Source organism: Acetobacter nitrogenifigens DSM 23921 = NBRC 105050 (assembly GCF_000429165.1).
Lineage (GTDB): Bacteria > Pseudomonadota > Alphaproteobacteria > Acetobacterales > Acetobacteraceae > Acetobacter > Acetobacter nitrogenifigens.
Map to the genome: position 1 here is coordinate 1 of NZ_AUBI01000011.1, position 57,671 is coordinate 57,671.

Annotated in this window: 39 protein-coding genes, 1 tRNA gene and 1 rRNA gene (1 of these 41 running past the window's edge); 30 read left to right on the top strand and 11 right to left on the bottom strand. The window is 58.7% G+C overall.

Annotated features, from left to right (window positions below; all coding sequences use genetic code 11):
* Positions 1 to 42 precede the first annotated feature (42 nt).
* A 5S ribosomal RNA gene (rrf, locus tag G442_RS0112630) occupies positions 43 to 158 on the top strand.
* A 35-nt stretch (positions 159 to 193) separates the two neighbouring features.
* Positions 194 to 270: transfer RNA gene (locus G442_RS0112635), tRNA-Met, on the top strand.
* A gap of 421 nt (positions 271 to 691) precedes the next feature.
* On the opposite strand, the gene G442_RS0112640 is transcribed toward G442_RS0112635, so the two are convergent.
* From G442_RS0112640 to leuC, 3 genes are read right to left on the bottom strand one after another with little or no spacing between them, the layout of a single operon-like run.
* Complete coding sequence (locus G442_RS0112640; protein WP_026398288.1) at positions 692 to 1,585, bottom strand: alpha/beta fold hydrolase; 894 nt, start codon at positions 1,583 to 1,585, stop codon at positions 692 to 694.
* The gene (gene leuD, locus G442_RS0112645) at positions 1,582 to 2,199 is read right to left on the bottom strand and encodes a 3-isopropylmalate dehydratase small subunit (RefSeq protein ID WP_026398289.1); all 618 of its coding nucleotides are present in this window, start codon (positions 2,197 to 2,199) and stop codon (positions 1,582 to 1,584) included. Before leuD ends, G442_RS0112640 begins: the two co-directional genes overlap by 4 nt.
* A 1-nt stretch (position 2,200) precedes the next feature.
* On the bottom strand, positions 2,201 to 3,631 hold the full coding sequence (leuC, locus tag G442_RS0112650) for a 3-isopropylmalate dehydratase large subunit (protein ID WP_026398290.1): 1,431 nt from the start codon (positions 3,629 to 3,631) through the stop codon (positions 2,201 to 2,203).
* Between the two features lie 101 nt (positions 3,632 to 3,732).
* Between leuC and G442_RS0112655 the strand changes: the two genes are divergently transcribed.
* Positions 3,733 to 4,641, top strand: a complete 909-nt coding sequence (locus tag G442_RS0112655) for a LysR family transcriptional regulator (RefSeq protein WP_026398291.1) — start codon at positions 3,733 to 3,735, stop codon at positions 4,639 to 4,641.
* Positions 4,642 to 5,168: 527 nt separating this feature from the next.
* Positions 5,169 to 6,506, top strand: coding sequence for a C4-dicarboxylate transporter DctA (gene dctA / locus G442_RS0112660; protein WP_026398292.1), 1,338 nt, complete (start codon positions 5,169 to 5,171; stop codon positions 6,504 to 6,506).
* 393 nt (positions 6,507 to 6,899) lie between these two features.
* On the opposite strand, the gene G442_RS0112670 is transcribed toward dctA, so the two are convergent.
* Positions 6,900 to 7,127: a hypothetical protein gene (locus tag G442_RS0112670; RefSeq protein WP_026398293.1), complete on the bottom strand. Its 228-nt coding sequence runs from the start codon at positions 7,125 to 7,127 to the stop codon at positions 6,900 to 6,902.
* Positions 7,128 to 7,134: 7 nt separating this feature from the next.
* Positions 7,135 to 9,261 carry a protein-disulfide reductase DsbD family protein gene (locus G442_RS0112675; protein WP_246789440.1) on the bottom strand — a complete coding sequence of 709 codons (2,127 nt, stop codon included), beginning with the start codon at positions 9,259 to 9,261 and terminating at the stop codon, positions 7,135 to 7,137.
* 128 nt (positions 9,262 to 9,389) lie between these two features.
* On the opposite strand from G442_RS0112675, the gene hrpB reads away from it, so the two are divergent.
* From hrpB to G442_RS0112735, 10 genes are all read left to right on the top strand, one after another.
* Complete coding sequence (gene hrpB, locus G442_RS0112680; protein WP_026398295.1) at positions 9,390 to 11,990, top strand: ATP-dependent helicase HrpB; 2,601 nt, start codon at positions 9,390 to 9,392, stop codon at positions 11,988 to 11,990.
* 430 nt (positions 11,991 to 12,420) lie between these two features.
* Positions 12,421 to 13,500: a S1C family serine protease gene (locus G442_RS22195; RefSeq protein WP_084440589.1), complete on the top strand. Its 1,080-nt coding sequence runs from the start codon at positions 12,421 to 12,423 to the stop codon at positions 13,498 to 13,500.
* Positions 13,501 to 13,817: 317 nt separating this feature from the next.
* On the top strand, positions 13,818 to 14,354 hold the full coding sequence (gene infC / locus G442_RS0112695) for a translation initiation factor IF-3 (RefSeq protein WP_035376619.1): 537 nt from the start codon (positions 13,818 to 13,820) through the stop codon (positions 14,352 to 14,354).
* A gap of 1,161 nt (positions 14,355 to 15,515) precedes the next feature.
* Complete coding sequence (locus G442_RS0112700; protein ID WP_026398298.1) at positions 15,516 to 15,698, top strand: hypothetical protein; 183 nt, start codon at positions 15,516 to 15,518, stop codon at positions 15,696 to 15,698.
* A gap of 877 nt (positions 15,699 to 16,575) precedes the next feature.
* Positions 16,576 to 18,807 (top strand): Hint domain-containing protein, encoded by a 2,232-nt coding sequence (locus tag G442_RS22200; RefSeq protein ID WP_084440578.1) that lies wholly within the window; start codon positions 16,576 to 16,578, stop codon positions 18,805 to 18,807.
* 95 nt (positions 18,808 to 18,902) lie between these two features.
* Positions 18,903 to 20,360, top strand: coding sequence for an AMP-binding protein (locus G442_RS22205; RefSeq protein ID WP_161628365.1), 1,458 nt, complete (start codon positions 18,903 to 18,905; stop codon positions 20,358 to 20,360).
* 47 nt (positions 20,361 to 20,407) lie between these two features.
* Complete coding sequence (locus G442_RS0112720) at positions 20,408 to 26,746, top strand: type I polyketide synthase (protein WP_026398299.1); 6,339 nt, start codon at positions 20,408 to 20,410, stop codon at positions 26,744 to 26,746.
* Positions 26,743 to 28,548, top strand: a complete 1,806-nt coding sequence (locus G442_RS0112725; RefSeq protein WP_026398300.1) for a fatty acyl-AMP ligase — start codon at positions 26,743 to 26,745, stop codon at positions 28,546 to 28,548. The genes G442_RS0112720 and G442_RS0112725 overlap by 4 nt, the downstream gene beginning before the upstream one ends.
* Positions 28,549 to 28,550: 2 nt before the next feature.
* Positions 28,551 to 29,753 (top strand): autotransporter strand-loop-strand O-heptosyltransferase, encoded by a 1,203-nt coding sequence (locus tag G442_RS0112730; RefSeq protein WP_084440579.1) that lies wholly within the window; start codon positions 28,551 to 28,553, stop codon positions 29,751 to 29,753.
* Positions 29,750 to 31,069 (top strand): autotransporter strand-loop-strand O-heptosyltransferase, encoded by a 1,320-nt coding sequence (locus G442_RS0112735; protein ID WP_035376611.1) that lies wholly within the window; start codon positions 29,750 to 29,752, stop codon positions 31,067 to 31,069. Before G442_RS0112730 ends, G442_RS0112735 begins: the two co-directional genes overlap by 4 nt.
* A 410-nt stretch (positions 31,070 to 31,479) precedes the next feature.
* Here G442_RS0112735 and G442_RS0112740 read toward each other — a convergent pair whose 3' ends face one another.
* Positions 31,480 to 33,879 carry a TonB-dependent receptor domain-containing protein gene (locus G442_RS0112740; RefSeq protein ID WP_026398303.1) on the bottom strand — a complete coding sequence of 800 codons (2,400 nt, stop codon included), beginning with the start codon at positions 33,877 to 33,879 and terminating at the stop codon, positions 31,480 to 31,482.
* Here G442_RS0112740 and G442_RS26175 point away from each other — a divergent pair.
* The 3 genes from G442_RS26175 (at position 33,818) to G442_RS22210 (ending at position 36,379) form a co-directional block, all read left to right on the top strand.
* Positions 33,818 to 34,117, top strand: coding sequence for a hypothetical protein (locus G442_RS26175; protein WP_246789442.1), 300 nt, complete (start codon positions 33,818 to 33,820; stop codon positions 34,115 to 34,117). The two genes, G442_RS0112740 and G442_RS26175, sit on opposite strands and share 62 nt — an antisense overlap.
* 511 nt (positions 34,118 to 34,628) lie before the next feature.
* On the top strand, positions 34,629 to 35,906 hold the full coding sequence (locus G442_RS0112745; RefSeq protein WP_026398304.1) for an FAD-dependent oxidoreductase: 1,278 nt from the start codon (positions 34,629 to 34,631) through the stop codon (positions 35,904 to 35,906).
* A complete protein-coding gene (locus tag G442_RS22210) occupies positions 35,906 to 36,379 on the top strand; it encodes a c-type cytochrome (protein WP_051292300.1) in 474 nt (157 codons plus the stop codon). The genes G442_RS0112745 and G442_RS22210 overlap by 1 nt, the downstream gene beginning before the upstream one ends.
* 54 nt (positions 36,380 to 36,433) lie before the next feature.
* Here the strand turns inward: G442_RS22210 and G442_RS22215 are convergent, their stop codons facing one another.
* On the bottom strand, positions 36,434 to 37,624 hold the full coding sequence (locus G442_RS22215; RefSeq protein WP_246789443.1) for an outer membrane beta-barrel protein: 1,191 nt from the start codon (positions 37,622 to 37,624) through the stop codon (positions 36,434 to 36,436).
* 382 nt (positions 37,625 to 38,006) lie between these two features.
* Here G442_RS22215 and G442_RS22220 point away from each other — a divergent pair, with 382 nt between their 5' ends.
* The 6 genes from G442_RS22220 to G442_RS0112795 all read left to right on the top strand — a co-directional run bounded on the left by G442_RS22220 (position 38,007) and on the right by G442_RS0112795 (position 45,938).
* A complete protein-coding gene (locus tag G442_RS22220) occupies positions 38,007 to 38,096 on the top strand; it encodes a potassium-transporting ATPase subunit F (protein WP_035376612.1) in 90 nt (29 codons plus the stop codon).
* A gap of 2 nt (positions 38,097 to 38,098) precedes the next feature.
* Entirely contained in the window at positions 38,099 to 39,805 is a 1,707-nt protein-coding gene (kdpA, locus tag G442_RS0112775) for a potassium-transporting ATPase subunit KdpA (RefSeq protein WP_026398305.1), read from the top strand.
* An 84-nt stretch (positions 39,806 to 39,889) separates the two neighbouring features.
* Positions 39,890 to 41,926, top strand: coding sequence for a potassium-transporting ATPase subunit KdpB (gene kdpB, locus G442_RS0112780; RefSeq protein ID WP_026398306.1), 2,037 nt, complete (start codon positions 39,890 to 39,892; stop codon positions 41,924 to 41,926).
* A gap of 10 nt (positions 41,927 to 41,936) precedes the next feature.
* Positions 41,937 to 42,560 (top strand): potassium-transporting ATPase subunit KdpC, encoded by a 624-nt coding sequence (kdpC, locus tag G442_RS0112785; RefSeq protein WP_281285508.1) that lies wholly within the window; start codon positions 41,937 to 41,939, stop codon positions 42,558 to 42,560.
* Between the two features lie 10 nt (positions 42,561 to 42,570).
* Positions 42,571 to 45,258: a sensor histidine kinase gene (locus tag G442_RS0112790; RefSeq protein ID WP_026398308.1), complete on the top strand. Its 2,688-nt coding sequence runs from the start codon at positions 42,571 to 42,573 to the stop codon at positions 45,256 to 45,258.
* Positions 45,255 to 45,938, top strand: coding sequence for a response regulator (locus G442_RS0112795; protein WP_026398309.1), 684 nt, complete (start codon positions 45,255 to 45,257; stop codon positions 45,936 to 45,938). The genes G442_RS0112790 and G442_RS0112795 overlap by 4 nt, the downstream gene beginning before the upstream one ends.
* Positions 45,939 to 46,272: 334 nt before the next feature.
* Here the strand turns inward: G442_RS0112795 and sigJ are convergent, their stop codons facing one another.
* The gene (gene sigJ, locus G442_RS0112800) at positions 46,273 to 47,154 is read right to left on the bottom strand and encodes an RNA polymerase sigma factor SigJ (protein WP_026398310.1); all 882 of its coding nucleotides are present in this window, start codon (positions 47,152 to 47,154) and stop codon (positions 46,273 to 46,275) included.
* Position 47,155: 1 nt separating this feature from the next.
* Entirely contained in the window at positions 47,156 to 47,599 is a 444-nt protein-coding gene (locus G442_RS0112805; RefSeq protein ID WP_026398311.1) for a carboxymuconolactone decarboxylase family protein, read from the bottom strand.
* 428 nt (positions 47,600 to 48,027) lie between these two features.
* On the opposite strand from G442_RS0112805, the gene ahcY reads away from it, so the two are divergent.
* The 7 genes from ahcY to G442_RS0112845 all read left to right on the top strand — a co-directional run bounded on the left by ahcY (position 48,028) and on the right by G442_RS0112845 (position 54,556).
* Entirely contained in the window at positions 48,028 to 49,326 is a 1,299-nt protein-coding gene (gene ahcY / locus G442_RS0112810) for an adenosylhomocysteinase (RefSeq protein WP_026398312.1), read from the top strand.
* Positions 49,327 to 49,448: 122 nt separating this feature from the next.
* Positions 49,449 to 49,835 (top strand): DUF3597 domain-containing protein, encoded by a 387-nt coding sequence (locus G442_RS0112815; protein WP_026398313.1) that lies wholly within the window; start codon positions 49,449 to 49,451, stop codon positions 49,833 to 49,835.
* 91 nt (positions 49,836 to 49,926) lie between these two features.
* Complete coding sequence (locus G442_RS0112820; protein ID WP_026398314.1) at positions 49,927 to 50,277, top strand: ArsC family reductase; 351 nt, start codon at positions 49,927 to 49,929, stop codon at positions 50,275 to 50,277.
* A gap of 233 nt (positions 50,278 to 50,510) precedes the next feature.
* A complete protein-coding gene (locus tag G442_RS0112830; protein ID WP_026398315.1) occupies positions 50,511 to 51,878 on the top strand; it encodes an L-serine ammonia-lyase in 1,368 nt (455 codons plus the stop codon).
* Between the two features lie 119 nt (positions 51,879 to 51,997).
* The gene (wrbA, locus tag G442_RS0112835) at positions 51,998 to 52,597 is read left to right on the top strand and encodes an NAD(P)H:quinone oxidoreductase (RefSeq protein WP_026398316.1); all 600 of its coding nucleotides are present in this window, start codon (positions 51,998 to 52,000) and stop codon (positions 52,595 to 52,597) included.
* 308 nt (positions 52,598 to 52,905) lie between these two features.
* The gene (locus G442_RS0112840; protein ID WP_026398317.1) at positions 52,906 to 53,607 is read left to right on the top strand and encodes a pirin family protein; all 702 of its coding nucleotides are present in this window, start codon (positions 52,906 to 52,908) and stop codon (positions 53,605 to 53,607) included.
* A gap of 118 nt (positions 53,608 to 53,725) precedes the next feature.
* Positions 53,726 to 54,556: a creatininase family protein gene (locus G442_RS0112845; RefSeq protein ID WP_051292301.1), complete on the top strand. Its 831-nt coding sequence runs from the start codon at positions 53,726 to 53,728 to the stop codon at positions 54,554 to 54,556.
* Positions 54,557 to 54,726: 170 nt separating this feature from the next.
* On the opposite strand, the gene G442_RS0112850 is transcribed toward G442_RS0112845, so the two are convergent.
* Together G442_RS0112850 and G442_RS0112855 are read right to left on the bottom strand one after the other, a co-directional pair.
* Positions 54,727 to 56,046, bottom strand: coding sequence for an MFS transporter (locus G442_RS0112850; RefSeq protein ID WP_026398319.1), 1,320 nt, complete (start codon positions 56,044 to 56,046; stop codon positions 54,727 to 54,729).
* A gap of 32 nt (positions 56,047 to 56,078) precedes the next feature.
* A protein-coding gene (locus G442_RS0112855; protein WP_026398320.1) for a GMC oxidoreductase crosses the window boundary here: on the bottom strand, positions 56,079 to 57,671 show its 3' portion. Its footprint extends 75 nt past the window's final position; only the last 1,593 of its 1,668 coding nucleotides appear in the window; its start codon lies off the right edge, out of view; its stop codon occupies positions 56,079 to 56,081.

A 57,671-nucleotide genomic window follows, 5' to 3' on the forward strand; every position in this document is an offset into this window, starting at 1 on the left:
CACCAACCATCCACACCCACAAAACAAAAGTGGGTTGGACGACCTGGTGGCTATGGCGGGGAGAGATCCACCCGATCCCATCCCGAACTCGGACGTGAAAAACCCCAGCGCCTATGATACTGCGGCTTAAGTCGCGGGAAAGTCGGTCGCCGCCAGGTCTTCCAACCCACTCTACACACACATAATCACCCAACGCGGGGTGGAGCAGCCCGGTAGCTCGTCAGGCTCATAACCTGAAGGTCACAGGTTCAAATCCTGTCCCCGCAACCAACGATACTTGCGATACGAACGCATCACGAACGCCACTGTCCGGATGGACCGTGGCGTTTTTCTTTTACGCCGCCCGATAAAATCTGTGAAACGAGTAAGCGTTCGGTCAATCACTTGAGCCCGGTATATGGTTCAAACGCCAGCATGCTCGAAGCATTCCGCCGCGATCCAGTCGCCTGTGCAAAAACTCTCAAGAAGCGTAGGTCGAAAATTCAAAAATGAGTCGTGTGATGCAATGCCGAAAACGTTTTTGGTTGCACAATTTTATTATGAAATCTTATTCTTAATAAGCTAGGCATCGAATGATGCGACTTACTCCGTTTTTGTCAAAAGCTTTACGTTTTCAATATTTATTAAAAAATGAAAAGTATAATAATCCTGTGTGATTTTAAATCTAAATTCCTTGAATTCAGAATTACGGTTACAGAAATGCCAGAAGAGCATCCAGGAGGGCTGCCGGATCCTCCTCCTGTGGGCTGTGACCGCAGTCTATTGGATGTCCGCTGACATTTGTCGCCTTTTCACGCCATGTTCCCAGAACGTCGTACAGCGCCCCAACGGTGCCGCGTTTGCCCCATAGAGCCATAAGAGGAGCTTGTATCCTGCGGTCGAAATCGTCTCGATCGTGAACGAGGTCAATACTGGCCGCCGCGCGATAGTCTTCGCATATGGCATGCCGTGTCGCAGGGTTGCTGTAACAACGGCGATATTCTTGCATGACGCGCGAATCTACGGAGTTTGGGATCTTGATCTGTCCCGCGATGTGTTTTTCCAGGAAAAAATTCGGATCAGCTTCGATCAACCTTTCCGGTAGCGGATATGCCTGTATCAGGAAAAACCACCAGAAATAACGTCGCGCAAACTCCATGTCCGTACGTTCGTACATCGTGAGTGTTGGCGCTATATCGATAAGTACGAGCTTTTCGATCGCATCCTCATGATCAAGCGCCATGCGATGCGCGACCCTCGCGCCACGATCATGCGCGATTGCGCTGAAGCGTTCGTGACCCAGTTGACGCATGACGCCTATCTGGTCCTTGGCCATCGCTCGCTTCGAGTAATTGACATGTCCGACGCCGCCATCTGGCTTGTCGCTATCTCCATAACCACGAAGATCTGTCGCGACCACTGTGAAGCGTTCCGCGAGGGCGGGAGCGATTTTGTGCCACGTCAGATGAGTCTGGGGATGGCCATGTAACAGCAGCAGCGCCGGCCCGCGACCACCCACTGCGGTTCTAATCCGAATTCCCTCGACGTCGATGGTGGTCCATTCGAAACCGGGGATAATATCGGCGTGCGACTGCGGCATGTTCATGCGACCTCTCCTGCGGTCAGCCAGGGATTGGACTGCAGGCGTTCCGCTTCCCACGTGCGGATGGCGTTCGCGTGCGACAAAGTTTCTCCGATACGATCAAGGCCCAGCACAAGAGCGCGCCGACGCGCCGCGTCAATTTCGAATGCGGTTTTCAGGCCATTTCCGCGGATTTGCCGCTGTTCGAGATCGACCGTCAGTTCCGCAGGCTCGTTGCCGACATATTCCATGAGCATCAAGAGCTCTTCTGACGGAAGCGTCACAAGCAAGAGACCGTTGTTCGCGGCGTTATCGGCAAAGATACCAGCAAAACTCGTGCCGATCACGGCTCTGACGCCGTATTGCAGCATGCCCCACACGGCGTGTTCTCGCGACGAACCGCACCCGAAGTTGGGCCCGACGACCAGGAAGCGAACGCCCTGCGCGTCGGGGCGGTTGAGAACAAACTCTGTGCGAAACTCACCCTGTTCATCAAAACGGAGATCGTGAAACAGGCCACGCGCCAATCCGGACCGGTCTATGCCCTTCAGAAATGCTTTTGGCATGATGACGTCGGTATCGATATTAGCCCCCGGGAGCGCGGCTCCAAGGCCGGCGACGCATGTGAAGCATTCCATGTCAGATCTCCAGCGCCGGAAGTTTGCGAACGTCCGTCAAGCGTCCCATGACTGCTGCGGCAGCCACCATAGCCGGACTCATAAGATGTGTCCGGCCGCCGCTCCCCTGGCGTCCTTCAAAATTACGGTTCGTGCTTGATGCGCAACGCTCTCCTGCGCTTAGAACGTCGTCGTTCATGGCAAGGCACATGGAGCAGCCTGACTGACGCCATTCGAAACCTGCATCTTTGAAAATCCGGTCGAGACCTTCGGCTTCAGCCTGGCGGCGTACGCTGGAACTGCCTGGAGACACTATGGCGCGAACGCCGTCCGCAATCTGCCGGCCTTTTAGTACGCGCGCTGCGTCACGAAGATCCGATATGCGTCCATTGGTGCATGAGCCGATAAAGGCGTGGTCGATTTTCACATCTGCCAGCGGCAAGCCGGATGCGAGGCCCATGTAGCTGAGCGCCCGTGTGGCGTCCGCCTGTTTGGCCTGCGGCATTTCGTGCGGATAGGGGGTGGCCTGATCGATCGATGCGGCCTGATCCGGGCTGGTGCCCCATGTCACAGTCGGAGCGATGTCTGCTGCGTCGATGACGACTTCACGATCGAAATGTGCGTCAGGATCGCTGTAGAGTTCCGCCCAGCTTGCTTTGGCCCTTTCGAGAAGCTCGGGCGAGGGCGAGCGCGGGCGGCCGCTCACATACACGTACACCTTCGCATCCGGGGCCATCAGAGCAACGCGGGCGCCGCATTCCACTGCCATATTGCAAATTGTCATGCGACCCTCGACATCCAGCGCCTGTATGGCGTCGCCATCCAGTTCGAGCGCATGCCCGGCCGCTCCATCCGCTCCGATCGTACGGATGAGGTGCATGATGATGTCCTTGGCCGTCACGCCTGCGGGAGTCTGGCCGCGCACGGAAGCGCGCATGTTCTTCAAAGGCCTGTATGGTAGGGTTTGCGTCGCAAGGAGATGCTCTATGTCCGAGGTTCCGATGCCAAAGCCAATGCTTCCGAACGCGCCATAGGTGGTTGTATGGCTGTCGCCTGCGGCAATCACCATCCCGGGTTGAACCAGCCCGAGTTCGGGCAGCACGACGTGTTCTATGCCCTGCCGGGCGTCGAGCACGTCGAACATCTCGATGTTGAAGTCCTTTCCGTTCGTCGCGAAATAGTCGATCTGCTTTTGCGCGTCAGCGTCATCGACATGATTGGTGCGAAGCGGGGCGGTGGAGTTCACATGATCGACAACCCCAAGCGCGGCCTGCGGGCGCCACGCCTTGCGCCCGTGTTCACGCAATCCGCTGAACGCCTGGGGGCTTGTGTATTCGTTCAGGACGGTTCGATCTATGTACAGCAAGATTGTGGCGTCTCGTCCTTCCCCGCTCAGCGTCAGCACGTTGTGGCTGTCTACGATTTTTTCATAGAGCGTGCGCGGGGCAGTCATGACCGATCGTCCTCTTGTGCTTGTTTTCCTACTATTGGCGCGCGTGTGGCCACGTTGGCCAATGTCAGTTTCGAATGAAATGATGTGGCGGAGAGAATGTGATGGATATCGTGTGGCTGGAGGATTTTCTGGCGCTTGCGATGGAGCGGAATTTTTCTCGTGCAGCTGAAAATCGAAACCTCAGTCAGCCAGCGTTCAGCCGTCGCATAAAGGGCCTCGAAGAATGGGTTGGGGCGAGACTTATCGACCGCGATACGCACCGTATTGCTTTGACCGAGGCAGGAGTCGCATTTCAGGGCGTGGCGGAAGACGTTCTGAGGCGATTGGCGCTGGGCAGGGACGAAGCGCGAGAAATTTCTGGCGAGCAGACTGAAATGATCCGTTTTGTAGCCACCCAATCGCTGGCGGTGACATTCTTTCCAGCCTGGTTGAAGGAACTCGGCGAAAAGGGAAGTCTGGGGCCCATCAGCCTGATCGCTGACGCTATGGTCGCATGTGAAAATCTTCTTCTGGACGGAGATGCCGATTTTCTTCTGTGCCATGCTCATCCGGCCGCTAAAAATCGTCTGGAAGAGACACATTTTCGTTGGGTCAGGCTCGGCGAAGACGAACTGATTCCAATTTCTGCGCCTGAGAACGGCGCGCCGAAGTTTGCCCTGTCACGCGATGCGACTGCGCGATTGCCATTTCTTGCGTTCGATGAACGGTCTGGGCTTGGGCACATTCTCAAGGCCAGTATTCTGTCAGAAAGCACATTGGCGGGATTTCGGACCGTCTTTCGTTCGCATCTTGCCAGTGCGCAGCTGAATATGGCGCGTAATGGCATGGGGGTTACATGGACGCCGCTCAGTTTGTGCCGCGACGATCTGGACGCGGGGAGGCTCGTCAGGGCCGGTGGCGATGAGTGGTCCGTGCCGCTCGAGATTCGCCTGTTTCGCCCACGTTCAAGGCGTAACGCCGCAGTCGAAGAGCTCTGGAGCTTCATCGCGCAGGGAGGATATGGGAAATAAGTCTGTTTTTCTCAAATTATTTTCTAATTTCAAAAAACTATGGTTTAGGGAGCCGTTCGTCTGATTAGTTCCTGGCGTCGGCGCAGATACTGCCGAATGGGCGCTCGGACGGAAAACCTGACGCCCTCGCCAAGTATCCACCATGGCCTAAGCGCAGGCAGATGAATTTTAGCTTCATCCGCTATCCTTAAGCCTCTGAAAGCTGTTTGCCGTCACTCACGGCGCGCGTCGAACGACAACAGAGTTTGAGGCATGGTGGACGCCACTGGGCGACGGAGGTAGCCGAGCGTCATAACTCCCCCCGGCTCCTGTGATTCGACGTTGAATCGCGAAGCCCTGTCCCGTCCAATACATTCGTAAGGTCTTGGAACGCATGGCGAGAGCGTGCGCCGATCACGTCTTGTCCACGTCATGCCCGTTATGGATCAAAAGATCAGTTTTCCGCATTGGTCCTGCCTGGATCTTGCCGCTAGCGTGGCGGCAAGAATGGAAGACAGGTATTCAGCCTGCCAAAAATGGAAGATACAATGCGGCTTCTCAGGCATCTGTACGTGCAGGTCATTCTGGCCGTAGTCGCGGGAGGGCTTCTCGGGTTCTTCGCCCCGTCCTTCGCCGTGTCGCTCAAACCACTGAGCGACGTTTTCATCAACATGATACGCATGGTCCTATTGCCGGTTATTTTTGGCACAGTTGTCCTGGGCATCGCCCGCATGGAAAATATGCGGGAGTTGGGGCGCGTCGGCATAAAATCCCTCGCCTATTTTGAGGTTTCTTCCACGCTTGCGCTTCTTGTCGGGATGACGGTTGTCAACATCGTGCGTCCGGGCGCCGGAATTCACGCCAACCCCCATAGCTTCAACGCCGATGCGGTTAAGCAATATACCGCGGCGGCGGAGAGTCACACGGGGATAGTTGATTTTCTCGTCGGCGTTGTGCCGTCAAACGTCGTTGAAAGCTTCGCAAGAGGGAACATCCTCCAGATATTGTTCTTCAGCCTGTTGCTTGGCGTGGCTCTCGCTCAGGTCGGAGACGCCAGCAAGCCGTTTATGAATACCCTTCACAGTTTTCTCGAGGCCGTATTTCGTATTGTGAACATGGTCATGCGTGTCGCTCCGTTGGGTGCGCTGGGGGCCGTGGCGTTCACCATCGGTCGATATGGCGTCGGAAGCCTGATGTCGATCGGACTGGTATTGGTTTGCGTTTATATTACATGCCTGCTTTTTGCTATTTTGTCGTTTGGTCTGATTGGACGTCTTGTCGGATTTTCATCGCTGCGTTTTCTAAACTTCATCAAGGACGAGATATTCACGGTCTTTGGAACCTGCTCGTCGGAATCCGTTCTGCCTCAGTTAATGAGGAAGTTGGAAATGGCTGGCGTGCCGAGTTCGGTTGTAGGCCTCGTTCTTCCGGGAGGATTGACATTCAATGCGTGCGGCAGCGCAATCTATTTCACCGTGGGCGCACTGTTCATTGCTCAGGCGACGGATGTTCCTCTGAGCTTCCTGGATCAATTGACGGTGCTCGGAGTGCTGCTTTTGACCAGTAAAGGGTCCGCTGGCGTAGCTGGCGCAGGATTCGTGACGCTGGCGGCGACGCTCGGGGCTCTCCATAAAATACCGGTTTCTGGATTGGTTCTTTTGCTTGGGGTGGATCGTTTTATGGCGGAAGCGAGATCCGTCACAAATACGATCAGCAACGCCTTTGGAGCCGTAGCCGTGGCTGCCTGGGAGGGAGTTCTTGATCGAAAGAAATTTCTCGAGGTTTTACAAGGCGGCGCGGAGGTTGATGGTGAATTTGCGGCGCAGCCTGTGCATGTGCCTGACGGTGTTCTCCAACGCGCGACCCCGGTCAGTGGGCGTCAGTAACCTTGAGAATATCGGGTCGTTCGCCTGTGGCGTGCTATGAGCAGCCGATATGCGACTTCTGCCGCGCCTGCATAAAAATGCGCGTGCAGGAGCGCTGTTCTCTTATATTGCTCGGAGTGATGCGAAAATTATATAACTCTTAGGCGCTAACGTGAGCCAGCCAAGCCGAAGGGTCGGGGAATGGCGTTGGAAAAATGGAGATGGCGCCAAGACTGTACGCTTGGCCAAATCTACATGTATTTCTTACTCGTCATATTTTTCAAACGACATTATGGATTTTTCGATTCAATCATCGCCTGACGTCAAAGCGTGCGTCGGGTCGCGTCAAAAAATTCTGCAGACATAGAGAGAATTTTTCACTGTCATCCATTTGCGTGGTAGCCGGCGCAGGCGTTACGCCAGTGCGTCCCGATTCAGTCTCCAGGCTTCCTCCACAGCGCTTGCGATATCCGCCGCGCCCGTTGCCCACTCTCCGGCGCCGTCGACCGGATGAGCGGAGGCTTTCCACAACCCTGCGTCGCCTTCCCGTTCGATCGCGACAACCCAATCCGCCGGCACGCGCGCCAGAACGCGCGCAAGTTTCTGCTCAGGGGTCAACGGCTTTGCGTAATTATGCCCCATACGGCCATCATCCTTTCATGGCGCCGATTACCAGATCCGGCGTCAGGATCTGCGGTAGCACACGCCCCTCCGCATGGGGCGGAAAATAGACGTAGAGCGGCACGCCGTCGCGGCCATGGGCGCGCAGAAAGGCGGTGATAGCCTCGTCCCGGTTGGTCCAGTCGCCTTTGATATAGGCGACGTTATTCTTCGCGAACGCGTCCTGCACCTTGGCACTGCTCAACGTCACGCGCTCGTTGACCAGACATGTGATGCACCAGGCCGCTGTCATGTCGATGAACACTGGCCGCCCTTGTGCTCGCAGCGCTGCGAGACGCGCCTCGCTGAACGCCGACTGCTCAGCGCTCACGCCAGCCGTCGGTGCGGACGCCGGTGCGGGCAGAGCGAGAAGGAGCGCCAAGGGCGCAACCGCTGCAATCACCGCCAACCCACGCACCCATCGCGCCCCGGAGGCGCCCCGCATGGTAAGCGCGCGCCCATTGATCACAAGCCAGCCGCTGAACCCCAGCAGCAACAGTCCGACGCCCAGCAGTAGCACCGCATCGCCGCCACCCTGTCGCGCCAGCACCCAGGCAAGCCATACGCAGGTCGCGAATATTGGAAACGCAAGCAGTTGTCGGAATATGTCCATCCACGCGCCGGGCTTGGGGATCAGCCTGCCGAAACCCGGCACGACCGCGAGCAGGAGATAGGGGCTGGCGAGCCCTAATCCCATGCACAGGAAAACGCCTATGGCTGCCAACGGAGGGGCGGCCAGAGCCCCGGCCACGGCGGCGCCCATGAACGGCGCCGTGCAGGGCGTCGCCACCAGGACGGCGAGAAGACCAGTCAAAAAGTCGGCGAGGCCGCCATGAGCGCGAGAAATAGCCCCTTGCCCCGCGCCGATGGCGGGCATTTCGAACACGCCGAGCATGCCCAGACCGACCCCGAACAGCAGCCAGCAGATGATGGCCACGAAAGCCGGGGACTGGAACTGAAACCCCCAACCGGCAGTGACGCCCGCGCCCCGAACGGCAAGCGTCGCGCCGCCAAGAAGGGCGAACGTGACCAAAACGCCCGCCGTATAGGCCAGCGCACTGCGTACCCGCGCGGCTTCTCCGCCCAGCCGCACGACTGCGAGCGCCTTCATGGCGAGCACGGGAAAGACGCAAGGCATCAGGTTAAGGATCGCGCCGCCGAGGAACGCGAGTACGGCCAGTTCGCCCCAGCTCGCCGCCGCCAACCGCCCTGCGGGCGCAGACGCTGATGCGACACTGCCTTTCGCTGGTTGCGCGGTCATATCGAGTGCGCTCTGTTGCCCCGCCTTGTCGCGCAGTAGCAGCACGCCTTCCAGTGGCGATCCCGTCTTGAACCCGTCGAGGGGTTTGAGAGAGAGCGATAGCCCCTCGTCATTGAAGGTCAGTTTCTGGTCTGCGACCTGATCGACGACGCCGGGCGCGCCCGGCACGAACCATGCTTCGCTGACAGCTTCACGCGACAACCCCTTGCCGGAAATCTGCAACAATCCGGTGGGTGTGATCGACGACGTGAAAGGCGACGGCAGCGGACGGGCGGCCGTCGCGCGTTCGAACAGCGGCGCCTGCGCCGATGGCGCTGCCGCGCCTGAGTGCAGCGTCATCTGGAAGTCGCCCTGCTCCGGCACGCAGACGGCTGCGCAGACAAGCCACTCCGCATGCGCCTTGACGGTGACGTCCTGCGCATCCGAAGTCCCGGCGACAGGCGTCACGGTCACTGGCAACAACACGTCGCCGGTATAGCCGTACGACATCAACGGTCCGTCCGGCAGGCGTTCCGGCGCGGGCCATGCAATGGCGTCGCCGTGACCGCTAGCCGCGCCCGAAAGCGTGACGGCAAGCGTCGGCGCTTCTCCAGCGTCGCCAGGATTGCGCCAGTAGGTATGCCAGGTCGGTTTCAGGGCGAGATGCAATCCCACGCGTATCGGCTGACCGGGTTGAACGGTGTCACTGTCGCTGACGAGCCACGCCTGATCGCGCTCCGTCGTCGCGACCGCGCTCTCCGCCGCATGTGACGACGCGCCGCCCGTCAAGCCAAGGGCCAGCGTGAGGAACGCCACGGCGAACGTCGGCGCCAGCTTACGGCGACCGGACGAAAAGGAACTGGCTGACAGGCGCAAGAGGGCGCTCTCCTGAAATAACGAAACCGGACAGACGGAAATATGGGAGGAGCTTTACCGCTCCGCCAGCGTCGGGAACAGGGCGGGCGACGATTGCCGCCTCGCGCCTGCCCCGTCATAACCGGCGCATGGACAACGTTCGCGCTTTTCCCGCCCCGACGCCAGTCGCCGACGACCTGCCGGTGCGTGCGATTTTGCCAGAACTGGCCGCCACGCTTGCAGAACGCCCGAACGTCGTGCTGGTGGCGCCGCCGGGGGCGGGCAAGACGACGCTCGCGCCGCTTGCGCTGCTTGAAGCGCCGTGGCGCGACCCGTCGGCGCGGATTATCGTGCTGGAGCCGCGGAGGCTCGCCGCCCGCGCCGCAGCCGAACGTATGGCGAGCCTGCTCGGACAGCGTGCGGGGCAGACTGTAGGTTTTCGCACGCGCCTGGAATCCACCGTTTCCGACGCGACGCGTATCGAGGTCGTGACGGAGGGGCTGTTCCTGCGCCGCCTGTTGTCGGACCCGACGCTGGCCGACACGGCTTGCGTCATTTTCGATGAAATTCACGAGCGTTCGCTGGACGCCGATCTGTCGCTGGCCTTCACGCTAGACCTGCAACAGACCTTGCGGCCCGACCTCCGGCTGGTGGCGATGTCGGCTACGGCTGACACGGCGACGCTTTGCCGACTGCTCGACGCTCCTGCGCTGGTCAGCGAGGGCCGCCAGCACCCCGTGACGATCCGCCACGCGAAGCGCGACCTGACGCATGTGCGCGATTTGCCGCTGGCGGCGGCGCAGGCTGTTCTGGACATTTTGCACGCGCCGTCCGGCCAGCCTGCCCCCCATCGCGACGCGTTGGCGGAGGAGGCCGGGGGCGACATTCTCGTCTTCCTGCCCGGCGTCGGCGAGATACGCCGCGCCGCCACAGCGCTGGAACGGGCTCCCGCCGCCGTCCTGCCATTACATGGCGAGCTTCCGCCCGCCGAGCAGGCCCGTGCGCTGGCCCCTGATCCGGCTGGGCGGCGGCGCGTGATCCTGTCGACCTCCATTGCCGAAACGTCCCTGACCGTTCCGGGCGTGCGTATTGTTATTGACGGCGGGTTTCGTCGCGCGCCGCGCTTCGATCCGGGGGCGGGGTTGTCCCGTCTTGAGACCATGCGGATTTCCAGAGCTGCCGCGACGCAACGATCGGGCCGCGCGGGGCGCGAGGCGCCGGGATATGCGCTGCGTCTGTGGACGGAAGCGACCGGGCGCGGCATGCCGCCGCACGACCGCCCGGAAATTCTCGACGCCGACCTCTCGGGTTTTGTGCTCGCGACCGCAGTGTGGACGGAAGAAATGGGTGGGGAGAATGGCGCGCTCCGCTTCCCTGACGCGCCGCCGAATGGCGGGGTCGCGACGGCGACCGAACTGCTCAAGGAACTCGGCGCGCTTGATGAACGGGGCAAACCGACATCGCTCGGCAAGCGGATGGCGACGATCGGCGCCCACCCGCGCCTTGCGGCCATCATGCTGGCGACGCGCACCGCCGGAGAATCGGCGCTGGCCGCCGACATTGCGGCATTGCTGGAGGAACGCGACCCGCTGCGCCCACGTCATACGCCCGGCGCCGGAGGGCCGCCGCCCGTGCCGCCATCCGATATAGCGCTCCGGCTGGATCTGATCGGCGGAGGAGATCATCCGGACGCCGATCGCGGCGCCCTGTCGCGCATCCGGCAGGCGGCGGCGCAGTATCGCCGCCGCCTGCGCGTCCCGGCAGGAACGCAGGCGGAAGGCGACGTTTCCGCGCTGCTGGCGGCTGGTTTCCCCGATCGTATCGCGCAAAGCCGGGGCGGCGCGGGTGACGGCGATTTCCGTCTGTCAGGCGGCGGGTCGGCGCGTATCGGACGCGCCGACCCGCTGGCGGACCGAAAGCTGCTGGCCGTCGCATCCCTGTTTCTGCGCAAGAGCGCGGAGATCCGGCTGGCGGCGCCGCTCGATCCGGACAATCTTCCTGATACGCTTCTGGCGCGCGCGACCGAACAGGTGGAGACGGCGCTCGACCCGGTCAGTGGAGCGATCATCGCCCGTCGCCGGGTGCGTCTTGGCGCGCTGGTTCTGCGCGATCGAACGGAGACGGTCCGGGGCGAAGACGCCGCCGGACTTCTTGCGCGGCAGGCGGCGGCCACGCTGGGAACTGCGTTCGATTGGACCGATGCGGCGCGCCAGTTTCAGGCTCGTGTCGCCGTGGCGCGAGCTGAACTGGGGCTGGAAGAAACTCTCCCTGATCTATCGGACGAGGCGTTGGCCGCCTCCATCGAGGAATGGCTGACGCCGTGGCTGGACGGCGTGACGAAGCTGTCGACGCTGCGGGATCTCGATCTGCTCGCCATCCTGCGGGCCAGACTGGACTACGCCGACCTGAGTGCGCTTGACCGCGAATTGCCGACGGAACTGTCGTTGAAAGGCGGGCGCATCAAGGTCGACTACACGCAGCCCGTTCCTGTCGCCTCCGCGCGGGCTCAGACATTCTACGGCACGTCGGAAACGCCCCGTCTTGCAGGCGGTCGCGTGAAACTGCGCCTCGCGCTGCTTTCTCCTGCAAGTCGCCCGCAGGCTTTGACCGCTGATCTGGCGAGCTTCTGGGCCAACGGCTGGGCCGACATGCGGCGCGACATGCGCGGGCGCTATCCACGCCACGACTGGCCGGAGAATCCGGCTCTGGCCGAGCCGCCGCAACCCGGCCCACGTCGGGAACGCCGTTGACGCAACGTCGGGTCCTGCGGCGGAGGGAGTTGGTGGGCGAGAGACGAGAAACTGGCCGCCTGCATGGCGCATCCCCGCGAGAGGACGGTGTCGAAGGAGACACAGGCGTGCGGGAAATGGCCGCCGAAACGTCCTCAGGGATTGCCCAGCTTCGCCGTCTGACCCAACACTAGGACTCGACGCAGCGTGAATCCTTGCGCAGGCGACCCAGTGTTCGGCCATTCACGAAAGCCTTCAGCCCCTGATGCCTCCTCGAACAGGTAGCCTGCCCCGGTCTTCCTCAAGCTCTCCGTGCGTCGCTCCGGGAGCGGAAGGGGTTCATTTTCCTTTGGACCGACCGCCGGGCGGACGAGGTTTAAGCAGGCGGGCGACCGCTTTCATCGTGCTCGCCTTGACGGGGCTGGGCGCAGCCGGGGCTGGCTCGGCGACCATGCTGGCGCGGGCCGAGACGGCGCGCGCCACCGAACTCCCTACGCCGACGCCGCTGGTGCAGGGCCTGCCGATGACCTTCGCCCCGCTGGTGAAGAAGGTCGTCCCTGCGGTTGTGAACATCGCGGTGACGCGTGAGGTCGATCCCTCTTCCGGCAAACGCATTCACGTTCTGCCAGACGTCAAGGGAACGCCGCTCGAACGGCGTTTTCGCGAGCGGTTGCGCAAGCACGGCGAGGATATGCTTGGCGCCGGCTCGGGGTTCATTATCGACCCCTCCGGCGTCATCGTCACGAACAACCATGTCGTGGGTGACGCCAACAACATTTCCGTCTCGCTCGCCAATGGCCGCGAGTTGCCGGCGCGCGTCCTGGGCAGCGACGACCTCACGGATATCGCGGTCATCAAGGTCGAAAGCCTGGTGCCGTTGCCTTACGTAAGCTGGGGCGACAGTCGCCAGGTGCAGGTCGGGGACTGGATCATGGCGGCGGGCAACCCATTCGGCCTTGGGTCGTCCGTGACAGCGGGAATCGTGTCGGCGCGCGGTCGGGACATTGGGGCAAGTCCGTTCGATGACTTCCTGCAGCTCGATGCGCCGATCAATCCGGGGAATTCCGGCGGCCCGACGTTCAACATGCAGGGCGAGGTGATCGCCATCAACACCGCTATCGTCTCCCCGACGGGCGGGTCGGTGGGTATAGGCTTCTCCATCCCTTCCGAGATCGTCATACCGGTGGTCGAACAGTTGCGGCGGACGGGCCACATTGATCGTGGCTGGCTCGGCGTCACGCTTGAGGATGACGCCGGCACGGACGGCGCCCGCGTCGTGGACATCGACAAGGGCGGTCCTGGGGCAAAAGCGACGTTGCGCCGCGGCGACGTCGTCATCGCGTTTGGAACGGATCATGTCGAGAACGCACGAGGCCTGATTCGTGCGGTGGCGGCCGCCAAGCCCGGCGCGACGACGACTCTCACCGTGCGTCGCAAGACGGCGAATGTGGTGTTGCAGGTGCAGATCGGCGCGCGGCCGGCTGATGATTCTCGCGATGGAGACGCCGATGGGGACAACGACGGCCCGTAACCGGCGCAGCGGAGGCGTTTGACGCATGCGTGACATGGCTTCGCGCGCATTTCGATACTGGGTGCGGCAGGTTGCGGCCTCGATGCCGACGGTGACGTATCAGATTGTTTTTGAAGATAATTTTATGAAAACCTCATTGAGGTCCCGGCCAAATCTGGTCAGGGCGGTCGCGCAGCGTAATTTTCGCATGCCGGAACATGGCTGTTAGATGCGCGCGCGGCTTGAATTTCCGCCGCCGATTGCGCACATAATGCGCCGCACTCAGCGGCGTGGCGTCCTTCGCGCGCCCACATCCGCAACGACGACAGGAGCTGACCATAGCCAGACCACCGCTTCCCGCGCCGCCCACTCGCGAGGGACCCCGCGTTAACGAAGAAATCCGCGTACCGTCGGTCCGCCTGATCGATCAGGATGGAGAGATGGTCGGCGTCCTCCCGATGCGCGACGCGCTTCTCCGCGCCTATGGCGTCGGTCTGGATCTTCTGGAGATCAGCCCGAACGCCGAGCCACCCGTTTGCAAGATTCTTGACTACGGCAAGTTCAAGTACGAGCAGCAGAAGAAGCGGAACGAAGCCCGCAAAAAGCAGAAGGTCATCGAGATCAAGGAAGTCAAGGTTCGTCCGAACATCGACGAAAACGACTACCAGGTTAAGATGCGCGCCATGAAGTCGTTCATTGGCGAAGGCGACAAGGTGAAGGTGACGCTGCGTTTCCGTGGCCGTGAAATGGCTCATCAGGATCTCGGCGTGAAGGTGCTTGAGCGCATTCGCACCGAAATGGACGAGCAGGCGAAGGTCGAGCAGATGCCCCGCCTTGAGAACCGCCAGATGGTGATGGTGCTCTCGCCGCGATAAAGACGCGGTCCGTTTTGGTAGTCGAGTTGCAAGCGAGAGACCGAGGCTTCTGGGGCCAGATTGCAACGAAGCGGGAGGGGGCGGTGTGCAACCGTCCCCTTTTCGTTTTTTGCAAGGAAGTCTGACTGGCGTTTGACCGGGAAATCGCCTCAGTCTGAGGTGGAGATGCGAAACGGGTTCGGTCAAACGAGCCGTCTCGCAGTTTGCGAACAATATTGGCGGGACTATCGCCCGCCCTGTAAATGCAGATCAGCGTTGGCGACATCGAGTAAGTCGCCAACGAACGTGATGATGAGTGTTATGAGGCACTATCGTCACCTCACGACCTGCCTTTGTGATTTTCGGCTACGGATGGGCGTGCCGTCCCTTTTGCGGCAGTTTTGCCAGCCTGTCTTTTCGTGCTTCCCTTCCGGGGTGATCCTCACCGTAATCAGTTCTGTCGATGGCGGTGTCGCGTCGCTTTGGAAAGGTTATCGGTGCGGCGCCAGTGATCGGGTCAAATATTGATAGGTACGCTGTATTGTGCGTGGTGAGCTTATAAAGCCCGGATAGGGAGTCGATTGCGCCAGCCCCGTCTGGAGCGTTTTGGCGTGTGGTGCGCGGTCAATCAGCGCCACTCGAGAACGCGCATGAAGGACAATCGCCCCACCCCCGATGCCCCGATGGGATGCTCCGTTTCTGCGCTGTCGAGACTGCTCATCGTCTGAGACATCAGATCAAGTGACGCCCGCCTGTGTTCTCGTTCGAATACGCTGGAGCGTTGCCCGGACTTTGTAGAAACGCTTTACAATTCACTACCCGGGAGAAGGTTGGGAACTGCTCGTCTCGCCTCCGGACACGAGGGAGGTGGCGCCTCAACGCCAAGGAAACGAGATTGTCGCAATGTTCGCCATGTTGGAGTCAAGCAGGGGGAAACGAGCCGCACGGCGGAGCTCAATTCGGGAGACTCTTTGATCTGCGTGCTGTCACAGCGGCTTGCTTTTCATGAAACGGGGATCGCCTCCGCTGAGAATTTCCATGGCAAGTTTTCCGCCATAAGTAACGCCAGCCAGACATCGTTTAGCCGTATCCAGTTTGCCGGGGGGTGTCAGCTTGCCTTAGACTTCCCAAGAATAAACGTCAGGCGTATAAATATATCGACGCTTATCATCGGTGGAAAAAATGAAAATCATTGGAACAGTTATCAGGAAACCTTCACGAGTCGAGTTCTTCTTTACCTTGACGGCCATAGGCTCGATTCTTGGAATCCTGTTCATCAATCGGAAGCCTGTCATCGACGACATCCGTAACACTCTGGATGCGGCGAATCCGCCTTCAGGGTTTCTTGATCCCAAGGCAACGTAATTCTATAAAAAGAGACAGTTTTGTATGCTTGCTTGATGGCCCGGCAAGAGTCGCGCTCGTTTATGCGCGAAGCAGTTTTCAGGCATCGCACCCTGCTGATGGTTCAATAGGGCCCACCTGAGGAACCTATCTGGTAGCATATGTGATTACTGTGAGCAGTTAATCAGCAGGATACGCAGTGACACGATGCACGACTTGCTGACCTGTGGTGGAGGCCATGAGGAGGTTTGCGAGGGGCGGCCTTGACGCTGCTTTGCGAAACGTCCCTCGTGTTCATTCCCTGCGACGCAAGTGTTTCCCGTGAAGTTGGATAATCCGGCGGTAGCGTCGGACTTGCGATTGTCACGAATATGTGATGTTGCGGAATCGTGGCCAAACAGACGCGTGCGCTTCCCTGAATCTTCCGAATGCGGTCGTTATATTTGTGATTCAAGAAAAATTTTCGAGACAGGGAAGCTTTTATTCTACGGCTGAAACGGGCTTCACATTCAGTGGTGGCGCCTGATTCGTCATCGCATGCATTCATCATCCAATGATGATTGGAGACGAAGATTTTCTGAATAAACTGTTGGAAATATATGAAAATTTATCAATTTCAGCGATTCCTTTTGTATGGAAAAATATCAGAAATTTCTATAATGCTTTCGGGATATATACCGATTTGGGCAGGAATAGCGTTTGAGACGGGTCCACATTTCGGCTGTAGATAGTAATATTTCATCGTATCATTTATATTTATATGTATAAAAATAAGAACAAATATAGTTTTGTAGAAAAAATTCACCTATTTTTGCAATGTAACAGTCGTTGACTCGGTTATTAATGTTTTGCTCATGTTTTCCAAACAGCCGGTATTTTATTTCCCAGGGGGAATCTGATGGCCACGAGCAGCGCTACCGTTAGTTCGAGCACCGTAGTAAATGCCTACACTGCATATTATACGAGCGGTCTCTCCACGGTATTTACCCCGTGGTCCGGTCAAACAATTACCGGAACGGCCGCATCAGCTGGTAATGGCGGAACAGCCACTATTGCGATAGCGGAGGTCCATGCGTTAGCTGTAGCCACGAGTGACACCGCAGGACTTCTTGGAGTAATTCAAGTAGATCCGCTTGGGAGTGGTAGCGCGCTGTCAGCTACGTCCGGTGGCGTAATTCTTGACAGTGGCGGAATTGTTGCTGGCGCATCTATTCACGCCTCGGCAGCTATGATGGTCTTCGGCGGCGGTACGGCGACGAATGTCAATGTTGCAAGCGGCGCCAACCTGTACGTTGGCAATGTAGGCAGCATAACAAACGTTTCTACCATCAATGGTTACCTCACATCCAAAGGCGTGAACGTAACAGGGGCGGGTCTCGTTTCCGGCGCCACCATTTCGGCGGGCGCCGTGGAAAGTCTGGGCTCCGGAGGTACGGATCGCGCCTCTCTTATTCACGGCACGCAGTATGTGTCATCAGGCGCCGTAACGATCAGCGACACGGTCAATAGCGGCGGCGTGCAGAATCTACTTTCCGGAGCGATTACGACAAGTACAACGGTAGGCTCTGGCGGAACAACGATCGCCAGTTCCGGGGCTACGGTCAGCGCTACGACGGTGTCGGGCGGCTCCGTTCTTGTGCTGAACGGCGGAAAGGTCATAGGCGGCTCGGTCCAGAATGGCGGTGAACTCGTTGTGTCGAGTGGCGCCACCGCGTCGAATGTCACTGTGTCGTCGGGGGGGACGGAGATCGTGCAGTCGGGCGGCACTGTCTCTGGAGGCACCATCCTTGGCGGTGGCAAGGAAATCGTTTCGTCGGGCGCCAGTTCTGTCAACGTCACAATTGCTTCGGGCGGATCGTTGGTTGTGGCGTCGGGTTCTGTCCTGACGGGCACGATCGTCTCGTCGGGCGCCGTCATTGACGTTGACACGTTGACATACACTTCTGGCGGAACAGTAAAACTCAGTGGCAATACCCTGACTATTACCGAGGGTGGATCGTCCTGGAGCACCGTGCTCTCGGGGACATACAAGACGGCTGACTATTTCATCATTGGTCAGGACACTGATGGCAGCACGACGTTGACTTTCGTATGCTTCTGCGCGGGGACTCTCATCCGTACCGAAGACGGCGACAGGCTGGTCGAGGATCTGGAAATAGGCGACACGGTTCTGACGTATGTTGACGGGAAGGAAGTCTCCAGCCAACTGACATGGGTTGGGCGTCGGACGATGTCCGTCCGTACGGATCTTCCGGTCGACATGGCGGGGTATCCGGTAAGAATTCTGAAAAACGCCCTCGGTCCGAATGTGCCGCACCAGGACTTGTTGATCACGCCGGAACATTGTCTCTATCTCGACGGAGTGTTTGTTCCCGCGCGTATGTTGGTCAACGGCCGAAGCATTTTCTACGATGTGTCGATGACGCACTACGACTACTACCATGTGGAGACGGAACGTCACTCTATCCTGTGGTCGAACGGCGCATTGAGCGAAAGCTATCTCGATACCGGAAACCGCAAGGAGTTCGGTCAGCAGGGACGCGTCGTCAGGTTTGTCAACCGCCCGGGACTCGAGTGGCCGTCGGATGCGGCTGCGCCTCTGGGCGTCACGAGAGACGTCGTGGAGCCGATTTATCGCGAATTGGAGGCTCGTGCTATCGAGCTGCAATTGCTCCTGCAGACCGAGCCGTTCGCTTTGACGGACGATCCGGACCTGCATCTGGTTACGCCGACCGGACATCGCCTCAATGCGATCCGCAAAGCGAACGATGGTCAGGTCTTCTTCATGGTGCCCTCCGGGGTCAATGAAGTCCGCGTCGTGTCGCGGGCGTCTCGTCCGTCCGACATCGTTGGTCCATATCTTGATGATCGCCGTCATCTTGGAGTTCTGATCGGCCAGATTTCCCTGTGGAGCGGCAAAAAGGAAATTGCGATCACGGCTCATCTTGAGCAGGAGGATCTTGCGGGTTGGTGCGCTCGGGAAGGCAGCGAAATGCGGTGGACCACGGGCGATGCATGGCTCAAATTGCCAGCGAGCCCCAATGTCGCGGCATCGCTTCTGGCGTTCACGGTCCAGCGCGCCGGGCCGTACGTCATGAACGAAACGAGCCGACTGGTTCTCGCCTCCTGAAGATAATTAAAATCTGACGTTTGTTGCGTGGCGCGGGTTTTTCGAGATCGCGCGCCACTTTCTTGCGTTCCGCGTGATTGTTTCAGAGGCTGCGCGTGTTTGATCGCTTTCTTTTTAACGCGGCTCAATCGCGTCTCGAAGCGACTGCGTTCGACTGGTTCGACGCAGACGCAACGTTCGAAAAACTTTCCGGCGACATCGACAGGGTTGCATCAGCGCTGTTTCGCCTGCGCGACCTGAAGCCTGACCTTGTGGGACTGCGGTGCCAGAACCCCTATCAGCACTGGGTGTTTGTTCTGTCCCTCGCCCGTATCGGGTTGGCGTCTGCATCGCTTCCCCACGTGGTCGATGCGAATTTCGTACGCGCCCTTACTGCGTTGCGACCCGATGTCCTCATCACCGATTGTGACGACGGCGCTGCCGTCGGCGGCCGTCAATGGCTTGTTCTGAACGAAATGTGGTTCAGAAATGTCTGCGAAACTGGTGAACGCCTCGCGCGCGCCGTCGCCGTAAAGCCGGACGATGTGGCGCGCGTCGCGCTCGCCGGGGCGGCGGACGCGACGCCGCAGCGCATCTCGATGACCTATCGGTATGTCGAAATCGCAGTTTTTCATCTCCTGTATCATGACATAATGGCGCATGCCCGCGGGCAGGCCGGATATCGGGTTATCCCGACGCTGGGAGCGGAGACGCCGTCAGGGTTTCTCGTAATTATCGCAGCGTTGACAGCCGGGTCCTGCGTCCAGATCGCCACGGCTGCGCAGCTGGGTGCGGCGTTTAGCCAAAAAACTCCTTGTGTCGCCATCGTTTCTCCATCGCAGGCCGAATTCATTCTTTCGCAGTTGCCCCCGGGCATGCAGCCGTTGACACATTTTTATCTGACAGTGGCGGGAGGCCGATTATCGACCGCGTTATGCAACCGCCTGCGGCAGTCGCTAACCCCCAACGTGCAGGTCGTCTATGGATCTGATGAATGCGGACCTGTAGCGTTCGGAGATCCGGCGACTCTGGGCGATGAGGCCGCGGTGGGTCATGTCGTTCCCTGGATCACGCTGGAGGTGGTGGACGCGGATGACGCTCCATGCCCGGCAAACGTGGAGGGTGAAGTGCGTCTGATGGGCACGGGCGTCATCGGGCGTTATGACGACAACTTCTCCCTGACGGAGAAAAAATTTCGTAACGGGTGGTTTTATCCCGGCGATAGGGGCTCCGTAGATGCGCACGGGGTTTTAAAACTTTCTGGACGATCAGATGATCTTATCAGCTTTGGAGGCGACAAATTCGATCTGAGAGCTATCGACGCTCATATTCTCGAATGTCCCGGCGTCAGGGACTGCGCGGTTTTCGCGGTTCCTGACGAGAACGGAAAGCCTGAACCTTGGGCGGCGCTTGTCACAGAATCATGCTTTCAGACCGGACTTCTGGCGACAAGGTTGCGAGACGAATTTCCGAATTTACCTCTAGTAAGAACTGTCCGGATCGAAAAAATGCCACGCGACGACGGCGGCGCGCCCGACAGGCAAGCCCTTCTGGTTGCAGTAAAGGCCGTGTAGGAATAACTTGTTTTACTTTCTTGAAATAACCTGTCAGCCTAACTCTCATGAGTGAGTTTAAAGCAGAGATCGCGGTCGTTGGGATCGGGTGCAGGTTTCCCGGCGGCGTCGATACGCCTGACGCGCTGTGGCGTCTGCTATGCATGCAAGTTGACGCGACGAGCGAGGTGCCTGCGGATCGCTGGAGCAACAAACGCTTCTATGATCCCGACGTCGGCGTTCCTAAAAAGACTTACATGCATCGTGGCGCCTTTCTCGATCAAAAAATAGATGAAATGGATCCGCTCTTCTTCGGAATTTCTCCGAGAGAGGCTGCGATCATGGATCCGCAGCAGCGGCTGCTTCTCGAAGTCGTATGGGAAGCTTTCGAGGACGGCGGCCATGTTCTGGCTAGGTTAGGGCCGAAACGTACGGGCGTGTTCATCGGGACCTTTTCGCTCGACTGGCTCGCTCTTTGCGGATCGCCTTTAAATCGCCTTTTAATCAACGATCATTTTTCTGCGGTCGCTGCATCGGCGACGATGCTGGCGGCCCGCATTGCCCACGTTTTCGATTTGCAGGGACCATGCCTCTCTATCGACACGGCGTGTTCATCTTCTCTCGTGGCTATACATCAGGCTTGTGCGAGCCTGCTGGCTGGTGAGTGCGATGTCGCTGTTGCGGGGGGTGTTAATCTCATGGTTGCCCCTCCTGCTGCGATCACCATGTCCAAGGGCCACTTTCTGGCGCCGGATGGCCGCTGCAAGAGCTTCGCCGCCGACGCAGACGGATACGGGCGCGGTGAGGGATGTGGCATTGTCATACTTAAGCGTTTAGAGGATGCGCGCCGCGACGGAGATTTCATCCACGGTATAATCGCAGGCTCGGGCGTCAACCAGGATGGTCGCACGCTATCGCTGACCATGCCCAGCGAGGACGCCCAAAGTTCGCTGATCCGTGCGGTGGCGGAAAGGGCGGGGATCGATCTGTCGCAGATCGGTTATATGGAGGCGCACGGGACAGGCACGCCTGTTGGGGATCCGATCGAGGTGAACGCCTTGGGCAGCGCCATCGGAACGCATCGTCCGCGTGAAGCGCCTCTGGTGATCGGGTCGCTTAAAGCCAATATTGGGCATCTGGAAGCTGCGGCCGGGGTCGCTGGCCTCATAAAGGCGCTTTTGTGCCTCCGTTATGGCGTTGCTCCGCCACAGACTAATCTATCCGCACTGAATTCATCAATTCCTTTTGAAAAGCTTGGAGTTCTTGTATCTCGAGGCGGTATGACGCCATTGTCCGGTGTATCCGGGGCTCTATATGCTGGCGTAAATTCATTCGGCTATGGCGGCACTAATGCGGTGGCCCTGCTACGCGCGCCGATCGATGGTGATGAGACGTTTACGTCGGAGCGAAGATTGGTCGCAAGACCGTCCGACCGATTCATTCTTCCACTTAGCGCAATGGGCGAAGCGCCCCTGAAGGCGCTTGCGCAATCGTACGTTGACCTTCTGAGCGACGGAAACGCGTCTGTGGAAGATATCTGTTTTTCTTCTGCAATGCACAGGACGCGTTTACAAAACCAGGCGGTTATTCTGGGGCGCGATAGGGAGCATCTCCTGTCGGGTTTGAACGAGTTGGCGCTGGGGACGGGCAGTCGTGACGTGATCGTCGGTCGGCGCCAGCACCCGGCGGAACAGAAAATTGTTTTCGTATTCTCCGGTATGGGGGCACAGTGGAAGGGGATGGGCAGACAGTTTCTCGTCGGTCTCCCTGAGGTCGTGTCTAACAGGCTTGTGCAAGTCGACGACTGTTTTGCACGTCTTGCTGGATGGTCGATTCTGGACGCGATTCGTGAATCCGATGAGATTTCGCGAATTGACGAAACGGTAGTTGCGCAGCCTGCAATCTTTTTTGTGCAGGTCGCCCTGGTAGAGCTGTTTCGTTTTTACGGAATTGAACCAGACGCCATCGTCGGACACAGCGTGGGGGAGGTCGCTGCCAGCTATGCCGCCGGTGCGCTTTCCATAGAAGACGCTGTTACAGTCATCTTTCACAGAAGCCAGACGCAGGCCCGGTTGGTCGGACGTGGCGGCATGCTGGCTGTGGGTATGTCGGGAGAAGAAGCGGCCGAGCGTTTGTTGGGAGATTATGTTGGCCGTGTTTGCGTGGCCGCGCTCAACAGCAGCAAATCCTGCACGCTTGCGGGTGACGTCAAAGCTCTTGATGAGTTGGCCGTCAGTTGTGATCGATCAAAAATTTTCAATAGAATTTTGAAGGTCGATGTTCCTTACCATAGCGATCTCATGGAGGAGATCAGGGAGGATTTTGAGAAATCCTTGCTGTCTCTCTCGCCTGCCAATCCGATCACCCCACTTTATTCGACAGTGACAGGCGCCCTGCACCGCGAGGGCGATCGGCACGACGCGCGGTATTGGTATGCGAATATGCGGCGTCCTGTACTATTTCAGAACGCAGTTCAGGCTCTTCTCGACGATAGCTATCGGGTTTTTGTCGAAATCGGCGCACATCCGGTCCTGGGTGCGCTGGTGCGCGAAGTCGCCGCTGATCACTCTGTTGACATTATACCGACGCTAAGTCGCAGGGAACCAGAAGAGACCGCTCTTGCGCGCACCGTGGCGCGCTTGTTTATGGCCGGAGCGTCGCTTGATTGGGCGCGATTGACCGGCGGCTCCCGAACGCCGCTTCCTCATTATCCGTGGGCCCGCGCCCGTTTTTGGGCCGAAACTGAGGCATCTCGGCAAGACCGGCTGGATGGCACGGTTCACCCTGTCTTAGGCATGTTTCAAACTGAGAGCGCGCAGCCGAGCTGGACGGCTGACGTGAATCACAATTATATGCCGTGGCTTCGCGATCACACGGTCGATGGCATCGTCGTGTTTCCCGCGGCGGGATTTATAGAAGGGGCCCTTGCTCTCCATCGACAACTCGATGCTGCAAACGGTGTCATTCTCGAAGATCTGGATATTTGCCAGGCGCTTCTACTGGATGGCGTTGCTCCGCCGACACTGGAGTGGGTGTTCAATCCAGAAACGAGGACGGCGACTGTCTCCTCACGAGCAGGGAACGACGGCGAAGGTGAATGGGTCCGGCATTGCGGCCTCCGTCTGTTGTCTAGCCAGCCGTGGGATGATTCTTTGCGTGGCCAGGAAGGTGCGCTCGACGACGCGATGCACAACGTTTCTGTCGAAGCCTTTTATGAACGAATTGCAAAACTAGGCCTGTCCTACGGGCCGGCGTTTCAGGTTGTGCGCGAGCTGAAAGTCGGTAGTGCCACAGCGTTTGCCCGCCTTGTTCTTTCCGAGCCCGAACAGCAACGAGATTCCGAATATTTTCTGCACCCCGCTTTGCTGGATGGCGCTTTTCAGACGCTGATCGGCGCAGGGCATAGCATCAGCGAAGATCGCGTTTTCGTGCCGACTGGCGCGCGGAGAATCGTTTATCGTGGAGGGCGACACGCTGCGTTGATAGCGCGGTCGACGATCACGAAACGCGCTCCGAACAGAATAGAAGGCGATATAAATATTTTCGCCGAAGACGGCGCTCTCGTGGCTGAGATTCGCGGATTTGTTGCGACCGCCGTGCCGCAGATGCATGCGCTTCTTACGGCCGGTGATACGGCGGGCCATTTCTATCGGCAGATCTGGATCGACAGCGAATTGTCGGCGGTCCTTGCTGAGCCACTGAACGTACAAACGTGCTGCCTTGATATGGATTTCCTTGATCGCCTGAGCAGGATTATGCGCGGGCAGGGAATGACGGCCAATCCGATCGACCTGGAGGGACCATCCTCCGGGCACACGAACTCCCCGAGCTCATCTCGCGACGTAGTGCTTTATGTTTGTTCGGACCGAGAACCTGACACATGGGGAGGTTCGCGTTTCCTGTCGTGCGTGAACGCCATGGTTCGTGGGTCAGAGACCGGCTCCTCACCGCGTTTCATCCTTGTGACCCAGGGAGCCGTATCGCCTGACCAGCGTTCTGGCGAACCTGTAAATGTAAGGCAGGCCGCCGTCCGTGGGTTTGCGCGGGCTCTTGCGGCAGAACGGCCGGAACTTGCTGTGCGGTTTGTCGACGTCGGGGTGGATGCCGACGATGCGGTGTTACGCCAACTCTGCGCTGAACTGGTTCAAGAAGACACCGAGGATGACGTTATATTGCGGCCGGGGCGTCGCGCCGTAGGACGCCTGTCCCGATGCGACGTCATTCCTGATCGTGGCGTCACGCCGTTTACTGCCGACGAGACAACCAATGGAGAAATCGTTGGCGTGCGTCTTGCGGCGTCGTCCTCAGGCAGTCTCGATCGCCTGCGCCACGAACGTTTTGTGTGCCCCGTCCCGGGTCCGGGGCAGGTTCAATTCAGAACACTTGCCGCGTCGCTGAACTTCAAGGACGTGCTGAAGGCCATGGGGCTGTTGCCGCATAGCGTCGTGGAGAACACGTTTCATAGCGATGGTCTCGGGATGGAGGCGAGTGTGGAGGTCCTCGCCATCGGCGAGGGGGTAGATAATTTCGAGCCAGGTCGGCGCTACGTCGTTTCATGGCCCGGATGTTTTTCCTCTTGTTTCACGGCGTCCGCCGCTGACATTTTTGCGTTGCCGATTGAAGGGTTGGGCTCGCCTTCCGAGGCCGCGACCCTGCCGGTCGCATATGTGACAGCGTGCTACGCCTTGACGAGGCTGGCGCGGCTTGAGGCCGGTGAGGCGGTGTTGATTCATGCGGGCACCGGAGGCGTCGGACTCGCTGCGATAGAACTTGCGCGCGGGATTGGCGCCCGGGTGTTCGCTACTGCGGGCTCCGACGAAAAACGGGAATATCTTCGTCGGCTTGGATGTGAAGGCGTGTGGAGTTCCCGCACACTGGCGTTTGCGGACGGCATGCGGGAAAAAACGAACGGGCGCGGTGTCGACGTCGTCCTGAACTCGCTGGCTGGCGAGGCGCAAATCGAAAGTCTGAACGCTCTGGCTCCTTACGGGCGGTTTGTGGAGATCGGTAAGAAAGATATTCTTGAAAGACGCGGCCTGGCCCTTGCGCCGTTTAACGAAAATCTCTCTTTTTTCTCCTTGGATCTCGACCGCATGATGGTGGAGCGACCTGCACTTATAAGGTCCTTGCTGTCAGAAGTGGCCTCGTTGCTGGGGAGTGGGAAGGCGCGTCCTCTACCGTTCAGAGCGTTTGCTCCGGCGGAGGCGTCCGAAGCTTTTCGTTTTCTTGCATCGACGAAGCATATTGGAAAAGTCATTCTGGACTACGCACGATTGGCAGGCGTGATGGCAGCGCCGTTGCCTCGCCAACAGCCAAGCGTTCGAGCGGATGCGACTTACCTTGTCACAGGTGGGTTGAGCGGCTTCGGTTTAATGACGGCCCGGTGGTTGGTGGAGCAAGGCGCAGAAAACCTCGTTTTGCTCGGCCGCCGCGGCGCCGATGAGGCCGGCTTTGAACAGAATTGGTCGTCGTTTGGTGCGTCGGGCATCAGTGTCCAGACTGTCGCGGCGGATGTTGCAGACGAAAACGCAATGAAGGAAGTTCTGAACGACATCACAAGAACAATGCCGCCATTGCGAGGTGTTTTCCATTGTGCGGCAGTTCTCGAAGATGCATTGCTTCATAATCTTGACGAAGAGAGCGTGGGCCGGGTCATGAGGCCAAAAGCGGAAGGCGCGCTGGTTCTGGATCGTCTGACGCGCGGCTTGGCGCTGGATTATTTCGTTCTCTACAGTTCCGTGACAACACTTCTTGGGAACGTTGGGCAAGCTGCTTATATAGGCGCAAACGCCGTGCTGGAGGCCGTGGCGGTCAATCGTTGGAATGCAGGCGAGGCTGCGATTGCGGTGGATTGGGGCGCAGTCGCAGACGTCGGAATGTTGACCCGCAACCCTGCAGCCGCACGCTCACTGGAAATCGCGGGCATCGAGGCCGTCTCGGCGCCGCATGCGCTTAGTGCGCTGCCAGATATGTTGAAGCTGGAAATTCCGAACGTAGCGTGCGCGAAGATAAATTGGAATCAATGGGTCAAAGTGGCGCCCGGCGGAGAGTCGCTTGCGCGTTTCTCCCAGGTTCGGACAGTTCTGGAGCGCGGTTCAGCGAACGGTGAGCGGTTAGTCGAGCTTTTGGCGTTGCCAGATGAACAGCGCCTGCCTTACGTCGTGGACAACGTGAAAGCATTGATCGCGCAGACTTTGCATCTGAACGTAAGCGCAATAGACGAAAGGGCAAGGTTATCGGAGTTGGGGATCGACTCCCTTGCCGGGGTCGAATTGCAGACAGCGTTTAGACTCGAATTCGGTGTGGAGATATCGATTCTTGTGTTGGCGCGAGATGAGACAATACAAAAAATGTCGGAATTTTTGTTAAATAAGATTTCTGTTGGGCAGGCGTCACGTTTACCATGAACCAGACTTTTCAGACCGTAACGTCGGCGCAGGGTGAGGAGATACTGGACTGGCGGTCGAACACGATTATTCATGCGCTCTCTTATTACGCGCATGTGTCGCCCGATTTGCAGCTCTATACACTGCTGGGCGATGGAGAAAATGAAACGGATTCTGCGACGGCTGAGCAGCTGGCGGTCGGATCGCGGGCAATGGCAGGGTGGTTGAGGCGTTTGCTGCCACATGGCGCGCGCGTGATTCTTCTATACGAAAACAGCCTTGATTACATTCGTGGCCTACTCGGGTGTCTGAGTGCGGGCTTAACGCCAGTTTCGGGCGTATATCCGAAAGCATTCGGCGCACGTGATCGATTTTTAGCGATTAGAGATGATTGCCAGGCAAAGGCAGTGATAGGTAATCGCTCGGTGCTCGCAGAATTTCAGCCTGTATGTCCAGATATATCTGGTTGTGAGCGATTGTTGTGGATACCGACTGATAAAATCCGCTCTGGCGAAGACCTCTATATCGTTCCATCGCATGATGATCTCGCATTGATTCAATACACGTCCGGGTCAACACGGACGCCGCGAGGCGTTATGCTCTCTCACAGAAATATCGTGCATAATCTGTTTCGTCAGGCCGAGACGTTCGGGTACCGGCGGGGAGATTGTGGCGTTAACTGGCTGCCTCTCTCGCACGACATGGGACTGATCGGCGGCGCCCTTATGACATTGGCGGCGGGCGGGCGATGCGTTCTTCTTTCCCCCGAACATGTAGTGGAAAGTCCGATAAGATGGCTCCGTGCAATTAGCCGCTATCGGGCGACGTTGTCTGGTGGGCCGAATTTCGCTTATGGCATGTGCGCGCGTTTGAACTCCTCGTCGGAGTTCCATGATCTCGACTTGTCGTCATGGGAGGTGGCGTTCAATGGCGCGGAGTATATACATCCAGAGACAGTAGCGAATTTTTCTTCAAAATTTTCGCGATATGGATTTAAAGCGAGCGCATTTTTTGCGTGTTATGGACTTGCTGAGGCGACATTGCTGGTGACGGCCTCAAGTCGAGGAAAGGGCATTGAATTTCAAAGTTTTTCTCGAACAAATCTAGCTGATGGGCGGGCGAAAGAGCCTTCCGACGTTCATGACGCGAGACTTCTGGTTTCATGTGGAGTTGCACCGACTGATGTTCACGTCTGTATCACGGAAGAGAACACCGAGGCCGTGCTTCCAGAGGGAAGCATTGGCGAGATCCGTGTCAGTGGCCCGGGGGTTGGTCTCGGCTATGTTAACAGGCCATTTGAGAACACGACTGTCTTCGCAGCGTACGTTCCAGGAACCACGACACCATATTTAAGGACGGGCGATAGCGGATTTATCCTGGATGGCGCGCTATACGTTACTGGTCGACAGGATGGTCGGATCATCATCGAAGGGAAAGCTTACGAACCTGAAGACGTAATAGCGTGTCTTGAATCTTTTCAGAATGATATCCGCCTGTTTTCCACGGTGGTATTCGTGGAGACTATCGACGATCAACCGCATCTGGTGATCGCCGCCGAGTCGGCCGCCGTTCCGTTGTTGGAGCCGGAGATTTTAGGGCGCGCGATTGGGGAGGCGCTTTGCGCCATTTATCCGGTTAAGGGATGCAGGTGCATTTTTCTTAAAGTGGGCGCTGTTTTGAAAACGCCGAGTGGAAAGGTCCGTATGACCGAGACCAGAGACGAGCTTTTGCGGGGTAGCATTTCAGCAATATCCCAATATTTCTATATCGCATCCGGCTCGGCAAAAGTCCGTATATTGCAAATTTCGGAGGACAAAATTTGAGCATGAGTCAGGAAACGTTATCTCCCAAAATAATCACGCAGAAGAGTGAGAGTGACGGTTCCTTCCTGACGAACAAAGGGCCTGAGGGGTTACACTTCGACTTCAATGACGGTTGCAGGCTGTCGTTGCCGCCAGGCGACTGGCATGTGACTCTCCGAGACATGGATACGAAATCTGTTTTGTTTTCTTCGCCTGTTGCGCAGGGCGTCGTACAAAGCGCGAAGCGTTATTATTTGAAATTCGAAATAGAAATCAAAAAAAATGGCAAACTCATTTTCTCACATGAGATGAATCTTGAGGGGCGGCCCGTCTTGATCAGGATGCGCCAGGGCGGAATTGGCGATCATCTCGCCTGGTTGGGGCATGTAGCCGAATTTCAACGCCGACATAAATGTGCGCTCACTTGTGTGATTCGTCCTGATCTATTGGAATTGCTACAGACTGAATACCCGGATATTCGTTTGGTGTCTTCGGATGAAGAGGCGGGGGGTGGGTATTACGCTTCGTATAACGTGCTTATTTTTTACAATGACTCAGAAAAAAATCACACGCCGATTGATTACCGCGCAGTTGGCCTTGAAAAAAATGCGGCGCTCATATTGGGGTTGCCTATAATTTCTCGTCGGCCGACCGTAAAGATTCAAGAGGGTGGCCGTCCCGTCGCGGAACCTTATGTCTGCATCGCGACGCAGGCGACGTCGCAGGCCAAGTACTGGAACAATCCTGTCGCGTGGCGTGCGGTGATCCAGTTTCTAAAAAAATCCGGATATCGTGTATTTTGCATCGACAGGGAGAGGGTTAACGGACGGGGGACAATCTGGAATTATCTTCCTCACGGAGTTGAAGATTTGACAGGTCCGGCGCCTTTAAGTGAACGCGCCCGATGGTTAAAACACGCAGATTTTTTTATTGGCCTTTCGAGTGGTTTGTCGTGGCTGGCGTGGGCGTCGGAAACACCGGTTGTTATGATAAGCGGTTTTACGGCGCCGTATAATGAATTCGAAACGCCCTATCGCATCTTGAATTGGAATGTTTGTAATGGATGTTCCAATGATGTCCGGTGCCAATTGGATGTGACCGACTTTTTTTGGTGCCCGCGGTTGGGGAATACAGATCGGAGATTCGAGTGCACGAGGGGAATTTCTCCCAATCAAGTCATCGAAACAATAAAAACTATTCCAGAGTTTAGAAAGGCGACGTCATGAGCGAAACTGGCGCGTTGGATATCTTCAAGACGATTATGGACGCTGGTAAGGGAGGTGCGGAGCGTGCAGCGACTGCGGTAGCGCCGCCGGAGCCATTGGTTGTGACCTCACTGGCGACAACTGCAAAAGCCGAACGCCCGAATTTTCCCCCACCGGCGTCAATTCCGACACAATATGGTTCTGAGGGTATTCGCTTCGATTTCAATCAGGGCATTCGTGTTCTCGTTCCGGAGGGAAAGTGGAGAGTGCGTCTGACGGATATTGACGCTGAGGTCGTCATATTTGACGGCGAAGGTGAGTCTTGTCTTTTTCAAAGCCGAAAACAGCATTTTCTTAACGCCAAAATAGAGGCGTTCAAAGACGGAAAAATGGTCTTCGAGCATTCTTACGATGCACGAAATCAGAAAGTGGCGGTAATTCTTCCCGGGGGCACCGTGGGCGATACTATCGCGTGGTTTCCATATGTCGTCCATTTTGCCCGGAAACACTCGTGCGACGTTTCAGTCATGCTTTCACCTCATATGAAGGAACTTCTGGAGCCTTCGTATAAGGAGATCAGATTTCTCGTTCAGGACGAGTTCGATAATTTCGCCGCGGAGTTCTATGCGACTTATTATATAGGTCTTTTCTTCGGAGACGAAGACAACTCCTGGCAGCCTGCAGATTTTCGTATGGTCGGTCTTCATAAGACCGCGGCTTACATTCTTGGGGTGCCTCCTGTGGAGGAGCCGCCCAAATTGCTGATCGATGACGAGAGGCCAATTGCTGAACCATATGTCGTGATTGCGTGTCAGGCCAGCACGCAATGTAAGTACTGGAATAATCCGCTTGGCTGGCTTGAGGTCGTCGATTATCTGAAGGGGATCGGTTACCGCGTAATCTGCATAGACAAGGACCCTGTCTATGGACAGGGCATGCACTGGAACCACATCCCGCATGGAGTTGAAGACGAGACGGGGCAACGTCCCTTGATTGAGCGCGCTCGATGGTTAAAGCATGCTGAGTTTTTTGTCGGTCTGTCGAGCGGATTATCCTGGTTGGCGTGGGCGGCGGAAATTCCTGTTGTTTTAATTTCTGGTTTTACGCATCCTTTAAATGAGTTTTTTACGCCATATCGCGTTTTTAGTACTCATGTTTGTAATAGCTGTTGGCATGACATAAGATACCCCTTTGTGCATAACGATTTTTTATTTTGTCCTCGACATGCCGGCACTGATCGACAATTCGAGTGCACGCGCTCTATAACATCTAGGCACGTAATAGACATGGTAGACTCGCTCGTTTTGAGATCCGCGATGCGCAGTTCGGATGTGTAATCACACCTATAAACAATTCGCGTTTATTTCGTCTGAAGTGATTGTCGAGGTATCGGGATTTTGGTAATTTAAGCGTTCATCCTATATTGTTTCTAAATTAAAATTTGATGTATTCGTTGTTGTGCGGCATGAAGTATAATTTCTGCCGGATGTGCCGTAACCTTCGATGGTATGAATCGATCTGTCTGTCTTCAGGCAATTCGACTCCGTGCGGGTGTTTTTGCGACGTTGAAATTCCCTAATTTATCACGATAATTCATATATCATGTTTGCAGAAATTTTGTGAATGATAAAGGGAATCTCGACCAGACTCATTGACCGATGCGTCGAGACAGCGGCACCATGTGGCGAACCTCAATAGCGGTCGGTCAAGGCGCTTATGCCGCCGTCGACGTAGTGGAAATTATACTTCAAAACGACGCGTTGATGCGTCCGTAGTAATATCCGCCGTTTATCGGAACCTGGCCGTTGGTGTCGTAAAGAGCGCCAGTGCTTCTGACAAATTCCGGCAATTTTCGTGGGCGAACGTTGAAGATATCGTTTGCGCCGACCGCGAAGTGCCAGACTCGGTTAAGACGATAACCGACTTCCAGATCTGTCAACCAAAGCGGCGTATTTTTGAAAGCATAGAAGCAGGAGTTCGACGCACGTAGACTACCGCCCGTTGAACATGTGAGCGTCGTGTCGGTCCAGTCCGAATAGGTCATCATGTCGGTCGTTTCGCCGTAACGAGTCTGGCGAACGTTCACGTCCCAGGAACCTACGGTGTAGAACGCGTTCAGAATGATCTTGCTGCGCGGAGAGGCGGTTGTGAGGTAACCGATCGTTTGCGCGTTCAGTAGCGGGCTGCCGGTACTGGATCGTCCATTATGATGCAGGCGCGTGCGGTTGAGATCCAGACCCATGGATAACGCCAATGTGCCGTATTTATGGAGATGAAACGTGTAGTCGGCCTTGATATCAAGGCCCTGGGTCCGCGTGCTGGCGCCATTAGAAAAATAGTAAGCCGAGACACTGTTCAAATCGAGGCTGCTGGTCGGCAGAGTGTAACCCATGGCTTCGATTGCCTGCTGCGCCAGGGCGCCTTTGGTCGTGCCGCCCTGCACAATGCGGTCACGTAAATTGATCTGGTAGACATCAGCTTCGACATGAAGGCCATCTATTGGCTCTACCACGACGCCTCCGCTCTCGCTGAGCGAGCGTTCAGGCTTTAATGGCGACGCGCCGAGGATTCTCGCGGCTTCCGAACTCACTGGCAGGAGGCCGGAGGCGGCCGTGGGCGAGACGCTCATGGCGCTATAATGCTGCTCCATCATCGTAGGCGCGCGAAAACCGGTGGCGATGGTGCCGCGGATCGCGATGCGGTGGGTGAAGTCATAACGTGTGGAGATCTTGCCGTTCTCGGTGTTGCCGACATCCGTATAATGCTCGAACCGCCCGGCCAAATCGACGTCCCACTTCTTCGTGAAATGGAAGTCGCCGTCGACGTAGCCAGCCCAGATATCTCGGCTCCATGAGCCTGCGCTCTGTGGACCAAGCCCGGCGTAACCTTGTGCGCCGCCGACCTGATAGGAAGGCGGATCGCCAGCCGTAATATCGTAGGTTTCCAGGCGATGTTCGGCGCCAAAGGCCAAAACCATCGGTACGGTATGAGCGATGTTGATGCGCCGTCGAAAATCGGCGTTGTTCGTCCATTGGCCGAAACGATATGTTTCGGCGCGCACTTTGGTAGGTGACCAGCCGCATCCCCACGCGGAGTAGTATCCACTGGACGGGTTCGTCGAACAGGTGGAGGCGAGCATGCCGGGGATAGCGGTATTCTTGTTATAGATACGGTCCTCATCGGCGCCGTATGTTGTGCTGAGATCCCAATTGAAGCCGAGGAAATTGTCCCCTTTCAGGCCCAACGTAGCGGAGTAGTCGTTTTCCTCAATAGTTTCGATGGGAGAGAACCCGTTCGGCCAGATAGTCGGCGCGATCGTCGGGATGCGATAGTTCTGGATAGCTTCTGCATGCCGATGGGCATAGGTGATCAGGCCATAGAAATTGATCCCGTCCGTGATGGGTTTTCCCCAGTCGATTCCCAGATTTTCGCGTGTTTCTTCAGGCGTGCTGGTGATTTGGTTCGAGTTGACCGGGACTGACTTCGCATTGGCGACCACGCCTGTGTAGTAGCCGACGGTATAAGCGTTCTTTGGCCAACTGCCGATAAGCCGGTGATCGCGGACAAACGGGATCATGTGATCCGTATGGTACATCTGCCCGCTCAGATGCAGGTACCCGTCCTTGCCGAGCTTCAGCCCGCCATCTATGTCAATCTGATACTGCCAGCCATCGCCGTTGTAAGCGTTCGCGCCGGTCTGGGCGCTCATATTCAGCCCGTGATCCTGCTTCTTGGTGATGATGTTCACGACGCCTGCGATGGCGTCCGACCCGTACATCGCAGCGGCGCCATCTTCGAGCACTTCTATGTGGTCGATAGCGTTGGCGGGAATCATGTTGAGATCCACCGGACTGGAGCCGAATTGCGGACCGCTGTTCTGGACGACGTTGGCGGTTGTGTGGCGACGCTTTCCGTCCACCAACACTAACACTTCGTTCGGATTGAGTCCTCGCATCCGAATTGATGAAGTCAGGGCCGCTGTGTCGCTTCCCTTGGCCATGATGTTGATCGATGGATAGGTGCGGGCAAGCGCGTCCGCGAGATTCATCTGCCCAGACCGGCGTAGCGTCGCGGCGGTTACTACAGTGACGGGGCTCGAACTGTCTCGTGCATGTCTGTTGCTGGAGTGCGTACCTGTTACGATCACCGCTTCGCCGGCGTCGGTTGAAGCCCGGTATCCGACGCGTCCGGCTGACGCAGGCGCGGCGGTTCTAGAGGAAATGCCAGCCGACATGGCTGGCGACTTGGCTGTTCGGGTTGCTTTAGTGCGGGGAGAATGGATGGACGTCCTGGTTTTGTCGGAGCCGGTCGCAGCGGCGGCAAGGTCCGCGTTCTGGCCGAAACCGGCTGCACAGATCGTAGCGGCCAGGAAATACCGTCTGTAGGGCATAATTTGTTTCAACCTCGAAATGTAATGAGGGAAACGTAATCAAGAGTCCGAAAAATTGATTTACATATTATTGCTGAGGTCGGTGTGCAGTATTATGTTACGAAATAGAAATTATATGTCGAAATGGAAGGCGAGATTGACTGGGCGAATGAAGAAAATCTGTGAAACATATGTGGGAGAGTACTCGATGCGACGTAAACGTGGGTCTTGAACCCAGGGGGCACCCGGGTTTCTCTGCTTGCCTGCAGTGTTGGGGGCTTTCTCTCGATCCGTATCGCGGTGTGTGATTTTTGTTGCGACTTTACAATGACATCCGGTGACTGCATGATGTGTGGGATTGGCAGTCGTCGTCGCCTCGCTTAACCGGGGCAACGTGCACCGGACTATTCACCATATTTTTGTGCTGTATGCGGTTGCCTGACTGATGATCGGCGAGCGGCGTAAAGCCGGAAATGATCAACATGACGGGTTTTGGTGTTGAAAGTGCACTGGGGAAATTCGATATCGTGAGACGTAGAGACGTGTTTGCAGGCTCCCTGGCGCTGGGCGGTCTGGCTGCGGGGCGGGCTCTGGCTTCAGATCCGACCGGCGCGGGGCTTCCTGCAGGCTCTGGGGCCGGTGCGAAAGCGACAGGCGAATCTGAACGCACGGCGTTGCCAGGAACTATTCCTCCTCTCGTTCCCATCCGTGCGCATGTGGATCAGATCGTTGACATCAAGGTCTGTCTGCGCCCGTTTCGACCGATGGGTCCCCGTCTCGACGTGGAACGGATCGGTGACAAACTCGTCGTCCATAATTATGGGCATGGGGGGAGCGGTTGGTCGCTATCCTGGGGATCCGCAGAGATTGCGGTCGGTAAGGCGTTGACCGCTCTCCCCAGGCAGGTGGCGGTGATCGGTTGCGGGATCGTCGGGCTGACTTCGGCTCTGGTGGCTCAACGAGCCGGGCTGGATGTGACGATCTATACCAAAGATATGCTGCCGCATACACGTTCGGTGCGCGCCAACGGTAGCTGGACGCCCGATTCCCGGATAGCTCTGACCACTCCGGCAGGGCCGGAGTTTGGCGATCTGTGGGAGCGGATGGCGCGCTATTCCTGGAAGTCGTATCGCGATTATCTGGGGCTGCCCGGGAATCCGATCGAATTCCGCGATAGTTACATTCTTTCGGATAAGCCGTTTGGTTCTACACAGGAGTTCGCCTCTACGGGGCCGGGCGACTATGCCTCGAACGGCATGCCGCGGTCCGCGTCGGAGTTTGCGCATTATTCGGACCGCATTCGTGATGTGATCCCGGCCGCCGAAGTAATCGCGGGGCATGACAACCCGTTTCCGGCTGCATACGCCAAGCGTGAAGCTGTGATGATTTTCAATTTTGGCGGTTACGGGCATTTGCTGCTGTCAGAATTTTATCAGGCAGGAGGCAAGGTGGTGATCCGGGAGTTTCATACGCCGGCCGATTTAAAAGGATTGAAGGAAAAAGTGGTCATCAATTGCCCCGGTCTCGCTGCCCGCGACTGGTGGAGTGACAAGACGTTGATCCCTGTGCGAGGGCAGACTGCGTGGTTACCGCCGCAGCCAGATGTAAAGTACGGCGTGCGGTATAATGGCGTATCGGCGCTGTCTAAAAGCGACGGTATCTTGATTCAGGGGTTCAATGCGTCAGGACTTGGCGAGATGGACGGCGTCGGTAACAGCTTCGAGCACGCGGATCGGGTAGAAGCAGAAAACGCAGTTACGACGATTGGAGGTCTATTCTCACGTTTTTCTCCGAGGCGTGGATGATGGCGTTCAACGCGTTGCGCCGCCGCGGAGTGTTGCTGTCAGCTTGCGTCGTGGTGGGAGGATTAGTGTGCGCGCCGCAAGTCAGAGGCGCTGAACGGACAGGCACCGTTAGCTACACTGCGGAGCAGGCCGAGCACGGGGCTGCGCTTTACAAGCAGAATTGTGCGGTGTGCCATGGCGGGACTCTCGACGGGGCGTTCGACACGCCGTCCCTGCGAGGGCGACTGATCTCCAACTGGTCAGGGACGACGTTGGATAAAGTGTTCCACTATATATCAAAGGCGATGCCGCTGTTTGCACCGGGAAGCCTCAAGCCGGCGGACAATGCTGCGATCGTCGCGTTCATACTTCGCGAGAATGACGTGGCTCCGGGACCGAGGGAACTTCCTTCGGATGAAGGTGCGTTGAAAAAAATATCGTTTCCATCCGTCGGTGGCAAAAGAGCAAAAAAAACTTCATCCACGTCTCCATAAATTAAGAATTAATTCCGGTGAATCGTGTGGTGTAGGAGTCTGTTTTCAGAGTTTTTAAAACCCGAGCGTGATGTCGAGCCCAAACGTGAACTGTCCCGTGTTCCGCAGGTCGTTAAATGGTTTAGTGCCGTTGAGCGAGCGATCGAAGCGGATCTCGGGCCGGAGTGCGAATTGCTTGATATGACGCCCCAGGGCCGGCCGCCATGCCGCCCCCAATGTTAGCGCGCCGAATGTCGTGGGCGGGGCGGATTGCGTGCTCGTCGCCTTGCCGAGAACCGTCTGCATGTAGGCGTTATTTGCGATAAAGGATGTGACAAGCAGCCCGGTGTTGTCCCGATAGATTTCACCGCGATAATTAAGCGTGAGAGACGGAGTGATCTGATAGGAGAGGTAGCTGACGAAACTGTAGGCGTCGGCGCGCAATCCTTCATCGTGCAGCACGTTGAACTCCGCAGTGGCGGAAAGCCTGTCAGAGATTTTATAGTTTGCGCTCAGGTCGTTCCAGAAACGCTGATCTGATCCGGCTTTCGGTCCCAGCGCCCGGACGGCGTTTTCGGGACCGACGCGGCCCAGGTAGGTGAGGGAAAGCTTTCCTTGAGCAAGACCGTTGATTGCGAGGCCAAAATACCCTGCGGCCGCATTGTTGTTGTCGCCTTTTCCGAAGGAGACCTGATTGCCTGAGTCGACGCCGAAAAGCGCGTCCAGATGGTCGGTCAGATGCCATTGAAACATGGCCCCGACGTGCTCGAACGGCGTTGAATATTCGGTGGTATAGGACAACGTGTAGAATGGCCGCAATGACGGGTCGAGCGCTTCGACGCCCATGGGTGACGCGAGTATCCCGGCTTGCATATCGAGTCCGTGACGTGTCGCCCACGGGAAATGAAGGTCCAGATGGGCTTGAGGAATGATGAACTGATAGCGGTTGGCTATGGCTCTGTCGGTGATCCCGGCAATATTGAAATATCTGCCGTCCGCGCCGTAGAGCCCGCGTATGAGAAAACCGACTTCATATTTCGCCGAAGTTGTGTCGACGGCGCGCGCGACCGTCAGCGTCACCTGGTCGAGTTGCGGCTGGTTGGCCTTGTCGCCGAAAAACTGCCCGAAATTTACGCCGTTGGCCGGCCGCGCCGGGTTGGCGTTTATTCCGCCTTCGATCTGGGCGGCGAAGGTGATGGCGTCAAGCCAAGAGTTCGAGGTTTCAGCGTTCGCCTGTCGAGAAAAAACTGAAAATACGATAGACAAAAAAACGGTTTTTGATCGTCTTCCGAGCCAGTTTCTGGTGGGAGGAAAAGGCTTTACCATAAAACATGCTCGCATGATGAAGATGTCGCAGACGGCCGCACAGGCTCTTCTCCTGTGCGTGATGGCCGTGCCGCAGTTACGACGCGCGAAACGCAGGCGCCAAGATCCACACTCTGACGCGGCGGCGGTTTTCCTTAAATTCATATAAGTTTCCTATATGGGACGATTGCGCTGCCTCTGTCATCCCTATGCCCTTCGCCGGGATAATCGCGCTCCTGTCGAAGGGAGCATTTTTTCATGCTGGATATCTTCTACCTCGCGCTTGGCGCACTCGGTCTGGCCGTGTGCATGGGCTACGTCTCGGTTTGCGTAAGGATCTGACATGACGTTCGAACTTATCTTGGCGAGTGGCGTGACGCTGGGCCTGCTGGCCTATGTCATCGCCGTTCTGCTGCGACCGGAGAAATTCTGACGATGTCTATCTCCGGATGGGCGACAATCGCGGCTTTCCTCATCTGCGTCATTGCGATGACGAGACCGCTCGGCGGTTATCTCAAACGTGTCCTCGAGGGAGAGCGGCATTTTCTGGCGTATGGCCTCGGGCCGATCGAGCGCGTGTTCTATCGCCTCGCAGGCGTGTGTCCCCGTGAGGAACACTCCTGGTCGCAATACGCTTTCGCAGTCCTGGCCTTCAAGGTTTTATGCTTTCTGGCCGTGTACGCCCTGCTTCGTCTGCAGGCGCAGCTTCCGCTGAATCCTACAGGCATGAGCGCGGTGGCTCCGGATCTTGCCTACAACACGGCCATGAGTTTTGTGACGAACACCAACTGGCAGAGTTACAGCGGCGAGACGACCATGAGCCATCTCAGCCAGATGCTTGCTCTGACCGTACAGAACTTCGTTTCTGCGGCGGCGGGAATCGCCATCGCAGCCGCTGTCATTCGCGGTTTCGCGCGTCGAAGCGCGGCCGCCATCGGCAATTTCTGGGTCGATCTGGTTCGGGCGACGTTCTATGTGCTGTTGCCGGCCTGCGTTATCCTGACCCTGTTTTTCGTAGTCCAGGGCGTGCCGCAGACGCTTCTGGGTTCTGCGCAGGCGCTCACGCTTGAAGGCGCGCGTCAGACGATCGCGCTCGGCCCCGTCGCTTCGCAGGAAGCGATCAAGATGCTCGGCACGAATGGCGGCGGCTTCTTCAATACGAATTCCGCCCACCCGTTCGAAAATCCGAACGCCTTGACGAACTTCGTGCAGATGCTCTGCATTTTCGCGATAGGCGCTGGTTTGACGAATATGTTCGGCCGCATGGTCGGCAAGGAAAGGCAGGGATGGGCGATCTTTTCGGCCATGACCGCGCTTTTCCTCGTGGGCGTCAGCATTCTCTACTGGTCCGAAGCGCACGCCAATCCTCTGCTGACTGCGTTGGGCGTGGACCCATCGCTGGGGAATATGGAGGGGAAGGAAGCACGTTTTGGAGTCGCTGCGTCCGCTCTTTTCGCGACGGTCACGACCGACGCTTCCTGTGGCGCGGTCAACGCCATGCATGAAAGCTTCCTGCCGCTGGGAGGGATGGTTCCTCTTATTAACATGATGCTTGGAGAGGTGATTTTCGGGGGCGTGGGCGCCGGTCTTTACGGCTTTATCCTGTTCGCCATCATCGCCGTGTTCATGGCGGGCCTGATGGTCGGCCGGACGCCGGAATATCTGGGGAAAAAGATAGAATCTCGTGAAATCAAGATGACCATGCTGGCGGTTTTGTGTCTGCCGCTGGTCATGCTCGGCTTCACTGCGGTGGCTGTCGTCGTCAAACCGGGTCTCTCGGCTCTTTCAGCGTCAGGTCCGCACGGTTTCACGGAGGCGCTCTATGCCTACACGTCCGCCGCCGCGAATAACGGAAGCGCGTTCTCCGGGCTTACGGCGAACTCCTTCTGGAATGCGACTCTTGGCCTCGGCATGATGATCGGTCGCTTTTTCGTCATCGTGCCCGTTCTGGCCATCGCAGGGGCCATGGCTGCGAAAAAAGTAGCTGCGCCTACGCCGGGGACGTTCCCGACCGACAACGGTCTTTTCATAGGTCTCGTAACCGGCGTGATTCTTATCGTCGGCGGACTGACTTTTCTTCCTGCACTCGCTCTGGGGCCAATCGTCGAGCATCTCGAAATGCTCCACGGCTCAGCGTTCTAAGGAGCGCCTTCCATGACTTCTCCTACTCTCCTCCCGGCCGATTCCGAGCACGGGCAAGCCGCCGGGCACAGGGGGAACGCCGGTATGATCCGTGCCGAACTGCTGGGTCCCGCCATCGTGGACAGTTTTCGGAAACTCGACCCGCGCGTTATGTGGCGCAATCCCGTCATGTTCGTCGTCGAGGTGGTCACGGTTCTGACGACCGTGTTGCTGATACGCGATCTTCTCGACGGCGAGCCACACCCTGGTTTCGCCATCCAGATCAATCTGTGGCTCTGGTTCACACTCCTGTTCGCCAACTTCGCTGAAGCGGTGGCGGAGGGGCGGGGGAAGGCCCAGGCCGACAGCCTGCGTCGCGCAAGGACGGAAACGCGGGGCAAACGCCTGATTGCAAACGATGAAGGTCATTTCACGCCGCAGTGCCGCTATGAAGAGGTTCCGGCGCCAGCGCTCGCGGTCGGAGATGTGGTTCTCGTCCTGACCGGGGATTTTATTCCGAGTGATGGGGAGGTGGTCGAGGGAATAGCGTCCGTGGACGAATCCGCGATCACCGGAGAATCCGCGCCGGTGATCCGGGAGAGCGGCGGCGACCGTTCGGCGGTGACCGGAGGCACGCGGGTGCTTTCGGATTGGATCGTGGTGCGAATCACGGCAGCGCAGGGCTCAACCTTTCTCGACCGGATGATTTCACTGGTCGAAGGCGCCCAACGCCAGAAGACGCCCAACGAGATCGCGCTGACCATTCTGCTCGCGGGAATGACGCTCATCTTCATTTTCGCCGTCGCGACGATCCCGAGCTTCGTCAACTACGCAGGCGGCCATATTTCCGTCCTGATCCTGGTTGCGCTGTTTGTGACGCTTATTCCGACGACTATCGGCGCTCTGCTGTCGGCTATCGGCATTGCCGGCATGGACAGGCTGATCCGTTTCAACGTGCTCGCCATGTCCGGACGCGCAGTGGAGGCGGCGGGAGACGTCGATACGCTGCTTCTCGACAAGACGGGTACGATCACGATCGGGGATCGTCAGGCGTCCGCATTTTTGCCCGTGGCGGGCGTGTCGGAGCAGGAACTGGCCGATGCGGCCCAACTCGCCTCCCTGGCGGACGAAACCCCGGAAGGTCGTTCCGTCGTCGTGCTGGCGAAGGAGCGTTTCGGCATCCGGGGGCGGGATATGACCGCGCTCGGCGCTCGTTTCGTTCCCTTCACGGCGCAGACCCGTATGAGCGGCGTCGACGTCGGCGGGCGTCAGATTCGCAAGGGCGCGGTGGACAGCATCATCGCCGCTCTGGGCAAGCATGGCGCGTCGGCCGATCATATCCGGGAGATCGCGGATGGCGTCGCGCGACAGGGCGGCACGCCGCTGGCCGTCGTCGATGACGGGCGGCTGATGGGCGTCGTGCATCTGAAGGACGTGGTGAAGGGCGGCATTCGGGAGCGTTTCGCGGAACTGCGGCGCATGGGAATCCGCACGGTGATGATCACCGGCGACAATCCGTTGACGGCGGCGGCGATCGCGGCGGAAAGCGGGGTCGACGACTTTCTCGCCCAGGCGACGCCGGAGGCGAAACTCGCGCTGATCCGCAAGGAGCAGGGGCTGGGCAAGCTCGTCGCGATGTGCGGGGACGGAACGAACGACGCGCCCGCGCTGGCGCAGGCGGATGTCGGCGTGGCCATGAACACCGGAACGGTGGCGGCGCGGGAAGCGGGCAATATGGTCGACCTCGACAGCGACCCGACGAAGCTTATCGAGATCGTGGGCATCGGCAAGCAATTGCTCATGACCCGCGGCGCGCTGACCACCTTTTCGATCGCGAACGACGTGGCGAAGTATTTTGCGATCATTCCAGCGATGTTCGTCGGTTTTTATCCTGCGCTGTCCGCGCTGAACGTCATGCGGCTTGCGACGCCGGAAAGCGCGATCCTGTCGGCTATCATTTTCAATGCGCTGATCATCATCGCGCTGATTCCGCTTGCGCTGAAGGGCGTGCGCTATCGCCCGGTCGGCGCCGCCGTGCTGCTGCGTCGCAACCTTCTCGTCTATGGCCTCGGAGGCCTCGTCGTCCCCTTCATCGGGATCAAACTCATAGACATGCTCGTCACGAGCATCGGTCTGGCCTGAGGAGGCCATCATGGCGATCATGCGCCAGATGCGCCCAGCGTTGACGATTTTCCTGCTGCTGTCCGTGCTGACCGGTCTCGTCTACCCACTGGGCATGACCGGACTTGCAGGGCTGTTGTTTCCGCAACAGGCAGGAGGGAGCCTGATCCGATCGGAGGGCAAGACGGTCGGCTCCGTCCTGATCGGACAGAATTTCTCCAGCCCCGGATATTTTCACGGACGCCCTTCGGCCACCATGGGATCGGATCCGGCGGACGCGTCGAAAACGATCGAGGTTCCCTACAATGCGGCCGCCTCAGTCGGGTCCAACGCCTCGCCCACGTCCAGAGCTCTCGTGGAGCGCGTGGCGGCGGCGGTTGCGCAACTCAAGGCCGAAAACCCTGAGGCCGTGGCGGCGGGAGAACATATTCCCATGGATCTTGTCACGACGTCGGCGAGCGGCCTTGATCCGGATATCTCGCCGGACGCGGCGTTCTTTCAGGTCAGGCGCGTCGCACAGGCGCGTCGCCTTCCGGAATCGGAAGTCCATCAACTTGTGGAAAACCTGATCCAAAGTCCGCTGATGGGGTGGCTGGGCGAACCGCATGTCAATGTGCTCCAACTGAATATGGCCCTCGACACGCTTCACAGGTAATCAGCTGACGATGGATACTCGTGCCGATCGTCCAGATCCGGACGCCCTGCTGCGGCGCACTTCGCAGGAAGTGGAAAGCCGAGAGCGCGGCCGTCTGAAAGTCTTCCTTGGTGCCGCGCCCGGCGTCGGGAAGACGTTCGAGATGCTGACCACGGCGCGACAGCTCCTGCGTGATGGCGTCGACGTCGTCGTTGGCGTGGTGGAGACGCATGGGCGCGCGGAAACAGCGGCGCTTCTGGAGGGGCTGGAGCAGGTTCCGCAGTGTCTCGTCGATTACAGGGGCCGGACATTGCGCGAGATGGGGCTGGACGCCATTCTGGCCCGCGCGCCGCGTGTCGTGCTGGTGGACGAACTGGCGCACACGAACGCGCCGGGCTCCCGCCATCCGAAGCGCTGGATAGATGTGGAGGAACTGCTCGAGGCGGGCGTCGACGTGTTGACGACCGTCAATATCCAGCATCTCGAAAGCCTTAACGACGTTGTCGCCTCGATCACACGCATCCGCGTGCGCGAGACGGTGCCGGACAGCGTGATCGAACGGGCGGACGAAGTCGAACTGATCGACCTGACGCCCAACGATCTCCTGCAGCGCATGCGCGACGGCAAGATCTACGCAAGTCACGCCGCCGGCCAGGCTCTGCTGCACTATTTCTCCCCAGGCAATCTGACGGCGCTACGTGAACTCGCCCTGCGCCATACAGCGCAACAGGTCGACGCGCAGCTTGTCGATCATATGAAGGCCAATGCGATCTCCGGCCCGTGGGCCGCGGGGGAGCGGATCATGGTGTGCCTGACGTTGCAGGACTGGGACGCAAGTCTGTTGCGTTACGGCAAGCGTCTTGCAGACCGGTTGCACGCGCCCTGGATCGTGCTTCATGTCGAGACGGGCCGAGACCTGACCGACGATGCGCGTGCGCGCATTGCGTCCCAGATGCATCTCGCGCAATCCCTCGGCGCCGAGACCGTAACCGTTCCCGGGCAGGACGTGGCGATTGACGCGCTCGCTTACGCGCGGGGACAGAACGTGACGCAAATCGTCGCGGGACATCCGGCCGGACGTGGATGGGGCGGGCGTCTGCGGCAGTGGCTGGGTTACGCGACTACCGAACGTCTCATCCAGTACGCCGACGGCTTTCCCGTGCATGTCGTACCGCGTTCGCCGACGGAGGACAGCGCCCAGACGAGGCTGGAGAGCGCCACCGCCCCCCGTATCGGTCCGTATGTGGCGAGTTCGCTGATCGTCGCCGTCGCGTTAGGCGTGGCGCTGCTGCTACGTCGCGGGTTTGAGGTCAGCAACGTCTCGCTGGCGTTCCTGACGGCCATTCTGGGCGTCGCCGTCGCCTATGGGCTTGGACCTTCCCTGTGGGCGTCTACGCTCGGCATGTTGTGCTTCAATTTTTTCTTTCTGCCGCCGATCTATACCCTGACGATCACAGCGCCCGACAACGTGGTCGCACTGTTTTTCTTTTTCGCGACTGCGCTGATCGCCAGCAACCTGGGCGCGCGCGTGCGCAGTCAGGCCGTTGTGGCGAGACACCGCGCCGAGATCACGCAGTCGCTTTATCATTTTAGCCGTACGATTACGGGGATCATCAAACTCGATGATCTCCTCTGGTCAGCAAGTCATCAGATCGCGACGATGCTGGATTGCAACGTGGTGTTGTTGTTGCCGGAAAATGGCGCCCTGTCGGTCAAGACGTCCTACAACGAAGGGCGAGCGATCGGGGCGGACGATCTGGCGGCAGCCACCTGGGCGTGGAAACATAACAGCGTCGCTGGCAGAGGGTCTGATAATCTGCCCGGCGTGCATTGGCTGTTCATGCCGTTGCGGACAGGCAGGGGTCCGGTCGCCCTGATCGGTCTCGATACCGAAAAAGGCGGCGTGATTCTTGATTCGGAGCGCCAGCGCCTTCTGGACGCGCTGGCCGATCAGACGGCGTCCGCCATTGAAAGTCTGCTGCTCGCCGGGGAGCTTGATCAGGCGCGTCTGGACACCGAGACAGACAAGCTGCGCGGCGCGCTTCTGACGTCCATTTCGCATGATCTTCGTACGCCTTTGGCGTCAATTCTCGGCGCGGCCTCCAGTCTTGATACTTATGGAGAGGAGCTGGGCTCCGCCGCGCGGAAGGAGCTTCTGGCGACGATTCATGACGAAGCCGAGCGTCTCAATCGGTTCGTCGCGAATCTTCTCGATATGACGCGGCTGGAAGCCGGGGCGCTCCGGCCCAGAAGAGAGCGCGTGGATATCGGCGAAGTCGTCGCTAGCGCCCTGACACGGGCGTCCCGCCTGCTCGTCGGCCATCATGTGGAGATGGAGGTGGCCCAGGACCTTCCAATGCCGCTTCTCGATGATGTTCTGATCGAACAGGCGGTGTTCAACGTTCTCGATAACGCGGGAAAATATACCAAACCGGGGACGAACGTGACCGTCACCGCGACGTGCGACGCGGAAACGTTGACGGTACGGGTTCTGGACGAAGGCGAAGGGTTTTCCATCAGTGACCCTGACATGGTCTTCAGCAAGTTTACGCGCTTCATGTCCGCCGACCGCGCCCGTCCCGGCACCGGACTGGGCCTTGCGATCACACGCGGGTTTGTTGAGGCGATGGGTGGAAAAATCATCGCCCGCAACAGGCGAGACCGCTTGGGCGCCGAATTTGTCATAACGTTTCCCATAGCCGCGGAAGATGTGAAATGAGCGACCCCTCCGTTCTTATCGTAGATGACGAACCGGCTATCCGGCGTCTTCTTAAAATGACGCTCTCCAGCCAGTCCTGGCGGATTGCGGAGGCAGGCACAGGCGAGGTTGCGTTGCGCATGGCCGCTGAAAATCCGCCCGATATCGTGCTTCTCGACTTGGGGCTTCCGGATATCGACGGCGTCGAGGTGCTGCGGCGGATGCGCGCAAGCAGGCCCACGCTGCCGGTCGTGATTCTCTCGGTTCGGGACGACGAGCGCGGAAAAGTCGCTGCACTGGAAGCAGGTGCGGACGACTATGTCACGAAGCCTTTCAGTATGGCGGAACTGGTGGCGCGTTTGCGCAACGCTTTAAGGCACGCGCTGCAACAGGAAGGCACTGCGCCGCTGTTCGTATCCGGCGATCTGACGGTTGACCTCGTGCGTCGGCAGATCTTTCGCGGTGAAACCGAAATTCGACTTTCGCCGCGCGAATGGGACATCGTGCGCATGCTCGTTCGATATGCGGGGCGGGTGCTGACACATCAGACGATCATGGGGAAACTTTGGGGCGCGACTGGAGACGTGCAGCAACTGCGTGTTTATATCAGGCAGATACGACAAAAGCTCGAGGTGGACCCGGAAAGGCCCAGGCATATCATTACCGAGACGGGGGTTGGGTACCGCTTGATTCAGTTGTGACGGCTTCCAGCCGGTGGCGACAGGCCTGTTTTCGCACGCGCCATATGTTCCCACTCGCGGAAGTTATGTTGAGTTGAACATTCTGGTTAAAAAGAAAGGTTTGAAAATGAATTGCCGCCTGATGGATGCGCCGCTCAACCATCATGAATCATGATTGATGACGCAGCGCTGAAACAGCTTTCAGAAGAGATATAGGAAAATGAAATTTTTGAAAAATTTGAAATCAATTGTTCTTTATTAATTTTTTTCATATGTATTTCAGATTTTCGTCAAAGATCCATGCGCGGTCGCAGGCGTTGTAAAAGACCGCGCCGACCGATCGCGCCGCAATGGGTCACGTGCTGAGCGCCGCAGATAGCGATCGTAATTTCTCCGGATTGCGAATGACGTAGACGGAAATTATTCGCTCTTGCGCTATCTCCAGCACGACTGCTTGCGGAAGTCCGTCTGCTTCCAGCGTCACGAAGCCTGGCGCGCCGTTAATGCGACCGCGATAGAGCACCGCCGGAACGGCATCGCGCTTGAGAGCCAGCCGGGAGAAGAAGCGCGTGGCCTTCTCGCCGCCGTGGATCAGGTTCAGCGCCGCCGGACGAACGCCCCCGCCATCTGTGTGCACGACCGCGTCGGAGGCCAGCAGGTCGCGCAACGCCGTTTCATCGCCCGTCTGCGTCGCGGCGAGGAAAGCGTCGGCCAGACGCGCTCCATCCGCCGCAGACGGCGCCTGGCGCGGTCGGGCTTCGTCGAGGCGCTGTCGCGCTCGCACCGCCATCTGGCGGCAGGTCGCCAGAGATTTGTTCAGTAGCTCAGCAAGTTCAGCGAACGGCGTGTCGAACAGGTCGTGCAGAATGAAAATGGCCCGCTCGGCTGGCGAGAGCCGTTCGAGCGCCAACAGAAAAGCCATCGATACGGTCTCATTCTGCGCCCATGCGGCTTCCTGCGGCGCTTCGCGGCTGTCTGGCACGGGCTCCGGCAGCCAGGGGCCGATATAGGTCTCGCGTCGCACTCTTGCCGAGCGGAGGTGATCGAGCGCCAGCCGCGCAGCGGCCTTCATCAGCCATGCCTGCGGGCGCTCCACGTCCGGACGCGACGTCCCCTGCCAACGCAGGAAGACTTCCTGCGCGATGTCCTCGGCCGTCGCGTGAGAGCCTGTCATGCGATAGGCTAAGCCGATCAGGGCGGCGCGATGCGGAAGGAAGCTGGTCGTCGCGTCGGTCATCTCATGCGCCGGAGGGCGCGGAGCGGAAGCCGATGGCCAGCCGGTTCCAGCCATTGATCGTGGCGATCAGCAGCGTGAGCTTCACGATCTCCTCCTCAGAAAAATGCGCCTTCACACGGGCCCAGTCCTCGTCCGGGGCGTGCGTGTCGGCGACGCGCGTCAGGGCTTCGGTCCACGCCAGCGCCGCCTGTTCCCGTGGGCTATAAAGCGGCGCCTCGCGCCAGGCGTCGAGCAGGAACAGGCGGGCTGTCGCTTCGCCGTCCTTGATCGCGTCACGCGTGTGCATGTCGATGCAGAATGCGCAGCCGTTGATCTGCGAGGCGCGGGTCTTGACCAGTTCGATCAGGCTCTTTTCCAGACCCGATGTGGCGACGGTTTTTTCCAGCGCCAGCATCGCCTGCATCACACCGGGCGCGGCTGCGAAATAATCGAGACGAGGTTGCATGGGGCTCTCCCTTGTTGCGGTTCACGCCGACAAGACGAGATGGCCGATACGGATGTGACAATCAGGATGAAATTTTTTCGACAACGCGGATTTCATGGGCGTCGACGGCGTATTGGCGAACAGGTTCCGCGAGATTGTTCTGGACGTCTGATTGCTGGCGCTTTCTCGGTTGTGGTGAAGGGAGCCGGTGTTGGGTTTCGATTTGTCAGGAATATAGCGAAGAAACAGTACGCGTTTTCTTGTGGTTTGAGTGTCTGCGCCCTGTGAAGGGGGCAGTGCGACCGGTGTGAGATTGCTGAAATCTGACGGGTGCGACGTCGTTCACGAAGGAAGAACTGACCCTCCCAGCGTCGTCGCCCGCGCTGCGGGTGGCGCAAAGAAGCCTCCGGCTGTATAGAGGCCCACTTGAATTTCCAAACGGGACGACAATGAGCAACAGCACCGATTTCAAGGTCAAGGACATCTCTCTCGCCGAGTGGGGCCGTAAAGAGATCTCCATTGCGGAAGGCGAAATGCCTGGCCTGATGGCGCTGCGCGAGGAATATGGCGCGAGCCAGCCGCTGAAAGGCGCCCGTATCGCCGGCTGTCTGCACATGACCATCCAGACGGCGGTTCTGATCGAGACGCTGACCGCGCTGGGCGCCACCGTGCGCTGGTCTTCCTGCAACATCTTCTCGACGCAGGATCAGGCGGCTGCGGCTGTCGCCGCTGCTGGCGTTCCCGTGTTCGCGTGGAAGGGTCTGTCCGAGGAAGAATTCTGGTGGTGCATCGAGCAGACGGTCAAGGGACCGGACGGCTGGACCCCGAACATGATCCTCGACGACGGCGGCGACCTGACCGTGCTGATGCATGATAAGTACCCCGAGATGCTGAACGACGTGCGCGGTCTGTCCGAAGAGACGACGACGGGCGTCCATCGTCTGTGGGAAATGCAGAAGAAGGGCACGCTCAAGGTACCGGCCATCAACGTCAACGACAGCGTGACCAAGTCCAAGTTCGACAACCTGTACGGCTGCCGCGAAAGCCTCGTGGACGCGATCCGTCGCGGCACCGACGTCATGATGGCCGGCAAGGTCGCCGTCGTCGCGGGCTATGGCGACGTGGGCAAGGGGTCGGCCGCGTCCCTGCGTAACGCAGGCTGCCGCGTGCTGGTGACCGAAGCCGACCCGATCTGCGCCCTGCAGGCCGCGATGGAAGGCTACGAGGTCGTGACGATGGAAGGCGCTGCTCCGCGCGGCGACATCTTCGTGACGGCGACCGGCAACGTCGACGTGATCACCCTCGACCACATGCGCGAGATGAAGCACCGCGCGATCGTGTGCAACATCGGTCACTTCGATTCAGAGATTCAGATCGGCGCACTGCGTAACCTGAAGTGGGACAACGTGAAGCCGCAGGTCGACGAGGTCGAGTTCCCTGATGGCAAGCGCCTGATCGTTCTGTCCGAAGGTCGCCTCGTGAACCTCGGCAACGCCACGGGTCATCCGTCCTTCGTCATGTCGGCGTCCTTCACCAACCAGACGCTGGCCCAGATCGAACTGTGGACGGCGAAGCCGGGCCAGTACGAGAACAAGGTTTACGTGTTGCCGAAGAAGCTCGACGAGAAAGTGGCGGCGCTGCATCTCGCGAAGGTCGGCGCCCAGCTCACGAAGCTGTCGCAGCAGCAGGCTGAATACATCGACGTTCCGGTGAACGGTCCGTTCAAGCACGACGCCTACCGCTACTGATCGACGAACCGCCTCGTCCGCGAGGCGGTCATAAACGTGGCGCATTCGTGCGTCATGAACCGGAAGGCCGCAGCCGACGTTTCATCGGCTGCGACGCGTCAACCAAGGAAGGATCGCGACTTATGAGCATTTTCGGCTCCATCGTTTCCGCAATTTTCGGTCATGCGAAGGCTGCTGAGGCGCCCGCGTCCGCTCCTGCCGCTACGCCTGCGACCCCGGATGCGGCTCCCGCTGCTGCTCCGACGGCCCCCGCCGCGCCGGTCGATGTCGACGCAGTTCTCACGGATCTCGCCGCGAAGGCGGGGCAACCGCTGAACTGGAAAGAGTCGATTGTCGATCTTCTGAAGCTGCTGGGTCTCGACAGTTCGCTCGCGGCGCGCAAGCAGCTCGCGACCGAGCTGCACTACACGGGCGACGAAAACGATTCGGCGACCATGAACGTGTGGCTGATCAAGGAAGTCCGTCAGAAGCTCGCCGAGAACGGCGGCAAGCTTCCCGCCGGTTTCTGATCGGCCTGACCGGAGCTACGGGCCGGTTTCAATCATATACGGCCCGTTCGGTCCATTGTGACCGGGCGGGCTTTTTTATAGGCGCGACGTCATGACGGTAACTCTCTACGGTATCAAAGCCTGCGACACGATGCGTAAGGCGCGCTCCTGGCTGGACGAGCACGGCGTGACCTACGCTTTCCACGACTACAAGGTTCAGGGGATCGAGGAAGCGACATTGCGGAAATGGGTCAAGGTCGTCGGGTGGGAGATCCTGCTCAACCGCGCAGGGACGACGTTCAAGAAGCTGCCACCTGACGCAAAAGAAAATATCGACGCCGACAAGGCCGTCTCGCTCATGCTGTCCAACCCGTCGATGATCAAGCGTCCGGTTCTGGACAACGGCGCGGTCACGGTCGGCTTCAAGCCGGACGCTTACGAGGCGCTCTTTTCAGGCGCGTAACGGGTTGGTGTTCGCCTTCATGTCCGGCATGGGTTACTTCGAAATGTTTTCAGGAAATTTTAAATTTTTCGAAAATTCGTTGCGTGCTGGCGTGAAATGCTGACCCTCCGCAGGGCTGGCGAGGTCCTCGCCTGATGTCGCCGGAAACTGGCGCTTGGCGGTCTCTGGTCGTTCTGTCATCGTCATCTTGATCCGGGAGCATCCCGCAACGATCCGATGGAACTCTCCGGCGTATGATCAGCCTCTTCGACATCTTCAAGATCGGCGTCGGCCCTTCGTCATCGCACACGGTGGGACCGATGCGCGCGGCCGCCGCATTTGCAGCAGCGATAAGAGGGCAAGAGAATGAGCGCGTCGTCAGCGTAGTCGTCGCGCTTCTCGGGTCGCTCGCCTGGACGGGCGTGGGGCACGCCACCGATACGGCGGTGATGCTCGGTCTGTCGGGCGAGACGCCGGACCAGGTCGATCCCAACGAGGCCGAGCGACTGGTCGAGGCGATACGCGCGACCAGGACGTTGCGCCTGAACGGGCGCGTCATCGCGTTCGACCCGCAGCACGCGATCCTTTTTGATAAGAAAACCACGCCTCCAGTGCATCCGAACACGATGCGTTTCGCAGCATTCGATGCGGCGGGAGAGCGTGTGCTGGAGCAGGGATGGTGCTCCGTCGGCGGCGGCTTCATCGTGCCGGAGAGCACCCCGGACGACGCGGCGGTCATCCCTTCGGAGCCTGCGCCGTTCGACTTCGCCTCGGGCGACGCCTTGCTGGCGTGCGCACGGCGGACAGGGCTCAGCATCGCCGAGATCGTCATGGCCAACGAGCGGGCCTTGCGTCCGGCGGAGGACGTCGTCGCGCATATCGATCGCATCATCGACGCCATGATGGCGTGCGTGGATCGTGGCCTGTCGCAGGAGGGCGCTCTTCCGGGAAAGCTGGGCGTGCGTCGTCGCGCGTCGTCACTGCGCGAACGGCTGGAGGCGGATCGCTTTCGCAATGTGCGTCCGGCGCACGAGATCATGGACTGGATCAGCCTCTTCGCCATCGCGGTGAATGAAGAGAACGCGGCGGGCGGGCGGGTTGTGACGGCGCCGACCAACGGGGCGGCGGGCGTCGTGCCCGCGGTCCTGCGCTACTACCGCGACTTCTGCACGGGGGCGACGCGCGAGGGGATGCGCGATTTTCTGCTGACGGCGGCTGCGATTGGCGGATTGTTCAAACGCAACGCCTCGATTTCCGGCGCGGAGGTGGGGTGTCAGGGAGAGGTCGGCGTCGCCTGTTCGATGGCTGCCGCCGGGCTGGCCGCAGCGTTGGGCGGCGATCCGCCGCAAGTGGAGAACGCCGCTGAAATCGGGATGGAGCACCATCTGGGCATGACCTGCGACCCTGTCGGCGGACTGGTGCAGATTCCCTGCATCGAACGCAACGCCTTCGGTGCGGTGAAGGCCGTCAACGCGGCGTCGCTCGCTCTGCGTGGCGACGGGGCGCATCATGTGTCGCTCGACAAGGTGATCGTGACGATGCGCGAAACCGGCGCGGATATGAACAGCCGCTACAAGGAGACCTCGCTGGGCGGGCTGGCTGTCGCTTTTCCCGAGTGCTGATAAAGAAACGGAAACAATGTATTTCCGGCATTTCTGTTTCATTGATGTCGTCGGGCTCGTAGGTTCATGGACGAGACGCAGGCCCAAGCGGCCAGCACAATGAAACCGGGAGCCTCGAAATGACGAAAGTCCTCGTTCTTTACTATTCTTCCTACGGCCACATCGAGACCATGGCTTCGGCGATCGCCGAGGGCGTGCGTGAGGCCGGGGCGGAAGCGGTTGTGAAGCGCGTGCCGGAATTGGTTCCGGAAGAGGTCGCCAAGGCCAGCCACTTCAAGGTCGACCAAGCTGTGCCGCTGGCGACGCCGGGTGAACTGGCCGACTATGATGCGATCATCGTTGGCAGCCCGACCCGCTTTGGCCGCGTCTCCTCCCAGATGGCGAATTTCTGGGATCAGACCGGCGGGCTCTGGGCCAAGGGCGCGCTGATCGGCAAGGTCGGCGCGGCGTTCACCTCCACCGCGTCACAGCATGGCGGACAGGAGACGACGTTGTTCTCCCTGCTCACCACGCTGCTGCATCACGGCATGGTCATCACGGGTCTGCCCTACAGCTACCCCGGCCTGACGGAGATGAACGAAGTCGCGGGCGGCACGCCTTACGGCGCCAGCACACTGGCTGCGGCGGACGGCTCCCGCGCGGTCAGCGCCAACGAAGCCGGCGGCGCCCGCTTCCTGGGCAAGCACGTGGCCGAACTCGCCACGCGCCTGAAGGGCTGAAAACCTGACAGGTGAGCCATCGTGGCTCACCCCTGTAAGCGTCCCGCCGCAAGGCGGGCGTGATTGACCAGAGATCAGGTCGCCGCCGCTTTGTCCCGGCGTCGTCTAAACGGGACAAAGGGACGCGCTGACCAGCGCGCCAGCCGGATGTCCGGCGGCGCGCCCCGACTGGACCGGCAGGCCGGGAAGACCCGGTGCCGCCGACGAACGTTTTGACGCCCGACTCTTTGGGCTCGCCACACGCACATATTCAGCCGCTCTCGCGTCGGATCGTCCGGCCTCCCTGAGCGGAGCAAGGAGAACATATCATGATCGAAGTCAGACCTTTCGACGGACTTGGAGCGGCCAATCACGGTTGGCTTGACGCCCACCACCACTTTTCCTTCGCGGGGTACAATGATCCGTCGCGCGTTCACTGGGGCGCCCTGCGGGTGTGGAATGACGACAAGATCGCCGCTGGAGAAGGTTTCCCGCCTCATCCGCATCGCGACATGGAAATCATCACCTATGTTCGCTCCGGCGCGATCACGCATGAGGACAACCTCGGCAATCGTGGTCGCACGGAAGCGGGCGACGTGCAGGTGATGTCGGCTGGAACGGGCATCGTCCACAGCGAGTTCAACCGCGAGGACGAGACGACCACGCTCTTCCAGATCTGGATCATGCCGAGCAAGCGCGGCCATGCTCCGCGCTGGGGCGCGCGTCCTTTCCCGAAGGAGGGGCGGTCCGGTCACTTTGTGCCGCTGGCCTCCGGCAAAGACGGCGACGGCGACGCCCTGTGGATCGGCGCGGACGCCCGTGTGCTCGGCGCGACGATCAAGGCAGGTGAGAAGGTGACGTATGAAACCTCTCGCGATCGCTTCCTGTATCTGGTGGCGGCGAAAGGCGCGATCACCATTGACGGTGTCGACGCAGCCGAGCGCGACGGGGTCGCCATCCGCGACGTGGAGCGCGTCACAGTGACGGCGCGTGAGGACGCGGAGCTGGTTCTCGTCGACAGCGGCGAGTAAATCCGAAGGCGTCAGGGGGCGTCCGGTCTTTCTTCGACCGGGCGCCCCCTTCGTCTTGTCTGAAACTTCGGGCCGCCGCATATCTCGCCGGGCGTCAGCGCAAGGGAGATCACCGGTCATGAAGCACTCAATCCATAATCGCCTCGGCCGTCTGGCGTTGGCGCTGCTGGCGTCGGCGTCGCTTGCAAGCTTCGCGACGGGAGTCGCCAGAGCGGCGCCGCAGGTCGAGCTCCAGCGTCTGACCTGGCCCGAAATTCGCGACGCCGTGCGCGCGGGCTATGACACCATCATCATACCGGTCGGCGGGACGGAGCAGAGCGGTCCTTACATCGCCGTCGGCAAGCACAATGTTCGCGCCGAGGCCTTGGCTGACCGCATCGCTCGTTCGCTCGGCAATGCGCTGGTTGCGCCGGTGATCGCCTATGTTCCCGAAGGCGGTCTTTCCCCCCGGACATCGCATATGCGTTTTCCCGGCACGATCACGGTGTCGCCCGCCGTATTTGAGGGACTCTTGCGCTCAGCGGCGGATAGTTTTCGTGTACAGGGGTTTCATACCGTTGCGTTTATTGCCGATCACGGCGGCTACGTGTCGCAACTGCGCGAAGTTGCGACCAGTCTCGACAAGGCATGGAGCGGGTCCGGCGCACATACTCTCTACGTGGCTTCCTATTACAATGTGGTCGGCGGCGCCTACGCTGACGCCCTGCGCGCGCGCGGGCTGGGAGATGATGTCGGAAAACATGCCGAACTGAGCGACACGTCCCTGATGCTTGCCGTCGATCCGTCGATGGTGCGCGAGCAGGCCTTGCGGTCGGCCCCGAAGCCGACAACGGCGGATGGCGTGTATGGCGGAGATCCCCGCCCCGCAACGGCGGAACTCGGCAAGATCGGCGTGGACATGCAGGTCAATGAGGCGGTAGCAGAGATACGTAAAGCGCAAGGACGTTAGGGTCTCGGAGCATCGTATTTTTCACACGGTTTTCCACGAGGGAATATTGGGCGGCGGTAAAGGCTGTAGCTCTCTTGTCGCGAAATATGAACGCCGGAGCGTAAAGCGTGCGGAGTGGTTCATGTCCTGAGTGACGCCAGATTATAAAAAATTTGTCGACAGGCTGTAAGCTATAGCCGCTGCGCTGGCGCAAGCCGGGACCATAGAGAGAGCGGCAGGAACTGGACGACTGCGGTGGCGAGCGGCAACCATACGAACCCGGTCGTCACCCAGGGAATGAGCCCGGGGGATTGTTCCGCAAGGTTTGGCGCATAGTGTCCGCCTGAAAGAAGGAACGCCAGAATAAAGCCGGTGGCTCCCATGGAAACTTTCGTGACCAGCGTGTTGATCGCGTAGGCGAGGCCGGCTGTATTGACATCCGACTCCGCCTCTCCGTCGTCGATAGCGCGAGAAAGTAGAACGTAATAAAGCGGCGAGGCGATGCCCTGGGCGAGGCTAAGGAGTATAAAGCCGACATAGAATGCAGTTCGATCAGATCCTGCAAAGTCGATTGCGCCATAGGCGACAACTTGTAGCACGAGCGAGTAAATTGCAGTTCCGACGATGCCTGCGCGTTTGACGCAGGATGGCGTCGCCGCAGCGCCCAGAAATCCCATGACTGTTGCGAGAGTCAGGAGCTCTCCGGCGAAAGTTTCGCTCCCGCCAAGACGCACGCGTACATAATAGATTACAAAGCCGTATAACGTCCCGATTCCGATGAATTGAAAGAAAACAAGAATGTTGCACAGGTGCCATCGGCGGTTGCCGATCAGCGCGCGAATCAGTTCACTGGCGCTACGCTGGACGGGAGGCGGAGCATGGCGGACAACGCAAAATCGGGAGACGATCCGCCACATCAGGCTGCCGGCGATGGCCAGGGCCAAAACGTAGAGCACGACTCCCTTCTGGCGTTGAGCCCCGCTTACGCCGCCGCCAAGCCAGTCTATGGCGGGAATTGTCAGCAATGCTACGGCAAACTGTCCGATCTGACAGCCCATCATGCGGAATGTATTGAGTTCCACCCGGTCTTGTTGGGCGGTGCTGATCATGGTCGCCAAAGCCCCATACGGGGTATTGATGCAGGAGTATATGGCGCCGAAAAGAATATATGACGCCCCGGCCCAAAGAACCCTCGCGTGAGGAGACAGCGGGAGGGGAAGAAAGCAGATAAATGCGGACAGACCGAACGGAATGGCAAGGCGGCGGATCAAGTGTGGCACCAGCAGGCCGCCGGCGCGGTCGACAACGTATCCGATCGCCGGATCGCAGACAGAGTCGAACAGGCGGGCGACAAGCAGGATCCAGGCGACGGATGACGGTGGAATATCGTAGATATCAGTATAATAAAACATAAGATATGAGGTCGTGAGCCCCCACATCAGGTTTGATGAGAGGTCGCCGCAGCCATAGGCCGCTTTCTCGCGAAAGGAAAGCGTGTCCGATATCGCCATAAACTAACCTCTCAACCAGATTGGAACGTTTTTCAGAGTCGTCCCGATTTCAGTTCGGATGCGAGATGATTGCAGGCCCGCATGCTCTGGGCCATCACCGTAAGCGTTGTCCCAAGAGCGCCGCCGGACGGAAAGCTTGACGCGTCCGTAACAAAAAGATTCGGAACATCCCACGATTGGCCGTAAGAATTCAAGACAGATGCATTTGGGTCGGCCCCCATGCGCACGCCACCGGTTTCGTGGATGGCTGCGCCCATGACCATACTTTTGGGAAACATCTTGCGGATAAGCCATCGGGCGAGGAATGATTTTTCTGGATATAATCCGGAACCGGACTCGCCAAGGCCAAGCGGGGACGCCCAGAAATCGACCTGTCCGCCACTCGCCTCGATCATATCCGCGCAGTCGCGAATCTGCCTGCGCAACATCGCCCGCTCGTTTTCGTGCAACACGCAGCGAATATGCGGCAAAGGCACGCCCCACCGGTCACGCCGTTTCGGGTCCAGCGTCACGGCATTGTCTTTCCATGGTAGCATCTCTCCAAAACCCATGATGCTAACCTGTGTTTCGTGCGAAGGGGACGAAGATGCGGAGCGACCGATTGAACCCTGAAACGTGTAGCCACGCGAAAACGCAGGATCGACGCTTCCCTCGGCATTTTCGTAGCGCGGGAGGTACATCCCCCCAGTGACGCCGTAGAATGGATGAGACGGCAACGTGACGTCAGGCCCGCTTCGCGCGGCAGCCGGCCAACGGCCGAACATCAGACTGGCGCATTGATCCATGAAATAACGACCGAGAGTCCCGGAACTGTTGCCAAGACCTTTCGGGTGCCGTGAAGATTTCGAATTCAGCAGAAGGCGTATGCTCTCGACGGGGGACGCGCAGACGACGACAGATCGAGCGTTTACAATATGACGTGCTTTTGTCTTTCGGTCTATCCAGGCGACGCCCGTGGCGCGACCAGAAGTCTCGTCGGTGAGCACCTGATGGACTATCGCGTTGGAGTGGACCGTAAGGTTGCCTGTGGCCGCTGCGGCTGCAAGAGCAGGGGTAACCGGCGATCCGCTGTGCGGGTTAAAACGCCACGCGATGACCGATCGGTTTGGCCAAATTTTTTCAACGCTTTTACGGAATGATTGTTCTTCTGGCGTTAAAACGGCTCCCTCGGCCATTAAGCCGTCCGGGGCCGTCGGAACCTTGTCGAGATTGCCGTGGATGCCGAGAAACTGTTCGACCTTCTCATACCACGGAGCAATGTCGGCGTAAGAGAAAGGCCAGTCTGCGCCGCCCGACTTCCTCTCTGCCCCCTTGAAGTCATAATCGGACCAGCGAAAAAGAACGCGGCCATAGGCGTGTAGCCTGCCGCCCACTTGATGGCCACGAATCCACAGGAAGGGCGCGTCTTTGGGGGTGGTGTAGCCGTGCGTCCAGTCGTTGACGAAAAGATGCTTAAGCTGGCTGTTGAAAAATGCAACACGAGACTGAATGTGCTGCCCGGCGAGCGTCGCGACGATCCTGGGGAGGAGATGCGCGTCTTTGCCCGCAGGCTTGCGGCGTGTGGCGAGCCCGTCCGGTTGAAGCGTGTGGCCGGCTTCAAGGACCAGCACCGAAAGGCCTTGCTC

Coding starts and splice junctions, on each gene's coding strand:
- G442_RS0112640 (WP_026398288.1), bottom strand. CDS start 1,585: ATGAACATGCCGCAGTCGCACGCCGATATTATCCCCGGTTTCGAATGG.
- G442_RS0112725 (WP_026398300.1), top strand. CDS start 26,743: ATGAACCAGACTTTTCAGACCGTAACGTCGGCGCAGGGTGAGGAGATA.
- kdpA (WP_026398305.1), top strand. CDS start 38,099: ATGTCTATCTCCGGATGGGCGACAATCGCGGCTTTCCTCATCTGCGTC.
- leuD (WP_026398289.1), bottom strand. CDS start 2,199: ATGGAATGCTTCACATGCGTCGCCGGCCTTGGAGCCGCGCTCCCGGGG.
- G442_RS0112820 (WP_026398314.1), top strand. CDS start 49,927: ATGACGGTAACTCTCTACGGTATCAAAGCCTGCGACACGATGCGTAAG.
- G442_RS0112670 (WP_026398293.1), bottom strand. CDS start 7,127: ATGGGGCATAATTACGCAAAGCCGTTGACCCCTGAGCAGAAACTTGCG.
- hrpB (WP_026398295.1), top strand. CDS start 9,390: ATGGACAACGTTCGCGCTTTTCCCGCCCCGACGCCAGTCGCCGACGAC.
- G442_RS0112720 (WP_026398299.1), top strand. CDS start 20,408: ATGAGTGAGTTTAAAGCAGAGATCGCGGTCGTTGGGATCGGGTGCAGG.
- G442_RS22200 (WP_084440578.1), top strand. CDS start 16,576: ATGGCCACGAGCAGCGCTACCGTTAGTTCGAGCACCGTAGTAAATGCC.
- G442_RS22195 (WP_084440589.1), top strand. CDS start 12,421: ATGCTGGCGCGGGCCGAGACGGCGCGCGCCACCGAACTCCCTACGCCG.
- G442_RS0112735 (WP_035376611.1), top strand. CDS start 29,750: ATGAGCGAAACTGGCGCGTTGGATATCTTCAAGACGATTATGGACGCT.
- G442_RS0112795 (WP_026398309.1), top strand. CDS start 45,255: ATGAGCGACCCCTCCGTTCTTATCGTAGATGACGAACCGGCTATCCGG.
- G442_RS0112805 (WP_026398311.1), bottom strand. CDS start 47,599: ATGCAACCTCGTCTCGATTATTTCGCAGCCGCGCCCGGTGTGATGCAG.
- G442_RS0112830 (WP_026398315.1), top strand. CDS start 50,511: ATGATCAGCCTCTTCGACATCTTCAAGATCGGCGTCGGCCCTTCGTCA.
- G442_RS0112700 (WP_026398298.1), top strand. CDS start 15,516: ATGAAAATCATTGGAACAGTTATCAGGAAACCTTCACGAGTCGAGTTC.
- wrbA (WP_026398316.1), top strand. CDS start 51,998: ATGACGAAAGTCCTCGTTCTTTACTATTCTTCCTACGGCCACATCGAG.
- G442_RS22210 (WP_051292300.1), top strand. CDS start 35,906: ATGGCGTTCAACGCGTTGCGCCGCCGCGGAGTGTTGCTGTCAGCTTGC.
- kdpB (WP_026398306.1), top strand. CDS start 39,890: ATGATCCGTGCCGAACTGCTGGGTCCCGCCATCGTGGACAGTTTTCGG.
- G442_RS0112845 (WP_051292301.1), top strand. CDS start 53,726: ATGAAGCACTCAATCCATAATCGCCTCGGCCGTCTGGCGTTGGCGCTG.
- G442_RS0112815 (WP_026398313.1), top strand. CDS start 49,449: ATGAGCATTTTCGGCTCCATCGTTTCCGCAATTTTCGGTCATGCGAAG.
- dctA (WP_026398292.1), top strand. CDS start 5,169: ATGCGGCTTCTCAGGCATCTGTACGTGCAGGTCATTCTGGCCGTAGTC.
- G442_RS0112655 (WP_026398291.1), top strand. CDS start 3,733: ATGGATATCGTGTGGCTGGAGGATTTTCTGGCGCTTGCGATGGAGCGG.
- G442_RS0112840 (WP_026398317.1), top strand. CDS start 52,906: ATGATCGAAGTCAGACCTTTCGACGGACTTGGAGCGGCCAATCACGGT.
- G442_RS22220 (WP_035376612.1), top strand. CDS start 38,007: ATGACGTTCGAACTTATCTTGGCGAGTGGCGTGACGCTGGGCCTGCTG.
- ahcY (WP_026398312.1), top strand. CDS start 48,028: ATGAGCAACAGCACCGATTTCAAGGTCAAGGACATCTCTCTCGCCGAG.
- G442_RS0112790 (WP_026398308.1), top strand. CDS start 42,571: ATGGATACTCGTGCCGATCGTCCAGATCCGGACGCCCTGCTGCGGCGC.
- leuC (WP_026398290.1), bottom strand. CDS start 3,631: ATGACTGCCCCGCGCACGCTCTATGAAAAAATCGTAGACAGCCACAAC.
- G442_RS0112730 (WP_084440579.1), top strand. CDS start 28,551: ATGAGTCAGGAAACGTTATCTCCCAAAATAATCACGCAGAAGAGTGAG.
- sigJ (WP_026398310.1), bottom strand. CDS start 47,154: ATGACCGACGCGACGACCAGCTTCCTTCCGCATCGCGCCGCCCTGATC.
- G442_RS0112850 (WP_026398319.1), bottom strand. CDS start 56,046: ATGGCGATATCGGACACGCTTTCCTTTCGCGAGAAAGCGGCCTATGGC.
- kdpC (WP_281285508.1), top strand. CDS start 41,937: ATGGCGATCATGCGCCAGATGCGCCCAGCGTTGACGATTTTCCTGCTG.